General features: G+C 43.4%; 47 protein-coding genes (2 of these 47 cut by a window edge). 20 read left to right on the top strand and 27 right to left on the bottom strand.

The features are described from left to right. From R7O13_RS02850 to R7O13_RS02840, 3 genes are all read right to left on the bottom strand, one after another. On the bottom strand, nucleotides 1–368 hold the 5' portion of the coding sequence (locus R7O13_RS02850; RefSeq protein WP_005376510.1) for an MAPEG family protein. It extends 19 nt beyond the left edge of the window; 368 of the gene's 387 nt are visible here — the first part of the coding sequence; it begins with the start codon at nucleotides 366–368; the stop codon falls past the left edge of the window. A gap of 209 nt (nucleotides 369–577) precedes the next feature. Beyond that, entirely contained in the window at nucleotides 578–1,483 is a 906-nt protein-coding gene (gene rarD / locus R7O13_RS02845; RefSeq protein WP_031778926.1) for an EamA family transporter RarD, read from the bottom strand. A gap of 102 nt (nucleotides 1,484–1,585) precedes the next feature. Next, nucleotides 1,586–2,308 carry a sulfite exporter TauE/SafE family protein gene (locus R7O13_RS02840; protein WP_318302935.1) on the bottom strand — a complete coding sequence of 241 codons (723 nt, stop codon included), beginning with the start codon at nucleotides 2,306–2,308 and terminating at the stop codon, nucleotides 1,586–1,588. Between the two features lie 444 nt (nucleotides 2,309–2,752). Here R7O13_RS02840 and R7O13_RS02835 point away from each other — a divergent pair, with 444 nt between their 5' ends. Beyond that, nucleotides 2,753–3,289: a prepilin-type N-terminal cleavage/methylation domain-containing protein gene (locus tag R7O13_RS02835; RefSeq protein ID WP_154204316.1), complete on the top strand. Its 537-nt coding sequence runs from the start codon at nucleotides 2,753–2,755 to the stop codon at nucleotides 3,287–3,289. Nucleotides 3,290–3,338: 49 nt separating this feature from the next. On the opposite strand, the gene R7O13_RS02830 is transcribed toward R7O13_RS02835, so the two are convergent. Beyond that, entirely contained in the window at nucleotides 3,339–4,319 is a 981-nt protein-coding gene (locus tag R7O13_RS02830; RefSeq protein WP_025998672.1) for a chemotaxis protein, read from the bottom strand. A 683-nt stretch (nucleotides 4,320–5,002) separates the two neighbouring features. Here R7O13_RS02830 and R7O13_RS02825 point away from each other — a divergent pair. After that, nucleotides 5,003–5,611, top strand: a complete 609-nt coding sequence (locus tag R7O13_RS02825) for a response regulator transcription factor (RefSeq protein WP_017821556.1) — start codon at nucleotides 5,003–5,005, stop codon at nucleotides 5,609–5,611. On the opposite strand, the gene R7O13_RS02820 is transcribed toward R7O13_RS02825, so the two are convergent. The 5 genes from R7O13_RS02820 to R7O13_RS02800 form a co-directional block, all read right to left on the bottom strand. Further along, on the bottom strand, nucleotides 5,608–6,495 hold the full coding sequence (locus R7O13_RS02820; protein ID WP_005376516.1) for a LysR family transcriptional regulator: 888 nt from the start codon (nucleotides 6,493–6,495) through the stop codon (nucleotides 5,608–5,610). The two genes, R7O13_RS02825 and R7O13_RS02820, sit on opposite strands and share 4 nt — an antisense overlap. A gap of 157 nt (nucleotides 6,496–6,652) precedes the next feature. Then, nucleotides 6,653–8,023: a GGDEF domain-containing protein gene (locus R7O13_RS02815; RefSeq protein ID WP_005376517.1), complete on the bottom strand. Its 1,371-nt coding sequence runs from the start codon at nucleotides 8,021–8,023 to the stop codon at nucleotides 6,653–6,655. Between the two features lie 9 nt (nucleotides 8,024–8,032). Further along, a complete protein-coding gene (locus R7O13_RS02810) occupies nucleotides 8,033–8,629 on the bottom strand; it encodes a response regulator transcription factor (protein ID WP_017635347.1) in 597 nt (198 codons plus the stop codon). Beyond that, complete coding sequence (locus R7O13_RS02805) at nucleotides 8,622–9,788, bottom strand: EAL domain-containing response regulator (RefSeq protein ID WP_054576033.1); 1,167 nt, start codon at nucleotides 9,786–9,788, stop codon at nucleotides 8,622–8,624. The genes R7O13_RS02810 and R7O13_RS02805 overlap by 8 nt, the downstream gene beginning before the upstream one ends. Then, nucleotides 9,772–13,437, bottom strand: coding sequence for an ATP-binding protein (locus R7O13_RS02800; RefSeq protein ID WP_203345395.1), 3,666 nt, complete (start codon nucleotides 13,435–13,437; stop codon nucleotides 9,772–9,774). The genes R7O13_RS02805 and R7O13_RS02800 overlap by 17 nt, the downstream gene beginning before the upstream one ends. A 447-nt stretch (nucleotides 13,438–13,884) precedes the next feature. Here R7O13_RS02800 and ylqF point away from each other — a divergent pair, with 447 nt between their 5' ends. Both ylqF and cqsA read left to right on the top strand, forming a co-directional pair. Further along, nucleotides 13,885–14,829 carry a ribosome biogenesis GTPase YlqF gene (gene ylqF / locus R7O13_RS02795; protein WP_005376521.1) on the top strand — a complete coding sequence of 315 codons (945 nt, stop codon included), beginning with the start codon at nucleotides 13,885–13,887 and terminating at the stop codon, nucleotides 14,827–14,829. Nucleotides 14,830–15,166: 337 nt separating this feature from the next. After that, on the top strand, nucleotides 15,167–16,348 hold the full coding sequence (gene cqsA / locus R7O13_RS02790; RefSeq protein ID WP_005376522.1) for an alpha-hydroxyketone-type quorum-sensing autoinducer synthase: 1,182 nt from the start codon (nucleotides 15,167–15,169) through the stop codon (nucleotides 16,346–16,348). 103 nt (nucleotides 16,349–16,451) lie between these two features. Here cqsA and R7O13_RS02785 read toward each other — a convergent pair whose 3' ends face one another. Beyond that, complete coding sequence (locus R7O13_RS02785; protein ID WP_318302930.1) at nucleotides 16,452–18,491, bottom strand: response regulator; 2,040 nt, start codon at nucleotides 18,489–18,491, stop codon at nucleotides 16,452–16,454. A gap of 363 nt (nucleotides 18,492–18,854) precedes the next feature. Between R7O13_RS02785 and R7O13_RS02780 the strand changes: the two genes are divergently transcribed. Next, nucleotides 18,855–19,472 carry an HAD family hydrolase gene (locus R7O13_RS02780; protein WP_104976141.1) on the top strand — a complete coding sequence of 206 codons (618 nt, stop codon included), beginning with the start codon at nucleotides 18,855–18,857 and terminating at the stop codon, nucleotides 19,470–19,472. Between the two features lie 89 nt (nucleotides 19,473–19,561). Here the strand turns inward: R7O13_RS02780 and R7O13_RS02775 are convergent, their stop codons facing one another. Next, complete coding sequence (locus R7O13_RS02775) at nucleotides 19,562–20,110, bottom strand: GNAT family N-acetyltransferase (RefSeq protein WP_005376525.1); 549 nt, start codon at nucleotides 20,108–20,110, stop codon at nucleotides 19,562–19,564. Nucleotides 20,111–20,381: 271 nt separating this feature from the next. Here R7O13_RS02775 and R7O13_RS02770 point away from each other — a divergent pair, with 271 nt between their 5' ends. After that, nucleotides 20,382–21,506 carry an acyl-CoA desaturase gene (locus R7O13_RS02770; protein WP_318302927.1) on the top strand — a complete coding sequence of 375 codons (1,125 nt, stop codon included), beginning with the start codon at nucleotides 20,382–20,384 and terminating at the stop codon, nucleotides 21,504–21,506. 359 nt (nucleotides 21,507–21,865) lie between these two features. After that, nucleotides 21,866–23,233, top strand: coding sequence for an anaerobic C4-dicarboxylate transporter DcuC (dcuC, locus tag R7O13_RS02765; protein WP_005376528.1), 1,368 nt, complete (start codon nucleotides 21,866–21,868; stop codon nucleotides 23,231–23,233). A gap of 103 nt (nucleotides 23,234–23,336) precedes the next feature. Here dcuC and R7O13_RS02760 read toward each other — a convergent pair whose 3' ends face one another. Next, on the bottom strand, nucleotides 23,337–23,693 hold the full coding sequence (locus tag R7O13_RS02760; protein WP_005376535.1) for a hypothetical protein: 357 nt from the start codon (nucleotides 23,691–23,693) through the stop codon (nucleotides 23,337–23,339). 576 nt (nucleotides 23,694–24,269) lie between these two features. On the opposite strand from R7O13_RS02760, the gene R7O13_RS02755 reads away from it, so the two are divergent. The 4 genes from R7O13_RS02755 to R7O13_RS02740 all read left to right on the top strand — a co-directional run bounded on the left by R7O13_RS02755 (nucleotide 24,270) and on the right by R7O13_RS02740 (nucleotide 28,345). Then, nucleotides 24,270–25,502, top strand: coding sequence for an OFA family MFS transporter (locus R7O13_RS02755; RefSeq protein ID WP_213866385.1), 1,233 nt, complete (start codon nucleotides 24,270–24,272; stop codon nucleotides 25,500–25,502). 67 nt (nucleotides 25,503–25,569) lie between these two features. Further along, the gene (locus R7O13_RS02750; protein WP_318302923.1) at nucleotides 25,570–27,183 is read left to right on the top strand and encodes a VRR-NUC domain-containing protein; all 1,614 of its coding nucleotides are present in this window, start codon (nucleotides 25,570–25,572) and stop codon (nucleotides 27,181–27,183) included. A 163-nt stretch (nucleotides 27,184–27,346) separates the two neighbouring features. Then, a complete protein-coding gene (locus R7O13_RS02745; protein WP_318131868.1) occupies nucleotides 27,347–27,994 on the top strand; it encodes an AcfA family outer membrane beta-barrel protein in 648 nt (215 codons plus the stop codon). Between the two features lie 15 nt (nucleotides 27,995–28,009). Next, nucleotides 28,010–28,345, top strand: coding sequence for a NirD/YgiW/YdeI family stress tolerance protein (locus tag R7O13_RS02740; RefSeq protein WP_318131869.1), 336 nt, complete (start codon nucleotides 28,010–28,012; stop codon nucleotides 28,343–28,345). A gap of 81 nt (nucleotides 28,346–28,426) precedes the next feature. Here R7O13_RS02740 and yegS read toward each other — a convergent pair whose 3' ends face one another. From yegS to R7O13_RS02685, 11 genes are all read right to left on the bottom strand, one after another. Then, nucleotides 28,427–29,329, bottom strand: a complete 903-nt coding sequence (yegS, locus tag R7O13_RS02735) for a lipid kinase YegS (RefSeq protein ID WP_005388239.1) — start codon at nucleotides 29,327–29,329, stop codon at nucleotides 28,427–28,429. Between the two features lie 8 nt (nucleotides 29,330–29,337). After that, a complete protein-coding gene (locus R7O13_RS02730; protein WP_005376541.1) occupies nucleotides 29,338–30,243 on the bottom strand; it encodes a LysR family transcriptional regulator in 906 nt (301 codons plus the stop codon). Nucleotides 30,244–30,415: 172 nt separating this feature from the next. Next, nucleotides 30,416–30,841 (bottom strand): bifunctional diaminohydroxyphosphoribosylaminopyrimidine deaminase/5-amino-6-(5-phosphoribosylamino)uracil reductase RibD, encoded by a 426-nt coding sequence (locus R7O13_RS02725; RefSeq protein ID WP_053349169.1) that lies wholly within the window; start codon nucleotides 30,839–30,841, stop codon nucleotides 30,416–30,418. Between the two features lie 49 nt (nucleotides 30,842–30,890). Further along, nucleotides 30,891–32,192 carry a BatD family protein gene (locus R7O13_RS02720; protein WP_318302918.1) on the bottom strand — a complete coding sequence of 434 codons (1,302 nt, stop codon included), beginning with the start codon at nucleotides 32,190–32,192 and terminating at the stop codon, nucleotides 30,891–30,893. Beyond that, complete coding sequence (locus R7O13_RS02715; RefSeq protein ID WP_318302916.1) at nucleotides 32,189–33,919, bottom strand: VWA domain-containing protein; 1,731 nt, start codon at nucleotides 33,917–33,919, stop codon at nucleotides 32,189–32,191. The genes R7O13_RS02720 and R7O13_RS02715 overlap by 4 nt, the downstream gene beginning before the upstream one ends. Then, complete coding sequence (locus R7O13_RS02710) at nucleotides 33,912–34,982, bottom strand: vWA domain-containing protein (protein ID WP_213915793.1); 1,071 nt, start codon at nucleotides 34,980–34,982, stop codon at nucleotides 33,912–33,914. Before R7O13_RS02710 ends, R7O13_RS02715 begins: the two co-directional genes overlap by 8 nt. Beyond that, on the bottom strand, nucleotides 34,975–35,553 hold the full coding sequence (locus R7O13_RS02705) for a DUF4381 domain-containing protein (RefSeq protein ID WP_318302914.1): 579 nt from the start codon (nucleotides 35,551–35,553) through the stop codon (nucleotides 34,975–34,977). Before R7O13_RS02705 ends, R7O13_RS02710 begins: the two co-directional genes overlap by 8 nt. Continuing rightward, nucleotides 35,554–36,516: a DUF58 domain-containing protein gene (locus tag R7O13_RS02700; RefSeq protein WP_318302913.1), complete on the bottom strand. Its 963-nt coding sequence runs from the start codon at nucleotides 36,514–36,516 to the stop codon at nucleotides 35,554–35,556. Nucleotides 36,517–36,528: 12 nt separating this feature from the next. Then, the gene (locus R7O13_RS02695; protein ID WP_005376549.1) at nucleotides 36,529–37,512 is read right to left on the bottom strand and encodes an AAA family ATPase; all 984 of its coding nucleotides are present in this window, start codon (nucleotides 37,510–37,512) and stop codon (nucleotides 36,529–36,531) included. Nucleotides 37,513–37,597: 85 nt separating this feature from the next. Further along, nucleotides 37,598–38,899: an anaerobic sulfatase maturase gene (locus R7O13_RS02690; RefSeq protein WP_318302912.1), complete on the bottom strand. Its 1,302-nt coding sequence runs from the start codon at nucleotides 38,897–38,899 to the stop codon at nucleotides 37,598–37,600. Between the two features lie 106 nt (nucleotides 38,900–39,005). Further along, on the bottom strand, nucleotides 39,006–40,532 hold the full coding sequence (locus R7O13_RS02685; protein ID WP_318302911.1) for an arylsulfatase: 1,527 nt from the start codon (nucleotides 40,530–40,532) through the stop codon (nucleotides 39,006–39,008). 141 nt (nucleotides 40,533–40,673) lie between these two features. Here R7O13_RS02685 and R7O13_RS02680 point away from each other — a divergent pair, with 141 nt between their 5' ends. After that, a complete protein-coding gene (locus R7O13_RS02680; protein WP_025767859.1) occupies nucleotides 40,674–41,531 on the top strand; it encodes a LysR family transcriptional regulator in 858 nt (285 codons plus the stop codon). A gap of 134 nt (nucleotides 41,532–41,665) precedes the next feature. Here R7O13_RS02680 and R7O13_RS02675 read toward each other — a convergent pair whose 3' ends face one another. After that, complete coding sequence (locus R7O13_RS02675; protein ID WP_005376560.1) at nucleotides 41,666–43,213, bottom strand: arylsulfatase; 1,548 nt, start codon at nucleotides 43,211–43,213, stop codon at nucleotides 41,666–41,668. A gap of 306 nt (nucleotides 43,214–43,519) precedes the next feature. Between R7O13_RS02675 and R7O13_RS02670 the strand changes: the two genes are divergently transcribed. The 3 genes from R7O13_RS02670 (at nucleotide 43,520) to R7O13_RS02660 (ending at nucleotide 46,551) form a co-directional block, all read left to right on the top strand. After that, on the top strand, nucleotides 43,520–43,906 hold the full coding sequence (locus R7O13_RS02670) for a winged helix-turn-helix domain-containing protein (RefSeq protein WP_017635365.1): 387 nt from the start codon (nucleotides 43,520–43,522) through the stop codon (nucleotides 43,904–43,906). A gap of 80 nt (nucleotides 43,907–43,986) precedes the next feature. After that, nucleotides 43,987–46,341, top strand: a complete 2,355-nt coding sequence (locus R7O13_RS02665; RefSeq protein ID WP_065275237.1) for a fatty acid cis/trans isomerase — start codon at nucleotides 43,987–43,989, stop codon at nucleotides 46,339–46,341. An 18-nt stretch (nucleotides 46,342–46,359) separates the two neighbouring features. After that, nucleotides 46,360–46,551, top strand: coding sequence for a hypothetical protein (locus R7O13_RS02660; RefSeq protein WP_005376565.1), 192 nt, complete (start codon nucleotides 46,360–46,362; stop codon nucleotides 46,549–46,551). A 50-nt stretch (nucleotides 46,552–46,601) separates the two neighbouring features. Here the strand turns inward: R7O13_RS02660 and torS are convergent, their stop codons facing one another. Continuing rightward, complete coding sequence (gene torS, locus R7O13_RS02655; protein ID WP_318302909.1) at nucleotides 46,602–49,565, bottom strand: TMAO reductase system sensor histidine kinase/response regulator TorS; 2,964 nt, start codon at nucleotides 49,563–49,565, stop codon at nucleotides 46,602–46,604. A gap of 43 nt (nucleotides 49,566–49,608) precedes the next feature. Here torS and torT point away from each other — a divergent pair, with 43 nt between their 5' ends. Together torT and R7O13_RS02645 are read left to right on the top strand one after the other, a co-directional pair. Further along, nucleotides 49,609–50,658: a TMAO reductase system periplasmic protein TorT gene (gene torT, locus R7O13_RS02650; protein WP_318303096.1), complete on the top strand. Its 1,050-nt coding sequence runs from the start codon at nucleotides 49,609–49,611 to the stop codon at nucleotides 50,656–50,658. Nucleotides 50,659–50,722: 64 nt separating this feature from the next. Further along, on the top strand, nucleotides 50,723–51,178 hold the full coding sequence (locus R7O13_RS02645) for a methylglyoxal synthase (RefSeq protein ID WP_005376571.1): 456 nt from the start codon (nucleotides 50,723–50,725) through the stop codon (nucleotides 51,176–51,178). A 77-nt stretch (nucleotides 51,179–51,255) separates the two neighbouring features. Here the strand turns inward: R7O13_RS02645 and helD are convergent, their stop codons facing one another. Further along, complete coding sequence (gene helD, locus R7O13_RS02640; RefSeq protein ID WP_005376572.1) at nucleotides 51,256–53,325, bottom strand: DNA helicase IV; 2,070 nt, start codon at nucleotides 53,323–53,325, stop codon at nucleotides 51,256–51,258. A 323-nt stretch (nucleotides 53,326–53,648) separates the two neighbouring features. Here helD and yccS point away from each other — a divergent pair, with 323 nt between their 5' ends. From yccS to R7O13_RS02625, 3 genes are all read left to right on the top strand, one after another. Further along, on the top strand, nucleotides 53,649–55,802 hold the full coding sequence (gene yccS, locus R7O13_RS02635; RefSeq protein WP_031781171.1) for a YccS family putative transporter: 2,154 nt from the start codon (nucleotides 53,649–53,651) through the stop codon (nucleotides 55,800–55,802). A 189-nt stretch (nucleotides 55,803–55,991) separates the two neighbouring features. Then, entirely contained in the window at nucleotides 55,992–56,222 is a 231-nt protein-coding gene (locus tag R7O13_RS02630) for a hypothetical protein (protein WP_005376575.1), read from the top strand. Between the two features lie 80 nt (nucleotides 56,223–56,302). Further along, a complete protein-coding gene (locus R7O13_RS02625) occupies nucleotides 56,303–56,605 on the top strand; it encodes a hypothetical protein (RefSeq protein ID WP_031781170.1) in 303 nt (100 codons plus the stop codon). A 184-nt stretch (nucleotides 56,606–56,789) separates the two neighbouring features. Here the strand turns inward: R7O13_RS02625 and R7O13_RS02620 are convergent, their stop codons facing one another. Next, nucleotides 56,790–57,671, bottom strand: partial view of a retention module-containing protein gene (locus R7O13_RS02620; protein WP_318302906.1) — the final stretch only. 17,736 nt of this gene lie beyond the right edge of the window; only the last 882 of its 18,618 coding nucleotides appear in the window; its start codon lies off the right edge, out of view; its stop codon occupies nucleotides 56,790–56,792.

Below are 57,671 nucleotides of genomic sequence, written 5' to 3'. Positions count from 1 at the left end.
GGCAGGTAAATCATATTTAACACAACCAATGAAAGTATCACCAGAAATGTCACCTGCATCCCTCTAATGCGCTTTTTCAAGTCTTTTTTCAATATGCCTTTAGCATGAATAACTCGACCAATTACAAAAATAATACCGGTGAGATGTATCCATGTTGGGTAAGCACTATTAAATTCTAAAAGTGCCATTAAAATCAGGGTGATGGGGATATATTCTGTCGCATTACTCTGGGCACTACGAGCAATTTGTAGAGCCTCTACCCCACCATCGGCATAAGCAATTTGATTTAAGCGACGTTGCTTAATTACTTGAACAGCCAACCAAATAATGAGTATTGCGAGAATGTTGGCATACAGAGCAGTGATCATATGTCGTCCTTCTTGATCTGGTTTTCACTTATATAAGCGTGTCACTTGGCTATAACTATAGCGGTATCATTATGATAATGCGTCAAATAATCTCAAGTTATGATTTCTATTCGGGCAAAAAACGAAAGCCAATGCTTCATAACATTAAAAATGCCCTCGAATGGAGGGCATAAGAATAAAGAAGCTAATATGTGAGAATATTGAAACCACTATAAGGGGTGTTTGACCAGCTTTTTGCGCCGATGCCCTTTGATAATACTTTCAAAAATTGTGAACAACAGCCCTACCCAAATAAATGCAAAGGTCACCGCTTTCACTTCGTCAAACAACTCGCCAAAAAACATAACTGCCAACACAAACTGCAAGCTTGGCTCGATGTATTGCATTAGACCGACAGTTGATAAATTAGTTATACGTATTGCGATAGAATAAAATACGAGTGGTAAAAGTGTGATAGGTGCACTGCCAAAATACAAAAGCAATGTTGTGGTATCTGTGCCCGAAGCCAGTTCACCAGTTGCCCATTGTTTATAGAGCAAATATGCGAGTGCAACTGGAGTCAGTAACAACGCCTCAACAAACAAGGTTGTACTCCAGTCATAATTTATCTTCTTCTTGTAAAGCCCATACAAAGCAAAGAACAACCCCATCGTTAGTGCGATAACGGGCAGCTGACCATAGTGAATCACTTGATACATAACACCAATTGTTGCCAGCACTATTGCAATAAGTTTGCCTTTTGAGAGCCTATCCCCAAGAATAAATACGCCCAGCGCAACAGATACTAATGGTCCAATAAAGAAGCCTAAGCTGGCATCAATGACCCGATGATGGGTCAAAGCCCAAGTGAACGCACTCCAAGAAATACACATCAAACTGCTCGCCACAAACGTGTACCACAAGGACTTTTTATCAAGCCAGATTTCTTTCCAATTCAGCCCTCGACGGGTTATCCCAAGTACAATTAGAAACCCGACAGGTACAGACCCAATGATTCGCCATGCTAGCAACTCATCCATAGAAGCATTTGGTAAATAACGATAATAAATTGGTAGCAATCCCCAGATCACAAAGGAGAATGCTGCCATAAAAGTGCCATAACGAGTGTTATTCATAAAACTATCGCCCATCTAAACGACCAATTTGGCGTAAGTAAACAAGTCCGCCTTACATAAAAAGGAATGCAATCCCGCAGTGACTTTATGATGCAGATGGCATTATTGGCTCAACGCTTGTACGACGGCGGTAAAGCCACTCACAAAACACAACATAAGTGCCCCAAACCGAATCTTTTCTTTTGGTAACGACTGGGTAGTTTTCATTGCTAGCCAGTAACCAAGCGCCGCAGCAGGTAATAGAGGAATAGTAATGACCAAATGATGCAATGTGAAGAAGCCCACTGGGATTTGTACTATTAGTGAAATAATCGAACTGAAAACAAAAAAAGCCGATAAATTACCGCGTAACTGATTCGCTTCTTGATGCTGCAACAATAACGCCATCGGAGGGCCTCCAATCGCAGAACTGGTACCAAACAACCCAGAAAAGAAACCAGCACATGTCATACGCGAAGGCGTAGGCTCAACCCGAAACGGTAAAACACTCACCACGACTGCAAACAGCACCAACAAACCAATCCAAAGCGTGAGAGTTTGTGTAGATACAAAAAAGAGTAGCAAGCCACCAGCAATTGATCCCGGCACTCGCCCAATCAACGCCATCTTTAAACCGCCGATTTCAACACTACTGCGGTGCTTCATCGCATTCATCAACGAAATAAACAACGCGACTAAAGAGATTGGCGCAGGAACATATTCTGGTGCCCAAAGAATCAGTAAAGGTGCGGCAACAATAGCCAAGCCAAAACCGATTGCGGTCTGGACATAAGAGCCAAGAAATATCAAACCTATTGCAAGGAAGTTTATCGAATCGAATTCCATTTAGATTATTCTTATATTTGAAAAATAAACACAAAACCAAAGCACATTCGCATGATGAATACCTCAGGCATACTGCGATATGAATTCCGCGTAGCATTCATCAAAGTGAATAAAAAGACAATCCATTTGTGCGGTTCGCCCTCATTTGCATTTTGTATTTCATTCCGCTGATGTACATGTTTGCTTACATCGAAGAGGATTCATGCTCGCCTGTTCACGCAGCATTTCTTCAGCGGAATTAATGACCTCTTAAAATCTAGCCGAATTAGACCCGTGAATTCTCCGTAGCATTTAATGGATTCAGTCAATTAGTGCGGCGTCGGTATAGCACTTTACAACTCACCTCTTTATACTATTGATCGATTTATCATTACCGTACTTATTTACACAATAGACAAGTGTACGGTCAGTGTTTTTCTACCTTTAACTTGCTGTGAAAATAATATGAAAAAACAAACGGGATTTACTCTAATAGAGTTAGTCGTAGTTATTGTCGTGCTCGGTATTCTTGCTGTCACTGCCGCGCCACGCTTTTTAAACCTTCAAAGTGATGCACGTGAAGCACGTTTGGAAGGAATGAAAGGCGCTATTGCGTCAGCATTAGGCGTGGGTTATGGGAAAATGGCGATTGCAGGGTTGGAACATTATCCATATATATCAAATAAACACACCGACGCAGGTTCAGGTAAGGGCCCAGAAAGTCTGCCTTTCTCAAGCTGTGAGTTAAATGGCTCTCTTAACTGTACATTTAGGTACGGTTACCCAGATGCAGATGAAACAAGCTTAGCTCTATTAGTCTCGGAACTTGAGAATCAGCATGGTGATAGTGACTGGAAAATTGTTCAGACTAACAACATTAAAGTCGTCATTTCAGCAAGAGATGATAAAAATAGTAGCCTAACTCAATGCGGAATTTTATATGGGCCACCGCAGACTCCAAACGAGAGTTACACCTTAGATATTCTTCCCTGCCCTCAATAAAAATAAGGCTGCCAATCGGCAGCCTTATTTGTTTCATCTGATCGGTTTTTTACGCAAAGTTAAACACGTATTTATCCATCATATTCACCATGCGGCCAATCTCTGGCTTGGTAATCGTATCATTTGCGCCAAGAGATAGTGCTTTCGCTCGGTTATCCTCACTCATCAATGACGAGAACATAATGATCGGCATTTCATGAAACGCTTCGGTATCTCGTAGTCTCTTCACTAAGTGCATACCATCCATTCGAGGCATTTCTACGTCCGTAACCACCGCATCTAATAGCTCTTTAACTGGCAAGTTTTCTTCTTTCGCAACCTCGATCAAGCTCATCAACTTCTCATGCGCCTCACCACCGTCTTTACATGTGATCACATTGTAGCCTGAAGAAGCTAATGTATCTTGGATCAAAGAGCGAATAAATGCTGAGTCATCCACCACCATGATCGTTTTAGCATTACGCTTACCGACCATTCTCTGGTTGAGATCCACCGACTTGTCCCCTTTCACATCGTATTTTTCCATACTCAATTCTGGGTTGATGTCTGCGATGATTTTTTCAAAGTCGAGAATCATGATCAGGTTGCCTTCTTTACGGACAACGGCTACTACACAATCTTGTTCGCCCGCTTCCAAAAACTGACTTGGTGATTCCACATCATTCCAAGAGATGCGATGAATACGCGAAATGCTGTCAATTAAGAAGCCGTTGGTCATTTTGTTGAAATCCGTAACGATTACAAACTTGCGCTCCAGATCTTGTCGTGTTGGTACACCTAACCAACCAGCTAAATCCACTAAAGGCGTCAGTACATCTCTGGATGAGAACACACCAATCATATGAGGTTGTGCGTTTGGATAATCGGTTGTTTCTGGCACGCGAATCACTTCTCGTACTTTCGCAACGTTAATGCCGTAATAACAAGTTTTTGTGCTGCCATCTGGCAATGTTTTTTCTAAATGAAACTCGATGATTTCAAGCTCATTGGTACCACTTTCTGTCAAAATGGTGCTGGTTACGTTACTCATAAAGCCAATTATCCAACCAAAAATACGCATCAGAAAAAGTTTGATGCAAACGCCATGAGAAGCCATTCTCTGGCTAAAAATCCAAAAGTCCTTTTTAGTCGTTACAACAAAATTTGTAAACCATCAAAAGGACGGCTAACGCACATTTCCATACCAAACCATGTAAAATTGTCTCATTTTTGAACACGAAATTATGAGTGGCCAAAGTGCGAATTAACACCTCCACTTTTAGCGGCCGAGTCAATGAAAAGTTTAGAAATAATTTGAAGTGATGTTCAGCGTCAATAGCCAAACCTATCTAACAGATATCAGTACAAAGTTGGCTACCGTGCTCTGCCTGGTGTAGAACAAGCTCTCTTCAAGTGGCTTGGTATAAAACTGCACTTGCTAACACACGGGTTTAAATCGAAGCGCTAGAAACATCACAAGAAAATCTGAAGGCATAGAACACTGAAAGAACACTTTCAGTTTGTTAGTTTTCTGTCAACGTAAGTTTTAAGCAATCATCCTATCACTAGGTATTTCAATACCTGACATCGCTATTCCCATAATCAAGACACTGATTTTCACTTTTGGAAAGAGTCATTTTCCTTCCTCTTAGCAAGGTTTTTCCTACAATCCTATTCATCCAATTGCGCTGTCGCCTGACAGCACACTAGTTGATGTATTAGGTGAGGTTCACTTTGAATAATGTTCTTATTATCGACGCTCAACCATTGTATAGCGAAGCACTTGCTTCTCTAGTTGAATCTGTAATCAACGCAGCTGAAGTGATTCAAACCACTGACAGTGCGGAAGTGATGGATCTTGTCCGAGGCCAAAAGATTGATTTGATTATTTTAGACGTAGTGCTTGGCGATCGCGATGGTATGCGTTTAGCCAAAAACATTTTAGCGACGGGATATCGTGGCCGACTGTTATTTGTTTCTTCACGCGACTACTCGAGTCTTTCTAAAGCAGCGTACGAAATGGGTGCAAACGGCTTCTTAAGCAAACATGAAACAAGAGAGACCATTATCGACGCAATTGTGAGTGTTTCACGCGGTTACTCAATGTTTAAGTCGACTCACACACCATCGTCGGGTAACGTAACACTTTCAAATCGCGAAGCCATGGTGTTCCACTATCTTGTACAAGGCTACTCAAATAAGAAGATTTCTGAACAACTTTCACTCAGCGCTAAAACAATCAGCACCTACAAAACGCGTATTCTGAAAAAGTACCATGCGGACACGTTGATTGAACTTCTGCATACTATTCCTCAGTCAGAAAACATTGAGTTTTGCCGCTAAGCGCTCATGTATTTTGCAATAGCACCGATTAACAACTGGTGCATTGCATCATGTCTTAAGCTTTGCTTCACCTGTACAACCACTTTTGGCCAGCCATCTGGGTAAAAATGCTCTGGCACTCTTATAAATTTATATCCATCAATTGGCGCCTGATATTCAAGTAACACGGTTGCGGCGCTTTTTTGCTTAATTAGCTTCAATACGCTGCTTACGTTGTCTAGAGCCGCAATACGGTTGATGACCATACCGTGGCTTTCCATTGCACGCTTAACGAGCTGCTCTTTCTCTTTCCAACCGATAATCTCTAACATGATAAAGGGAAGTTTGGCCGCTTCTTCCAGGGTGGCAATTCCCAGCTCTTCAGGGACAACTACCACAGCAGGCGCATAGCCGATGAACTTCTGATAAACAGATTTCGGAACATCCTCGTTGAAGTAATGTAACTGCGCATCCACTTTGCCTAGGATTATCTCTTCTATCGTATACTCTGTAATCGTTGCTATCGAAATGTGCGCCTTGGGAAACAGCGCCATTAAATCCATTGCAAGTAAATGCCCAAATGAGTATTGAGCGGTTTGCGGCAAACAAATGGTGATGTCTTTTTCGTAATTTTCCGGTTCAAACTCATCTCTAATTAGACAAGTTTCAAGCTTCTCGAGTGCATCGGAAATTTTAGGTAATTGACGTTTTAAATAGTCCGTCGGTTCCATGTGGTGAGGATGCCGAATAAACAATTCATCGTTTAGCTGGAGTCGCAATCGGGCAAGGTATTTGCTAATTGACGCTTCGCTCTTCCCCATCGCTTTCGCAACGGGCTTGAGCTGACGGTGCTTATCCAGTAAGACAAGTATTTTAAGTAAGTTTAAGTCGAGATCTTTGTTCACGTGCGACACCAAATGTAAGGTCGAGAATAAATAGAGCAATCACTATTTGTTGACTGCTCTAATATAAAAGACCACTCATTCTGTTTGGTCAAATTAATCAAACAGTTATGTCATGGTTATGTTCCGTAACTTAACATTGAGTCAATACTAGCGCTGCTTAATGGGACTTTTGTCTGTGTTTTTTCATCTCATAGAGATCTTCATCTGCACGTACAATAACGTCCTGAAGCGTTTCGTGTAATTCATTCGCCGCGATACCAGTACTCACACTAACTTCGATATCCAAGGTCTTTAGTCGGTTATCTTTAACGACACTACGAAGCTTCTTCGCCAATATTGAAGATTGACTGATACTGCAACCCGGCAGAATCGCAACAAACTCATCACCACCAGTTCGAACTAGATAATCACTATTTCGAAACACTTTAGACATAGCATCAGCAATAATCCCAATAACTTCGTCCCCTACATGGTGACCGTAATGGTCATTGATTCGCTTGATCCTATCGCCATCTATTGCAATGACGGAATATGGCGCGGTTTCCAAACGACGTTTGAATTCGCTATCTTGAAAGACTCTGCGGTTAAACAATCCCGTTAAATCATCTTTCGTCACGTTCGTCAGTGCTTTCGCGAGGCGAAGTTTGCTCTCTTTAGATTCATAAGCTTTGTTGTAATACGCTAAGGTTACGAAAAAGAAGATGATAAACAAGAACACGTAATCCAATACAATTTTACTGAATGGGTACATGTAAACGATAAGATTGTTGTTGTCTGCGACATATGATTGGGTGTACGCGAATGATGGAAAGGGGTAGCCAGCGAAATAAATCACCATTTGCTTGTTCCCATTCGCTATTTGAACATCTACCGCTTTCCCATCATTGTAAAGCGGCGAGAGGTACAATTGTTCCGAGAACTCCCCCACTAACTCACCTTGAAAGTAAACCGGACTCATGATGCTTATCGCCATGTCATCGGAGTATGTCGTTTTAAATGGTAGGGAAAACAATACCCGGTCCGTCAGTTGCTCTTTCCACGCAGCTAACACACAAGAATAATTACTTTTACACCAATCAACATCAAATGTGGCTTTCACTCCCTCTAACGCTTCAATCGGTCTCTCTAAGATGAGTTTGTTTCCAGTATAAGAACGAAAATACATAACGGCATTTTGTCGATTGAACGCATTTGATAAATACGCTTCAGCCTGATGAAGCGATTTCCGTGCAACAGCTTCAACGTAATTGAGTTTTTCATAAGGTGACAGGGAGTAAATCGCATCTTGAAAGCTCAGCTCTGTTTGCGCTTCTACTTCACTCACGCTCATGCCTTTGTATTGCTCGAGTTGCGCTTCCGTCAATAGCCCCATGAGAATTACTTTTTGTTTTATTTTGGCTAAATTATTCGCGTAAGTGTTGAACTGCTTTACTTCATAAGAAATTAACACCGCACCAATCATTGTGACAGAAGTGACGAATAGTAATGTTGCGATGAAAAGAGACAACGCGATACTTTTAAGTGTCATGATGCGGTCTTACGCCCCCGCCACTCTTGTTAGCTCAACAATGTTCTTTACGTTAAATTTATCCAATAGACGGCGTTTGTATGTGCTGACTGTTTTATCACTTATTGATAGCACTGAAGCGATTTCTCTATTGGACTTTCCTTGTAATAAATACTTCATTACTGCACTTTCTCTGCTTGAAAGTTGTGGCATTTCTCGAACGCTGTTAACAACTTGCTTAAATTTGAAGAAGGTATACCCCTTCTCTACCGCTTCTATCGCGTCTTTAAGAATGTCGTGATTTTCCGATTTACACACATAGCCATCAGCGCCAGAACGAAAAGCCATTTGGCTGTACATTTGGCTAGTTTCAGCGGAGAAGAAAATGACTTTGCCTTCATAACCATGGGATTTGATACGTTTGTAGAAATCAAACCCATCGCAATCTGCCAAGTTCACATCTAAGATCAACAGTTGAATTTCTTCCTTTTTCAATATTTGTAATGCCATCTTCGCTGATGTTGCAGTAAATACCCCATTTGTTTTCCCTAACTCTTCCAACAATGACTTGATTGCAACACAAACGAGAGGATGATCGTCAAAGATCAAGTAATTCAATTTATTCATATCTTTCATTTAGTATGGTTATGGCTTCTAGTGGCATGGGTTTATCAATGTAGAAGCCTTGGCAAAGATCAATCCCATACTCACGTATCGCTTGCAGTGTGACTTCGTCTTCAATACCTTCCGCGACCAGTCGTATATTCAAACTTTTCGCTAACGCGCAAATAGCAACAACGATGTTGCGTTTTTTGATGTCGCATTCGACACCTTGCACAAACGAACGATCGATTTTTAACTCGTTGAATGGCAGTTGAGCCAGTTTTTCAAACGTCGATGACCCCGTGCCAAAATCATCTATTGAGACAGTGACACCGTTCATCCTCAACTTGAGTAAATTCTTGTACAGGGACGCGCTAGTCTGAAATGTATCTCGCTCTGTAATTTCAATGGTGATTTGTGATGGGTCAATCTCGCTCTCTAAACATTGCTGTAAAAAGTAATGAGAGAACGCCGTATCTTCTAAGTTTTCATGGTCTACATTGATGGATACGTTTTGCGTCAATCCGCGGTGTTTCATGTCATAGATAACATTACTCAATACAGCTTGAAACAACTCTCCAGAAAGGCGGCAACGCTCTACAATTGGCAAAAAATAATGAGGGGGTAACACACCATAAATAGGATGATTCCAACGCGCGAGCGCTTCATACCCAAGCACTTCCCCACTTTGCACATCGACTAAAGGCTGGTAATAATTTTTCACTCGCCCTTCAGCCAGAGCAAACAGGAATTCTTGATCTTCCACTTCAATAGGTTGAGCAAAGCTGACTTGTTTCGCTTTTTCATCTTTTATTTTACCCAACAAATCAACGACTTCATTTTCATCGTATGGCTTAGGCAGCTTCCCTAATACTTCAAAACTAAATCCCTCGCACATGGCTCTTACCGCAGAAATAATGGTCAATTCCATTGCACTGACCAGTACAACTTGCCCCTGGTACTGGACTTTATCGAGCATTTCCATCATATCGATGCCGTCTTTTCCGGGCATTTGGATATCACAAAAAATCACGTCAAAATATTGTTCCTGCACACTCTGAATAGCGGCATCCACACAGTTAAAAGGGATGACTTGCGCGCAATAGCGTTCCAATATTTGCGTAAGTATTGTGGTTTGTAGCGGATGGTCATCAATCACCATCACATTAAATTGTGTATTCATTTGTCTCTACCCAATAGTTTATGTTTTCGATCTCCTGCTCGATTCGTAAAATTAGCTCCGCTGTTCGCCTGTCAAACTCCGCAGCAGTAACTCGTTCTGCCTCAATACAAAGCTCAGCCAGCATGCTTACCCCTATCGTCCCAACCGCTCCTTTGATGCCATGAATGACCCGTTTTTTGTCTCGCTCAGTCGATGCGGCGTTTAAGTTTTTTATATCTGTAGACATTGATTGACTAAACACGCGCGCAATCTCTTTTGCGTCCTGAGCTTTGAACCGTTTAATCCAGCCGGGCAGCCTACCCCTCTCTTTTTCGCCAATAAATGGAATCAAAACGGTTTTTAATTGATTAAGGTCATAGGGCTTGTAGAGCACATCATCAATGCCGATATCCTGTGTACGTTCAATGGCAAGACGAGCATCTTCTGCTGTCACACCGATGATTGGAATTGCTTTAAATTCGGAGTTTTTCACGTGCCTAACAAGCTCATAGCCATCCATTTCTGGCATATGAAAATCGGTCAGCAGCAACACAACGTTTTCATCTTGGTTGATGTATTCCCATGCTTCGCGGCCGTTATTCACAATGACAGGTTCGATTCCAAGTTCATGAAGCTGCATTGCTATCACACTTTGGTTAATGGGATTATCTTCTGCGACCAGTACCGTGCCGAGAACCCAAGAAACCACTTCTTGATTTACGTCACTAAGCTTGGTTTCTTGCTGCGTTTGGCTGAGCAAATTGAACAATGTATCTGGATATTGAATCTCTCTTAGCGTAAGACTGCCAAGTACCCTTTGTTCGTCACGCAGCATTAGGCCATTAAAACTGGCATCGCTGTCGTGTATAGGGTGAAGGTTCGCCACCATTGTTTTTAACGTCGCTGGACGCATTTTCCACGCGTCACACCACTGGCGAATATTAAGTGGTAAGCTCTCGCTATACGTCCAGTTCAAACAAACGTCTGGCTTAGAGTCGCAATGCTCAATTGGCAGTCTGACAGTAATCGTCGTGCCCAAGCCAAATTGTGAATCGATGCAGAGCACGCCGCCCATGCAGTCGATCAATCGGTCAACAATGCTTAGCCCCAATCCAGTACCGCCATATTTACGCGTAATAGTGTCATCCGCTTGAACAAAAGGATTGAGAATGCCTTCGAGTTGGTCATCCGTCATGCCGATACCTGAATCCGCCACTTTCAAAATAAGCTGCTTTTCATGAAGAATGACACTGATTCCAACTTCTCCTTCGGCAGTGAATTTCATCGCATTGGAGAGTAGATTGGTGGTAATTTGCACCAATCGCAGCGCGTCGATTTCAATGAAAGCATTCGAAAATGGTTTGATTGTCACTTTGTAATCCAAACCTTTCGCTAGCGCTCGTGGTTCAAAGCTTCGAAACACATCGCACAAGGTTTTAAGCAAGTCGGTCTTAACTGGGGCGACGGTTAAGTGCCCTGCCTCTAACTTTGAATAATCCAGTACTTCGTCTACTAGCGTATTCAAATGATTGAGCGAGCGTATGGCTTGGGCAATTAACTCGCGATTTGAATCTGCCGTCACTTGGCGATTTAGCAAATCGAGGATGCCGTGTGCTGCCGACAATGGCGTTCTTAATTCGTGACTCATGGTTGCCAAAAAGTTTTCGCGCGCACGTACCGCGGTTTGCGCTTCTTTTTGCGCATCGATTAACGCCTGCTCACGTTCTTTTTGCTGGGTAATATCTTGAATAACAGTCAGTACAAACTTGTTCTTACCGCTAGGAGAAGCGATGACTTTGCGTTCTCGATATACATGTTTAATATCAAGTTCACAGCCCGACGAGGCAACCTCTTCTGAAATACGCTTTCCAGCAATAACAGTGGTTAGTTCATCAAAATTATTCACCAGAGGAGCGTGCGCAGAATCACTTTTCAACTTACATTGTTGGCACTGTTTACTGTTGTAGTTGGCACAATTGCTCATCTCCATATGGTTATTTTCACTATGGATAAAAACCAAGCTATTGATCTCTTTGATGATGTCCATCAGCCATTGCTTTTCCGCTTCCTCATTGTCAGCATTAAATTCGGCTAACCTCACTTTAAGTCGCATGTGAGATAAGATGAAATACGCCGCAATTAACATGAGACAGAATATGAATGAACCAGCAACAACAAATGTAGCGATCTGCTCCGCGTCATAGCCATAAGTCAGTTTGAAGCTTCGGTGAGAACGCAGCAGTTTTTCGATCTCGTTAGAATCAATGGTTTCGATGATGCTGTTCAACATGTGTTGAAGTTGTGTATTGTGGTTTGCAACCGCAAATGCATTAGAGAACGTCAAAACGTCCTCCGCATTGATCACCAAGCCATCGACTTGATCTTGTGCAATCATGTTGTGAACGATGTCGTCAGGAATGTAAGCCACATCCAAAACGCCCGATTTCAAATCGGTAAGCAGCTTTTTCAAATCATCATAATGATCAACTTGGCCTTGTTGCCAAGTGCCCAAATGAACTAACCCTTGCTTTTTCAAAGTGAGCAGAATACCCGCTTCTTTCAGTGCAGATTTATCGCGCTTGCTCTGCTCCGTTTGGATAGCCACGTAATTACTGTGCATGAATGGTTTAGTGAACAACCAATCTGACTTAGGTAGCTCACCCACATAAGAGATGGGGACTATATCGGCATCAAATGCCGTTAATCCATTAGAAAGGCTCGACGTCGGCTTCACATACTTAAAGCTCAAGCCAGTACGAGACTGCAATAAGTCGACAAAATCTGGAAAGAAACCGTCTAACTCGCCCGTTTGCGAATCTCGGTAGAGAAACGGATAAGCTTCGTCACTGCTGCTGTAAGTTATCACTAGTTTGTTTTGATGATTACGTCGGTAATCTACCAATAACTTATCACTGATATGGTAAGGATTTTTCGAGGCGACGGAGCGAATGTTTTTTCCATTTTGCTCCCACTGAAGGATTTTGTTGATGTCATCGATCAGACTTTGTTTGTCCAACGAAGCGATAAAACTCACCTCTTCGTTTTTCAACCAACTGGGAATATCGACAACCCCTTTTACAATGTCATTCAAATCCAAATATTGGGTAATACCAACATAAGTATAAATCAGCGCGTTCGCTTTACCTCGCTTAACTTCATTAAACGCCTCTAAACGTGTTTTAACGTAATGTATCTTATCGATACCGCGTTCAGTGAGGTTGTCACAATATACACTGCCCTCAACACACACCCATTTAAGATCACGCGCATCACTATCTCGGTAAGTGGCATTCCGATACCAAACAGCGATAGTGCTCGAAAAAAAAGGCATCGAAAACAAGAAACGCTTTTCTCTTGCTGCTGTTTTACTAAATCCAACCGCACCATCAATCCTCTTGCTTTCGACATCCGCAAGTAAAGACGGAATATGCTTGTAAGTCCGAAGTTCTAACTCATAATCCAGAGCTTTAGTAATGTTAGACAAATACTCAAGACTAATTCCGTACGAAGGACCAACGCTACCGTCAAACGAGTCTTTAGCTTCGTCTTGCGCAATAACACCAACGATGACCTTCGGTTTAGGACTCTGTTTGGCCGTTGAGCAAAAAGAACTCGCTAAAAAAATTAAGGCGACGGACGATACCGTAATACTTCTAAGAATACTGAGCATGACTGCTTCCTCTGAATGGAAGCTCAGACTAGTTTTTGTCAGATAAAAGTCAAACTTCGCTCAACAGTGAAATAAAAATAACACTCTGATATAAAAGTAAAAAACCAAAATTCGTCAGAACAATCTGACAACACAATCCACCTTTGACTACACAGCGTTTGCGTTCAGTCTCTCACCCAGACGGATATTCACTGCGAGTCGGTATACATAAGGGATGTGTGCTTTTAGGTTTGCACGCCATAGCTTTTTACTTTCATCTTGAATGATTCATCATCATTCCATGATAAACTGGCGTATTAACATGAAAGAAAGCTCAACTCCGCGGTTTCGAGCAGCTTGAAGTAAACACAGTTTTAGAAAATGCATTCTAGTATTGTGTCACTCAAGATTCACATTGCTACTTTTACAACCGCTGGAGCATTAGAAAAATTAAGGTATTAAATTCAAATGGTTAATAACTCAATCCAGTGGTTTCCTGGCCACATGCACAAAGCACGTAAAGAGATCGAAGAAGCAATCCCTCAAGTGGATGTGATCATCGAAGTACTGGATGCTCGTATTCCTTTCAGTAGTGAAAACCCTTTGATTTCTCAAATCCGTGGTGACAAACCTGTCGTTAAAGTTTTGAACAAACGTGATTTGGCCGATCCAGAGTTAACTCAACTGTGGATTGAGCACTTGGAGCAAGAGCAACATGTAAAAGCAATGGCGATCACGACTTCTGAACCACAAGAAGTGCATCGAATCATGGAGCTTTGCCGCAAACTTGCCCCACACCGAGAAGAAATTGGTAAAAACATTCGTACCATGATCATGGGCATCCCAAACGTTGGAAAGTCGACGATCATTAACACCCTCGCAGGTCGAACAATCGCTGTAACAGGTAACCAACCCGCGGTTACACGTCGTCAACAGCGTATCAACCTGCAAAATGGCATCGTATTATCTGATACTCCAGGAATTTTATGGCCAAAAGTGGAAAATCCACACAGTGGCTTCCGCCTTGCGGCTACTGGCGCGGTAAAAGATACAGCGATGGAATATGACGAAGTCGCATTCTATACCATTGAATACCTAGCAGCTCATTATGCAGACAAGCTTAAAGAGCGTTATCAAATTGAAGAGCTTCCAGAATCAGATATCGAGATCATGGAAGAAATTGGTCGTCGCCGCGGTGCACTACGTGCAGGTGGACGTGTTGACTTGCACAAAGTATCAGAGATCTTATTGCACGAACTTCGTCAAGGCACTTTGGGCCAAATTACATTAGAACGCCCAGAAATGATCACTCAAGAGCTGATTGAAGTCGAGATTGAAACCGCCCGTAAAGAAGAAGAGAAAGCGAAGCGTAAAGAAGAGCGTCGTAAGCGCTATTTACGTAATAAGCGATAAGCTTGTCTCTTATCTACTCATGTTTCAAGGCGCGATTTTCGCGCCTTTTTTGTTATCTAATGCGCCCATTTTTTTCACTTTTCAAACTTTATATTCCTCATCCAAAATCCCAGATATGAAGCACGAAAAAACACCGCAAAATCGCCGTATAAACTTTAAGCACAAACTAGTTTAGACCCCGGGCCCCTATAGAGTTACAGCCACCATCCAACCCTCAAATGTCGAGTTTGCAAGGGTCTGCAAACTTATGCAACCTGGTTAGTGACACTCTCCCCAAAATCCGCAATATGAATAAGTGTCAGCGCTGGCGTTTTTCCATATGAAGAAGAGATTTATTATGAGTGAAACTATACAAAGCAAACCACTTCCCTCCTTTATCGAGGAACGCCTAGATTTTTATATTCAAGATCTAATCGAACCGAATGAGAACAAAAAACACCTTGTTCTTGGTAAACGCCCACCGTGTAATGCCGTTGTCCTGCAAAGCAATGATTACCTTGCACTGTCTCATAATAAGGAGATTCAAAACGCGCATCGTGATGCGATTTCCCAGCACGATGACAACGTCGTGATGTCCGCGATTTTCTTACAAGATGATGAATCGAAACCTGCATTTGAAACGCAACTAGCCAGTTTCGTTGGTATGCCTAGTTGTCTACTTTCTCAATCTGGTTGGGCTGCGAATGTCGGTTTATTGCAGACTATTTGTGCACCGAACATACCTGTGTACATTGATTTCTTTGCACATATGTCTTTGTGGGAAGGCGCACGTATTGCCGGAGCGCAAATTCATCCGTTCATGCATAACAACACCAGTCACCTAAGAAAGCAGATTTCACGTCACGGTTCAGGGATCATTGTTGTGGATTCGGTTTACAGCACTATCGGGACCATCGCTCCTCTACGTGATATCTACGAAATAGCACAGGAGTTTGACTGCGGCCTGGTTGTAGATGAATCACACTCTTTAGGTACACACGGTCCACAAGGTGCGGGGATACTGCAGGGTCTTGGCTTAACTCATAAGGTAGATTTTATTACCGTTAGTCTTGCCAAGACATTTGCTTATCGTGCTGGCGCGATTTTAGGCCCAGAAAAACTGGCGAAGACGCTTCCGTTTGTGGCGTACCCTGCAATATTTAGTTCTACCGTATTACCGCAAGAGATCATTCGGCTAGAGAAAACACTGGACGTCATAAGAAAATCAGATGATAAGCGAGATATTCTGTTTGAAAGAGCCAAGTCTTTAGCCGTTGGTTTAAAACGCATTGGATTTACTATTCGCAGTGAATCACAAATTATCTCATTAGAATGCGGCAACGAGAGAAACACTGAGCGAGTCCGCGATTTTCTCGAAGAGCGAAATGTTTACGGCGCAGTGTTTTGCCGCCCTGCAACTGGAAGGAACAAAAACATCATCCGTTTTTCAGTCAATGCCGACATGACAGCTGCTGAAGTTGATCATGTACTCACTGTCTGCCAACAAGCATTTGCACACCCTGACTTAGAGTTTGTGTAAGTTAGTGTGTAGATAAAACTAAAGAGCTCAACAGTTTTGCTGAGCTCTTTATTCGTGTTATTCGTTGCGAGTAACTCGCCTCAAGAAAACAAGCCGCGAATGACTAGATCCAGTTTGCGATTTTATCGAATAAGCGATTTTTATCCGCCGGTTTTACGATGAAGTCAGACATACCCGAAGACCCAATTTTGTCCAACGTGACAGGTGAACTATCCCCTGTATGTGCAATAATAGGTACCGACGCATAGTTTTTATCCGAGCTTCGAATTCGCCTAGACGCTTCTACACCATCCATAATGGGCATTTCGATATCCATCAGAATGAGATCAACATCTTCTTGCTCTAGTGTATCCAGAGCCTGCTGCCCGTCTTCTTTCTGAATAACTTCAAAGCCTTGCTTTTCAAGTAACATTGCCGTGAATTTACGCAAAGATTCATTATCATCCACGACCATAATTGTGCGCTTATTTGAATTATCTAACGTCACCGAGGCCGTTGGTGTCGATACATAGCTTGAATCATATAAGAGACGCTCAATAGTTGGTTTAGTATTCAATAACCAGGCTTGCGTTTCGATCCAAATAGGTTCATATGCAGCCTTACGTGCTCTCTGAGTCGGATGATGCTCAAAAAGATAAACGATGCGTGCTTCAGTGAAAGACAAGAGAGATTCTAATCTATCCAATTGGTTTGCTCTTGGATCTAAGCTCTCAAGATCGATAAAAATCAGATCGAATTCGTACTCTTTCTTTTTGAGTACTTGGTTGGCATCTAAAATCGTCGAGTCAAAGCCCATAAAACGGCTAATATCTGTTACTTTAGACACCAAGATATCTTGGCTAGTCACCGTTAGAATGGTTTTGAGTTTAGTCAGATCGTTTTTGATTTCATTAACGGTATCAGATGTCGTTAGTGGGAAAGTTAATGTAAATTGAGACCACTCCCCTAACTGAGATTGACACTCAATGTTCCCCCCAAATGAACGCATGACTTTTTTACAAAACGGTAAGCCCAAACCATAACTTCCTGATTTGCCAGTGGTGTAAAAGTCTTGAAAGATATTGCGTAGAACATCAGGAGCAATACCAGCACCATTATCGGTTACAACAATTTGATTAAAACGTTCTGAACTTATCATGGATACATGTATGTGAAAATCTTCAGATTTACGGTGATGGAAGGCATTCTTGAAAAGATTATACATAACGTATTTAAGCAGCGTATCACTACCTAGAAACTCAAACTCACTTCTCGCATCCAGCGATATGGCAAATCGATCAGTGGCACGTTTATAACTGAAGCTTTCAATTGCCTGTTCAACGACCGAGTGAACTGAATATTTTTTGAAGCTAGAACGAGAAACTCGATTTTCATCAATCGAAGTTAGCAATAAATCGATGGTTTCATTACCCGATTGGATAATGTTCATTGCATCCTGACTCACTTCACGCAATAAGGTGACATCCTCTACACTCATGACGTACTGCTCTTTTCCTGCCTCTTTCATGTTGGGCAAGATCGACTGGATAACATCTATTGAAGTGCAAAGCCCACTCAACGGGTTACGCATTTCATGTGCAATCCCTGCCCCGAATGATTTTGCCAGCGAGACTTTCGCTTCATGTTCAACTTGGTTACGAAAATAGAACAAATTACCGAAGACATAAATAAACAGAAAGATTGGCACATGAGTCCAATCCATGGTCAAGTCAAGATGGAACCCTTTTGCAACCCAAGCGAAGAATGTTGCTAAACCTATCCCAGCAAAGGTTTGAGCAAACATGACCCTAGTAACATGAACCAGTAAAATGTGTAAGAAAATTGCAGACATAAACGACATAACCCATACATTGGACCAGTCATTCATCAGTAACATATAAAAAAAGAAAAACGGTAAGCACAGCGTTATCGTCACTTGGTAGTAAATAGGAACATAATCTCTCCAAGTCGATGATAAGCGGTTTCTAAAAATGATGCCGAAAAACAATAACGAGCAAAACAATCTAAGAGGTAAATTTTCATAAGCCTGTGGAAAGGCAAACTCCCAGACAAAGTAGTACAGCGGAAAGCCAAGAAACCCCATCCAGCCAACGAGAGTTAGGTTTGGTTCTGCATATTGATAAACCTTACGTATCGAGTCCATATAATCTGTTTTGCTTACTCCGCCTGACGCACAACAATGTGATTTTGATTCACTTTTATCATTTTATTATTAACTAATTATATATTAATCATCATTTATAAGCAGCGCGAAATGACGTAAACAGCTCGCAATACTTATCTTTAGTTTCAATCTTTTAAGACAGCTGCACTTGATTTACAACCAAATAAACAAAGTTGCATATAGTTTAGTGTAATTTTGCGATAATCGCTCTGTATCCAATTGGATGTTAATCTCATTTTGTTCTAGAAACTTAAGTCGCGCCTTTGGCACGGCTTTCCAACGATTTAAAAACAGCACTCACCGCATATACCGCGGTGACAAACAATTGGCTTGGGGTGTGTCATGAATTCTTTCCAGATAAAAAATGTCATTTTTGATGTAGGTAATGTATTGGTACGCTGGTCTCCAGTAGAAATCGTTCGCTTAACATTTGGTGGTTCCGTAGAGTCAGAGAAAATGGCTCAGATGCTATTTTCATCACAAATCTGGAAAGATTTAAATAAAGGGACGATCTCCGAAAGGGAAGCAAAACAGCGTTATCAACGTGAACACCAAGTAACGACAGAAGAAATGGACCGCTTCTTTTATTATGTAAAACACACTCAAATACTACTTTACGGCAGTATAGAGCTGTTAAAACGAGTAAAAAGTGCCGGATATGGCGTATATGCGCTCACAGACAACATCAACGAAATTGTGGAACATCTTCGTACTACCTATGAGTTTTGGCCACTGTTTGATGGAGCAATCATCTCTTCTGAAGTTCAATTACTAAAACCACAAGCGGAGATCTACCAAACTCTACTTTCAAAGTATCAGCTTAACCCCGAAGAGACAGTATTTATTGATGACATGCCTTACAATGTTGAAGGTGCCCGAGCAGTTGGCATGGCTGCTATTCAGTTTGAAAATGCTCAGCAATGTGAGCTCGAACTAAAAGCCATGGGGGTTAACTTCTAGAAAGCTTGTAATAAAACATAACGTTAGGGTGCATAAACAAAAAAGAGCAGTGTTGAGACTGCTCTTATCTAATGTTTTAGAACGCTAGGTTAGGAGTAAATCACGTTTTCCTCAATCCCACTAACTAATGACTGGGCGTTCTTCCAACGGAATACTTTTTCTAACACCTCTTTGCCATCAGGTGCGCGCCAAGTTCGCTCTTGATCCTCTTGTCCACCAATGTGGCGATAGAATTCAATCGCAGAAATGTTTTGCGACACAACTTCTAAATAAAGACCTGTGTCTTTAAAGTACTGCTGTTGCCATTCTGCGACAGCAAGTAATAGCTGCTTACCAATCCCACGACCACGGTAACTGTCATCAACATGCAATGCGTCAATAAAGGTTCCACGCTCGAAATCATGGTTGCCGAACACACAAACAAAGCCAAGTAGCAAACCTCCCTCCTCCGCCAAGACAATGTGCTGATTGAATGGTGGGTTGGTCAAACGGGTTTGCCAAATCAGTAGTTTGTCGTCAATCGCTTCTTTCTCAAGATAGTTATCACTAAGAATGCCACGGTAATGACGCTTCCAGCTATCCGCATGAAGATGCGCAATGCGCTCGTAGTCCTTATATTCCGCTAATCGTAAATCCATTACGTATTCCTATTTTCTTACATTTTTGCTTCTTTATAGAGTCTCGGTATATTCCACCTTTATAACACTTGTTTCTTGGCAGATTTTATACACCTTAAGCCAGAGCTCATTTTTTAATACTACTCATTATTCAATTAAAAGCAAAATATCCCATCAAGTTCCTTAATCTACACCCAAAGGAATAGTCACATTTGTCTAACTTTAATTTGACTTACATGTGTACGCTGATATTCTAGCGAACAGTTGTTAGCTCAAAGTTAGGGATACACCTGTGACTCAAAACAAACCACCTGTTATCTGGTTGAATACATTAATATTTTCTGCCAGTTTTGTTCTGACTTTTATTGTAATGCCTTGGTATGCATATCATTTTGGACTGGGTTGGGAACATCTAATTTGGGGAGTGATTGCATTTAGTTTTACTAACCTTTCTATTACAGCAGGCTATCATCGTCTCTGGAGCCACAAAACATACGAAGCTCATCCTATTTTGCGCGCCATTTTTGCGATTGGAGGAGCATTTTCTTTGCAAAATAGTGCATTACATTGGTCTTCTGATCATCGTGTGCATCACAAACATGTCGACAATAACGATAAAGATCCGTACTCAGCCAAGCGGGGTTTTTGGTATTCTCACATTGGGTGGATGTTACGTGATTACAATAAATCAAAGGAAAACGAATATACAAACTGCCGTGACCTAAAGCGCGACAAAATCGTCATGTGGCAGCATAAGTATTATGTTCCACTTGCCCTACTGACTAATATTGGTTTCCCAGTCATGCTCGGACTGATCTACGGTGATATCTGGGGGATGTTATTGGTCGTTGGTGCGGCTCGACTCTTTATGAGTCACCATACGACTTTTTTCATTAACTCCCTCGCACATATTTGGGGTAAGCAAACTTTCACAGACAAAAACACTGCTCGCGATAATGGTGTACTCGCCTTTTTCACATTTGGAGAGGGTTACCATAATTTCCATCATATTTTCGAGAATGACTATCGCAATGGCGTGTATTGGTGGCATTACGACCCAACGAAGTGGTTGATAAAGTCATGTTCTTGGCTAGGACTCACATCTAAGTTGCGCACAACGCCTGCATTTAGAATTGAAAAAGCCCGTGCGAGTCAACTTTTGAAGAAAGCAAGAGAAAAGCTAGAATCGAAACCGAACACGCAAACGATCCTCGATCAGCTACAGCACGAGTTTGATACTCTAGTTCATCACATGCAGGAATACTACGAGATGCGTAAAGAAGTACTCGGTGCCAAAACTGCCAGTGTGGTAAAAAAATACGAATGTTCTGTAACAAAAATGAAGTATCAGCAAATTAAAGCAGAGTTCGAACGGCAGCAGCTTAGTTGGAACCTTATGGTTCGTCGATACGCATAGTTTATCCTCATTCTTACGATTACTTAGCTTCGCTTCGGCGAAGCTTTTTTGTTGCGAAGAGTGTTTTCCAATAATTGCTTACTGAGTAAAGTCTTTTTCCTATTGTGAATCAATTCACTCTTTATTCATTCACTTTCCTAGTCATATTTTCCTTCCTATAAATAGCTTCAAACCAGCACATAACACTTAGAAAACCAAATTCCAACAATACAATCTAACGAAATTATTTATTAAATTATTATTTGTCTCAGATCATGCAAGCCCCATATTTGTCTCGTGCCACAGCTAAGAATTCTGTAAATTCCTTGTCATAAACTGAAACAGTTTCTTTCTTTTTTACATAACATTCGGAGATCCCTATGTTAGAGCTCTTAATTGGCTTAGTGGTTACCATTGCGGTGGGTTACTTTATTGTCAAAGGCTATAAAGCTGCGGGCGTGTTACTGACCGCTGGTATTGCTTTACTTCTTATGACTGGCGTTTTGGGGCACGACGTGCTGCCGTCAAAAATCACCTCAACTGGTAACATGGTGACAGATGCGCTTGAATACGTGAAATACATGCTTCAATACCGCGGTGGCGGTCTTGGTATGCAAATCATGCTGCTTTGTGGTTTTGCGTCATACATGACTCATATCGGCGCGAACAACGTGGTAGTGAAACAGTTCTCTAAACCGCTTTCTGTCATCAAGTCTCCTTACGTCCTTTTGGTAGCGGCTTACATTGTGGCGTGTTTAATGTCTCTTGCGGTAAGTTCTGCAACAGGCCTTGGCGTACTATTAATGGCGACACTATTCCCTATGATGGTCGCGATGGGCATTTCTCGTCCAGCAGCCGTTGCAGTGTGTGCCTCTCCAGCGGCAATCATTCTTTCTCCTACTTCTGGTGATGTTGTTATCGCAGCAGAAAAGTCTGGTTTAGAGCTTGATGTGTTTGCGGTACAAACTGTGTTGCCTGTTTCTATTTGCGCAATCATCGTCATGGCAGCGGCAGCGTTCTTCTGGAACAAATACTTAGATAAGAAAGAAAATACACCAATGGAAAAAATTGATGTATCAGAGATCAAAGCTGACGCACCAGCGTTTTATGCAGCTCTTCCATTTCTACCTATCATCGGCGTTTTCCTATTCAACGGTCGTACCATTCCAGGACTTAGTCTAGACATCTACACTATTGTGGTTGGTTCGATTTTCCTTGGAGCTCTGATCCATTATGTTGTAAATAAGTTCGATGGTAAGAAATCACTAGAAGATTTAGATTCTTGTTACGCAGGCATGGCTGACGCGTTCAAAGGCGTTGTGATGCTTTTGGTTGCCGCAGGGGTTTTTGCACAAGGTCTGATGTCTATCGGCGCTATCGATAACCTACTTCATCTAGCAGATAATGCTGGTGCAGGCGGCGTTGCTTTAATGCTTATTCTAACTGCATTGACAGTTGCAGCAGCAATTGCAACGGGTTCGGGTAACGCGCCTTTTTATGCGTTCGTGGAGTTAGCACCATCTTTGGCTGCGAAAATGGGATTAAACCCTGCTTTCCTAATTATCCCGATGCTTCAAGCATCAAACCTAGGCCGTACTATCTCACCAGTATCTGGCGTAATCGTTGCGACATCAGGTATGGCAAACATCAGCCCGTTTGAGGTTGTAAAACGCACATCCGTTCCAGTTCTAGCAGGCCTTATCACGGTGATTATTGGTACTATGGTGCTTGTTCCAATGAGTGCCTAACGGTATTGCCACGATCAAACTAAAAGCAATATCCGAACAAAATTACGTTTAATTAAAAACGCCAGCAAATGTGCTGGCGTTTTTTTTATTCTAATGTGTTGATTTACGCTGACTTAAATCGGTCAGGAATCTTAGTGATGCTCTCTCTGTAGCTAAACCATAAGTAGGTAACGGCAAGCGAAAAGAATAAATATGAAAGTGCGAATACGATTGGAGACGTGATTAATTCCGCGGACATTCCCCACATCACACCGACTACGGTTATCGTCAACTTAGAAAGCATACCGCAAATGAGTAGGAATAAAGCAAGCTGTGGAAAGCGCGAGCTGCGAAATGCGAAGAAATAACAGCTACCTACAGCTAAAGAAGCAATAGATAAGCCCAACATAAATGAATGGATGTGGTCTGCTGATGCGATACCAGCGGATACCGAAGCCATGAGTAATAGGAACAGTTTCATAAGTCACCTCACAACAAATCTAAAAAGCATCCCTTCATAAATGAAAACTCATTTTTCACTATATTCTGCGCCTAAAATCAGCAATTACAAGTTACTTTTTTGCTCACTTAATGAACATAAAAGCTAATCAGCTTCAATTATTACAAAAGGTTAACAATTAAAAATTAAGAAACCCTTTGCATCTGATACTTACGACAGTTAGATGATAAATTCGCCATTTTTGTTACAGATGGTTAACATGGAAACATTTTGAAATTTTTTATTTGAAATGTGAACTGTGCACTCAACAGCGTAAAACCTCTCTGTCTTGACTCATCATTCGTTATTAGCGAACAAAAAATATCACTTTTTTACAACGTTCTTACTACATACAAAACCATGAATTCACATCCACTTTTAATGTTGCAAATTATTTTATCAGTAACCGTAAAAAGAGATTCCAATCACATATTTATTGGTTATAATCCGCGCTCATTGCGTTAAACGTTGAAAAACGCAAACTAATTTTGAGAAAAAACATCTTTAAACCAACCTTCTTTGCGGCATTGCCAATAAGAGGAAAAACTGAGAATAAAAATGAGCAAGATTGATAAAGCTATGCGCATCCTGTTAGCAGGGTTCTGTATCAACCTTTGTCTTGGCATCCTGTATGCTTGGAGTGTATTCAACAAGGCACTGGTAACTGAATCAGGCTGGAGTGCTGCAGAAGCTTCTGCACCTTACGCAACTGCAACCATCACTTTCTCTATCTGTCTTCTTATTGCAGGTATTCTTCAAGACCGCATGGGCCCTCGAATGATCCTTATCCTAGGTACTGTTCTTACAGGTCTGGGCATGATCGCTTCTGGCTTTGTGAACTCTCCACTAATGTTGAACATTACATTCGGTGTGATCACAGGTGCAGGTATCGGCTTTGGTTACGCATGCCTATCACCTTCTGCGATGAAGTGGTTCCACGCTTCGAAGAAAGGTATGGTTAACGGCATTATTGCGGCAGGTTTTGGTCTAGCGGCTATTTACCTTGCGCCAGTAACTTCTGCGCTAATAGACAGCATGGGCATTCAAACTAGCTTTATGATTCTTGGTGTTGGTATCCTAGCGATTGCGGTTCCTCTTGCAGCAACCATCAACAACCCACCAGCAGACTACACACCTGCGGAGCCTAAAGTAAAAGAAGGCCAAGCACCTAAAGCGGTGAAAAAGTCAGATGACTTAACTTGGAAAGCAATGTTGAAAACGCCACAGTTCTACTCTCTATGGATCATGTACGCGTTTGCAGCTTCTGTTGGTCTAATGATCATTGGTAACATCACGACAATCGCAAGCGTTCAAGCAAACTTGCCAAACGCGGTTTACCTAGCGTCTATTCTTGCTGTATTTAACTCTGGCGGTCGTGTTGCCGCGGGTATGCTTGCAGATAAAATCGGCGGTGTTCGTACGCTTCTACTCGCGTTCGTTCTACAAGGCGTAAACATGGTGCTGTTCGCGACGTTCGACTCTGAGTTTACACTGATCATCGGTACAGCAATCGCAGCGGTAGGTTACGGCACACTTCTAGCGGTATTCCCTACTCTAACGGCTGAGTTCTACGGTCTGAAAAACTACGGCACTAACTACGGCGTGCTTTACACAGCATGGGGTATCGGTGGTGCAATCGGCGCAGCGGTTGTTGGTTTCTCGATGACAAATGGCGACGGCTACACCTTGGCTTACACAATTTCTTCAGCAATGATGGCAGTATGTATCGTACTAGCGTTCATCACTAAGCCATTGTCTGAAGCGAAAGTAGCACAGCTAAAAAACGCATAATTGCGAATTGATTTGATAGCGAAAAGGCTTAACCTATGGGTTAAGCCTTTTTTGTTATCGGTCGTTTATGGAAAGCCCTATCGAACTTGCACCAGACTACTATCTAGAGAACTTCTTCAAGCTGACTCATCACGCAATAACTTGGTACAGCGATTTACTGACCAAGGAAGAACACGCATGGCTTTGCTCGTTTGATTCTTTGAGCAAACACGCCCAGTGCCTTTTGGTGCGTTTATACAGCCGAAAGGGATGTTGGTTTCGAAGTGATAAGCTGAGTTATCAAGAAATACCTTCTATCAATGAAGCACTGGCAGAATTGAGTCAGCATGAGTTTGTAGCCCTTTCCCCACCCCTTTCTCATCAAGAGTTAGCGGCTAATTTACTGACCAAACCAGAAATCTCCGAGCTTTATCCCGAACTGCCGAAATCACTCAAGAAAGACGCCCTTGTCGAACATTTGAGTAATACGGAATTTGATCGTATAGAGCGGCTTGAGTTTACGATCGTCAAACTCAATTCTGCTCATATGATCGACGTGTTACTCACTCTGTTTTTTGCCAACACCCATCAAGACTTAAGTCAGTTTGTGCTTGATGACTTAGGTTTGCATCAGTTCGAGCAATATCAATTGAGTAAAGTGCGCCGTTTCTTTGATTCACGTGAGCAAATAGACCGCTTAATTGAACTGAGCCAGTTGGCCAACCTGTACTGGCAATTTGACCGAAAAGACAAAGCCAATCTCGACTTATTAATTGAGGCAATGCCTCAGCCCGTTAAACACCGTTACGTAGATCGTAAACGCGAGCACATGTTGAATGACATAGCACGTGATTACGAACGGCTTAATGATCTAGAGACCGCCCTATCTCTATTTGGCCAAACTCAACTCACACCGAGCCGAGAACGACGCGCACGTATCTATGACAAACTAAACCATGATGATTTATTTTGTGACATTGTCACAGATATGCTTAACTCACCGATCGATGTGTCTGAGCTCGAAGTTGCACAAAAACTTGAGCAACGGTTAAAACGAAAACAAGGCGAGAAAGTGCCAAGAGTGACGAAGCCAACCTGTACGGAATACTGCCTTGAACTGGATTTATCTCAACAGAGAGTCGAACTCGCCAGCAAAGCGTATTTTGAGTCCTTAGGCTGGACTGTATTTTACGCCGAAAATGCACTGCTTAATGCATTACTTGGTCTCACTTTTTGGGATGCGATTTTTGCTCCTATTGAAGGGGCATTCATTAACGCTTATCAACACCGTCCTTTAGATTTATATCACTCGGATTTTGTTACCAAGCGCCAAGCTTTGATAGATGCGGCGTTTGACGAATTGGAAACGGGTAACACTCATACGTTATTGACAAAGTACGATGAGAAGTTTGGTATCAGCAATCCATTTGTGCATTGGAGCTTAATAAGTAAAGAACTACTCGAAACAGCACTCGATACAATCCCAACTAACATGTTGATGGCGCTATTTAAAATACAATTGAGTGACCTAAAGCTTTACCGCAATGGGATGCCTGATCTGATTGCTTTTAAAGGAAACGAGTTCGAATGGATTGAAGTAAAAGGGCCGGGCGATAAACTCCAGGATAACCAATGGCGTTGGATTAAAGAGTTTACTCGCCTTAATGTGCCATTTGCGGTGTGTTACGTCGCCGCAAGTTAACTCTCTTTATATAAAGAGCTTGGCGCATATTCATTAAAACAATTTCTTTTTTACCGCACCTTGCTCTTTTTCTGAAATATTTTTGTTTCTTCACGATCACTTCACGCTTCATCACACACAATGCGCTTCTACTCATTAAGTTGATTTGAAGAGGCAAAATAAAATGAACAAAACCATTCTTGCGTTACTCGTTACCTGCTCAGTTTCGGTATCTGCGGCTCCTTATGTAGGTCTGGAATATGGACTAGGTACCACTGACCATGATTTGGAACCTCACTTTTCATCTGAAAATGTAACACTTAATCCAGAACTTGAGGATGGTATCTTCTCAGGTTTTATCGGTTACTCGTTTAATGACAATTGGGCAATTGAGCTAGGTTACAGCCAGTTTGACCTTGATGACGGCCGTTCTAAGAACCTTGGTATCAAGACAATTGATGGCAAAGATTACCATCATGAAATGGATTGGGATTCCTCTATCACAGCCAAACAAGTCTCGCTAGCACCAGTGTTTAGCTATACATTAAGTGATAAATGGACAACAAAATTCAAAGCGGGTTTAACTTACACGCAATACGACGCCAAGGTTGCTCAACATCAAGAATATGAGCTTGTCGCGAATGACGATGTGGAAATAAGCAACACGCTTTTCCATAGCTCGGAGAAGAGCAACGAGTTAGGCGCAATGTTCTCTGTGGGCGCGGAATACCAAGTGTTGTCAAAGCTCACCATTGGCGCAAACGCTAAATACCAACTAGACAGCTACGCAAACACTGCATCCTTTAACGTAGGCACAACTTATTACTTCTAATATCAGGAGAGGATAATGAAAAGAGTATTTTTAACATCCATGCTTGCCCTACTTTCAAGCTCGGCTTTCGCCGCGTTTAATGGTCCAGAAGTCAGTGCAATCAATACGGTGAAAGAGGCGCGCAACGCAACCGACGACAGCGCTGTAGTGCTAACCGGGCATATTGTTCAATCATTTGGTAACGAGACTTACTTGTTCAAAGACAACACTGGTGAGATCGAAGTAGAGATCGACAACGAAGATTGGATGGGTCAAGAAGTGACACCAAAAGATACCGTAATGATTCGAGGAGAGGTTGATTCAGATTGGACAGCTACGCAGATAGACGTTGAGACCGTTCAAAAACGTTAAGAAGTTGACTAATACCTCAACAAAAACAACACAGCCACATTTTAGTGGCTGTATTAAGCAATAATCATGGAAAACGCTCGTTTAGCTAGTCAAGCAAGGACAATCTTGCGGTACGACTAATCGTATACTCTTAGGCTGAACATCAAATCTAATGGTTCTCGAATGATAAGGTTCTCCATCTAAATTAAGAGGCAATGGATTCGGGAAGTCTATCTCCAACCAGCTTGCTCTTGTGTACTTCACAAACTCTCCTTTCTCACTCGGGTTATTGATCTCGTCGATTACTTTAGGCAGCTCATGAGGTAAAAATGGGCGCACCAATGTTAGATCCATCAGCCCATCATTAATCATCGCTTTTGGAGCTAACTCTTGCCCACCTCCAGCAAGGCGCCCATTACAAAACGCACCGAGCAACATTTCTCCCTGATACGCACCACCTTCAATCGTTATTGTTCCGTCATATGGTTTAAAGCCAAGTGCTTTTACAACACCAGTTAGCGTGTAAGCTCCGCCGCCAAGAAAGTTTTTGAGTTCAACAGGCGTTTCTGCTGTAACTTCTGCGCCAAACCCTGCTGTTGCCACGTTAATAAAGCAGCGATCGTTCGCTTTGACGCAATCGACCAAAGCGGACTGCCCCTCAACAGCAAGAGATAAAGACGCCTTAATGGAATTAGGTACTTGAATAGCGGTAGCAAAGTCATTTGCGGTACCAAGGGGAATAATGGCTAACTCAGGGCGTTTTTCTTTGTCAATTTGAATAATCGCAGAAGCCGCCTCATTGACGGTCCCATCGCCACCAGCGACAACAATACGTTCAATGCCTTCATCAACCGCTTCTTTCACTAGCCGCGGCATGTCTTGAGATTCCCACGTCACACGCACCTGCACGTCGATGCCTTTTTCTCTCATTTTCATGATTGCATCTCTTAACTCTGAATTCCCAGCTTTTTTTCCGTTAAGGATGGCACGTATTGTCTTTTTCATTGCACTTCCTATTGGTTGATGACTTTTCCTGCTTGCTTAATCTGTGAACGCAACCACTGATGGGCGCTGTCGTTTGTGCGACTAGGATGCCAGATTGTACAAAGCTCATACATTTGTTCATCAAATGGCATTGATAAAGATTTAACATGATAGGTGTTATTGAACAAGTTGATCATCGACTCTGGCATTAAACCAATGTATTCACTACCACAAATAATTGGGAGCATTTCTAGTACGCCTGAGGCTCGATACTTAATCTTTCTCTTATCCAAGTCGACAATGTCATCGGCGTTTAACAAGCTCTTACGACTCTGCCACTGCGAAACCACTACGTGTTCTTCTTCAAAAAATTGTTCAGCCGTAATCTCGTCATTCAGGCGTGGATGCGCTTCGCTACATACCACCACCAAACGCTCCGTAAGTACAGTTTCCAGTTTTAACACCGTTCTTGCTCTTGGTGTGATATCAATGATCAAATCGTATCGTTGTAACCGCAGATCACTTTCAAAATCTTCCGTAAAAAGCGGATGTACTTCTAATGCAACATTTGGTGCCGACACACGGATTTGTTTCATGACTTGAGGTAGCAACTCAAAGCTTGCAACGGACACACAGGCAATAGAAAACACTCTATTCGACACTTTAGGGTCAAACTCACTAGAGGCCGATAATGTCGAAGTGAAATTTTGTACTGAAGCTAGAAGAGCAGGATAAATATCCATCGCAAACGAGGTAGGCTCGACACCTTTAACGCAACGATGAAACAATGGATCATCGTAGATATCACGTAGCCTTGCTAGCGCTTTACTCACCGCAGGCTGGGTGATGTTTAAACGCGCCGCCGCCCGAGACAAGTTACGCTCTTCATAGATGGCAGTGAAAATGGGAATAAGATTAAGGTCGGTCGGTTTCATGCTATTAAATTTTTCAAAAGTCACTTTCTCTATTTTAATCTAACAGCATGATCCTTCACGTAGCCAAGTGCAATAAATGGGCGGTATCGCTTGTTTTAATGAGTTTTAACTCAATTTTGACGCACTTCATTCACTACATAAACTGGCACCGTAGTGCAACGTAAAGCTTGACTTAGGCTTTGCCTAGGTAAGGGGTAAGAAACTCGCTGACTTCCTCGCCGCACAAACCAGTTTCTACCTCTACACCTGCTTGTTTTAGAATCTCGATACCTCGACCACTGTTGCGCGGGTCGGGGTCCAATATGGCTACGACGACTTTGCTTATGCCGGATTTGACTAATGTCACCGCGCAAGCTGGCGTGCGACCAACAAACGAACACGGTTCCAGCGTAACGTATGCCGTCACCGATTCTAACGAGCCTTGATACGCATTCAGCGCTTCCACTTCCGCGTGATTGCCACCAATCGCTTGAGTATGACCTTCAGAAACGATTTGATTATCTTTCACTAACACGCAGCCAACCGGCGGGTTGGGTTGACATTCAGGAAGCGCATTTTTGGACACTTCCAATGCGCGGCGCATAAACTCTTGGCTCATTTGAACTCTATTCTCTAATAAAAACGAGGCGCTATATTAGCGCCCCGTTTTATTCATTGCCATCTCTTCCAATGACTTTGTCCAGTTCTGGTAACGCTCGCGGAATACGGAATTTAAAGCGTTTTTGTTTGGTCTGGACTTTGCGCCACATCGACTTCAGTAAATGAGCGCTATTTTCACCATTTTGCATTCGCGACGCACTTTTTTGCCACGATTCACTCGTATCGGCTTTGGTCATTTCTAGCTCGGCCGTATTTAAACGCAATTGTTTGTACAATATGGTCCTTGCTTCAGACCAACGTTTAGCCTTTAACAAACGGTGGAACGTCAGCCATGCTGGTGTCGGTCTGTTGCGGTAGTAACGTTTAATGGCTACCAATGAAATAATCACAAAACCCAGCAACACAAGCGTGGAAACAATCCATGCAAAGTACGTTCTGATGAAGGACTTCAACGTGTGCTTCGCGGCAAAAGTTTTACCCTCTAACATCACCGTTTCTACTTGCTGAGTCTTACTGTTCCACCAACGGAACTCATAATCCGGCAGGGTTAATGCACCACCTTGTTGAATCACGTACACGCTCTCTTCTGTGCGTGTTGACTGGTAATCACCACGTGTTTGCGTATCTGTCAAACGGTGGGGTTGAGGATACGCTTGATAACGGGTTGTTGATTCTCCTTTCAACAAGTCTGGTAGCAATACAGATAGTGAATCTTGAGCCGAAATGGTGATTTTACGCGTGATTGCATCCCCAACTGTGAGTGACTCAGTGGAGGTATCCCACTCTTGCTTTACCTCTACATCTGTTGCAGAAAACCAAGGTGTCTCACCACTCAGCAGGCCCGATGGCAAGACGGTTTTGAACTTAATCGGCTGCGTGTAAAGTGTGCCTGACACCTTCTCGCCGTCCGGCGCAGACACCTGAACGCCCACTGCGACAGGTGGAATCACAAAATCACCAGAAGCTTGAGGATACAAAGTCACTTCCCAGCGTTGACGCGACCAAGTTTGTCCCTCTTTTTGCTCAGTAAAGTTGGTTGCTAGTTGATTACGCTGTTTGGCGATAACATTGGGTATTTCAATATTGCCAATTCTCGTACCACCCGTAAACCAACGCGGCGTTGCCACTTCGATGGTTAAAATAACTTGCTCATTGACGCTAAAACTTGGTGTTTTCCTCTTCTCTCCAGCCATTGGTTGTTTACCAACCCACGCTTGTAACTCAACTCCATGCTTTCGTTGAACGTCACGAATATCTTGAGCCAACACACTACTGCTCAGGAGGAAGCCGAAACAGATAACTAACCACAAGGGTAAAGCAAAGTGCGTAAAACGGTGGCTTTTCATCATTGCACCGCCTCCTCTGTATTTTCGTTCGCAGTAGAGGTTGATTCTCCGGTTTCTATTGAACGCAATTGAATCTGAAACTTCGCATTTAAGAAGTATTTAGGATCCGCTTCGACTCGCTTTAACCATTTGTCGGCTAATTCTTGGCTACCTAAGATGTCGTCTGCACTTAATGTTTCTTTAATCATCAACTCCGCTGACGTTTTTTCATCCGCCCCTTCTGCGGTTTGAGGGTTATCGCCTAGCTCGGTTGATGCTTCTTGCTCCGTTCCTGCCTGACTCTCACTCATCCGGTTGATGTCCTCTACAATACCACCAATCACTTTCAAGTTATGCTCAACATCCGGTCTTAGCCTCTCGCTCAACGTTGGCTTGTTGGCTAGGGATTTTAACAAGTCACGTGCAGCCAAATATTCACGCTGACGCGCCAATGCACTCGCCGCATTATAAAGACCGTAATCTCGAACCTCTTCGGACGGGTCGTTTTGCATCTCCAAAAACGCACTGTGCGCGAGTTCAAACTCGCTAGCGTAGTAGTACGCCGTGCCTTTGCGTAATGGATCGACAAAGTGTTTTGCAGCTTCTAAATACGCTTGTTGGTTGAACAAACGCTGTCCTTGTTGGTCTGGCGTCAGCCACAAATCCCACCACCATTGCGCCACCTTGTCGAAGGTCGTCACTTTTTGCACAACTTGTGGCTGCTCGGCTTTAACAGAAATGTTCTCCGCCATTGCACTGGTCGGCATCAACAGTGTACCGCTCACCATCGCAATCACACACCATTGCACTAACCACCCTTTTCTAAACCACAGCATCATGATCAACGCGATTGGAAACAGAAGTTGATAACCCATGTCTTTCCAAGGCATTGAAGATTCGCCATTAAGCTGCATATTGCGCTCAACGTATCGGTTCACTTGCTCGATATCACTGTTATCGACGGTCACTTCCATTAATCGACCGTTGGTCTGGCTGGCCAGTTTTTGTAGAGAATCCAAATCCATTGGGTTGTTACTCACAATGTCAGCGTTCCCTGCCGCAAGAATTAACAGTTGATAAGGTTTGCCCGAGAAATACGCTTGGTATTGCTCAATCGTGGCAGGATTAACGCCATCACTCACCAACAGAACGGTAGAGCCTGGTTGACCTTGCAATTGTTGGTCAATTAACGGCAAGGCTTTTTCGGCAAGCTTACCTTGCACGGGCATAATTTCTGGCGTAATGGCCGCCAAAAACGGGTCAAATACTTTGCTGTCTTGAGTTATAGGCATCGCGACATGAGCACTGCCCGCGAACACGACTAAACCCGTTTTTCCGCCTTTTCGCGCGGCTAGCAAATCGCGTATTTTCTGTTTGGAACGCTCAAGGCGGCTTGGTGGGAGATCTTTTTGCAGCATCGAGTCGCTGTTATCAAGCACCACAAGCATAGAGGCTTTATCTTCGCCAAAGGGAGAAGATTCTCGTTGCCACGTTGGGCCTGCACAAATCACAATGGCGATGAACACAATCAGCATCAAGAGCTTAAGCGGCAGTTGCTTACGCCAGCCTCGCTCACCTATCGTCAAAGCATTGCGTAAATGTTCGGGCAGAATATCCTTCCAGCTTGGCTTGCTTTCTTCTCGCCAGCGTAACCACACCAAGAAAAACATGGGTACCAAAGCCAGTAACCACAGTGGTCGAATAAAATGAAACTGCGTAAAGAATTGCGTCCAACTAAGAGAATCAAACATCGCTCTCTCCTAATGATGATCGTGTAACAGCCCTTCTTTTGAGTGTTGCGACGCTGAACGCGAGCAAATGCATGATGACCACTAACGCCATCAAGTAATGGTGAAGGCTTTGTTTTGGGCGGTATGTAGTGCTTTCGTAAAGTTGAGGTTCCAGTTTGCCAATTTCGTCGTAGGCAGCCGATAGTTCATCACGGTTGAGTGCTTCAAACGCTTCACCGCCGGATTCTTTCGCAATGCGATGAATCGTCTCCATATCCAACGCGGTTTCACCTATCGTTTCCGGATCGCCCATCGCAATGACGTGTACTCTCACGCCTTTGGCTTTCGCCACTTTCGCCGCATCAATCGGTTCAACAAAACTGCCCGTGTCGTTACCATCGGTTAATACAATCGCGACTTTTTCACGGTTTTGGTCTTGTTCTAAAGCACCACGCGACTTATCGCTTTGCTCAAAAACTTTAATCGCTAAGCCAATCGCATCACCAAGATGGGTACTCTGCCCTGCCATTGCCACATCGGTTTGGTTAAGCAGTTCGAGCCACACTTTTTGGTCTGCGGTAAATGGCGTTTGCACGAAAGCAGCATCACCAAAAAGCACCAAGCCTAATCGGTCACCTTTACGAGACTGAACAAACTCCGACAGCACTTCTTTTGCCGCATCAAGACGAGAAATTTTTTCGCCTGTACGTGAGGTGAAATCTGGCTCGGCCATGGAGCCCGAAAGATCCACCACCACCATCACATCGCGACCTAAACTCTCGCGAACTTGAGGCTCGCCTAACACGGTGGGTTTTGCCATCGCACACACCACCAAAAGCCATGAGAGAATTAACGTTGCTCGTTGCCACCAACTCGGGGTCAACTGGCTTGCACCTTCTGATGGCGTCTCGCCAATCGCTTCCACCAGCTGACTAAAAAACGGCACTTTGATCGCCATTTGCTTAGTGCGATATGCAGGCACCAAGTAGTACACCACCAACGGCAAGGGCAAAACCAGAAACCACATTGGGTGAGCAAATTCAAAACCAGACAAACCAGTTATCGATGCAAGAAGATCATTCATGTTGACCTCCCTGATGTGCTTTGCGTTTCAATCGTGGTGATTTCTTTGCCGCGCTTTTTTGAGCATCACCACGGTGTTCACTCACCCAGTTTTTCGCACGAGCAATAAGCTTTAATCGCTCTTCGTTGGTTAGCATAACGTTTGGGTCAACAATACTTTGTAACCAGCGCTTTGAAAGCTCATCGTTAAAGACCACAAGCGAGTTTGCTTGAGAATCTTCGGTTTGCGGATACAGCGCATCGAGCTTGCGCAGAAAGGCGGTATCAAACAATTTCGCGTTGCGGCTATCAATATGAATCAGCACTACTTTAAGCACCGAGAACAATGCTTTAGGCATATCTTTGTCGCTCGATTTGATTTGCAAAATCGCCAGTAGAGCTTCTTTTCGGTAACGATTATGCCACCATTGCCGAGCCAAGCGATATGCGAAATATACCAATGCAATGAGCACAACCGCCGCTAAAATTTTCCAGCCAATAGTTTGCGGGTACCAACTCACGCTAGATGGTACGGCCACATCATGCAGCTCTCTGAGTATGTAGGTACTTGGAGGCGTAGGAAGATCACTCATTTAACGCCCTCCTACCAGTTTTTGGAATTGTTTAATGTGCTCACCTGTCGTATCGAGTTCGATGTGCGGAAGGTGTTTCATCGCCATAAGTTGAGAGAGTGATTGACGCTGTAAGCTAGTTCGAGCCTCAAGCTTTGCGCTCGCAGCTTCTACCTTTGCTTTGCTGTCTAAGTTGAGTTGATACTGCCCATCACCAACCACCCATTTCGATTTTGCCAAATCGTCTGGTAACGTTTGTTCTAATGGGTCACTGACCATCACTGCGAGAACATCATTGTGCTGTTGCAGCTGTTTAAGGTGATCAAGATGGTGCTCCTCGCAGTCGCTCCAGTCGCTGATAAAAATCAAAGTGGATTGCTTGAGCTTCATGCGTTTAATGAGCTCAATCCATTGACTGAACGTTACTTTTTCGGAATTGCGGGAGTCCACATTGAGCGATTGATTGGCTCTAGCGAGACGCTTAAGCTGCGCCAGAAGATCGTTTTGCGAACGCTGTGCCTTGCTGTGAAACAACGCCTGCGGGGATGCGATGACAAAACCGACTCGGTCGCCATCTTTTAATACTCGCCACCCACACATCGCTGCGATCTCTGCCGCGACAACCGATTTCATTACTTGCGTCGAAGCAAAAAACATTGTGCTTCTCTGGTCGACACACACGATTACGTTGCGATCTTTTTCTTCTGTATAACTGCGTACGTGCGGCTTACCTGTACGCATCGTAACTTTCCAATCAAGGTTACGAATATCGTCACCCAATTGGTAATGGCGCAGCTCTTCGAAGTTCAATCCACGACCGCGAAACAACGAATTGTGTCGGCCAGAGAGTACGCTACCCGCCTTTAGGTGAGGAAGTAAACTGAATGATTCTGCTTGTGCTTGAAGACGTACTAAACGAGCGTAATCACAGTACAAACGAGGATCCATCCCCTGTGATTTTGGCGCAAGAGTTGGCTTAGCCATAATGCCTCCCACTTACCCAATTTCTACACAATCTAGCAGCTCTTGTACGACTCGTTGGTGATCGACTCCGTCTGCTAGTGCGTCGTAGGTCAAAGAAAAACGGTGGCCCAATACAGACGGAACCATGGCACGCACATCGTCAGGAGTCACATGGTCACGTCCTTGCATCCACGCATACGCACGAGCGCATTTGTCGAGTGCGATGGAAGCACGAGGACTAGAGCCAATCTCAATCCATTTTGCTAAGTTTGAATCGGCATAACGCTCTGGCTTACGAGTCGCCATCACTAACGCAACGATGTAGTTTTCCACTAGGTCCGATACCACGATGTTTGGTAACTGACGGCGCGCTTCTAGCACCACGTCTGGCTCAATGTGTTTTGGCGTAATAATTTCGCTGCTGGTTTCCGCACCCAATTCTTCACTGCGCACCAAACGAATGATGTCACGTTCGGCGTCATCTTCTGGATAATCGACGGTAACCTTCATGATAAAGCGGTCCATTTGCGCTTCTGGCAGTGGGTACGTGCCCTCTTGCTCTACTGGGTTTTGCGTTGCAAGCACCATAAATAAGTCTGGCAATACGTGAGTTTTATCGCCTACTGTGATTGTGCCTTCGGCCATGGCTTCAAGCAGTGCCGCTTGTACTTTGGCTGGTGCACGGTTGACCTCATCAGCAAGTACAATGCTGTTAAAAATTGGCCCTGGCTGAAAATGGAGTTGCGGCTTACCATCCAGCTCTTGATAAACCTCAGTACCCGTCACGTCAGATGGTAAAAGGTCCGGCGTAAACTGGATTCGACCAAAACTGGTGTTTAACAAGTTCGCCAACGATTTTACGGAACGTGTTTTTGCCGTTCCCGGTAAACCTTCTAGCAGAATATGCCCATTTGTTAATAACCCGATGACTAAAGCTCGAACCACGTGGCTTTGTCCAATGACGCTTTTTTCTGTTTGTTCGATGAGTTCTTTTATCGCTTGTTGTGCGTGGTTCATAGGATACCTTTTCAATGGATTAAGCCGTCTTTTCGATAGTTAAGTATAAGAACAAATGAAATAACTTAAGGTTATATTCACTATGTTATCTTTGCGGTTCTTGAGATTGGAGAAGTTGTGCAAGACCAACCAACATCGGTAACGCATAATCAAAGAACATTTTGATTCCCGAACACAAATAGTTTAGACCACTCTCACCATTCGGCGTTTTGATCAAACGGTTTTTTGGGCACTCACCCCAACAATAAGGCAAGTAAGGGCATTGCTTACAATACGTCGGCAATGAATCGCGTTTTGCCATGCCAAAAGTATATTGTCTTGTAGAGAAGGCCATTTCATTCAGTGAGTGTTCATGAATGTTGGCGAGTTTGTATTCTGGATACACATAGTGGTCGCAACTGAACACGTCGCCATTGTGCTCAATCGCCAACCCTTTGCCACAAAACTCCGCCGTCACGCAAAGCTGAGACGGTTTCCCCATTACTTGCGCCACCGCGGTTTCAAACAGATTAACCAGCACACGGCCAAGATCGTTATTCACCCACTCTTCAAAGGTCGCCATTAAAAAGCGTCCCCAGTCTTCAGGATCGACTGACCAATCCGTTACAACAGACATTGGATGTCCCGGTTTAGCCAGATCACTGCCTTTGGTTGGGATCATCTGTTCGTTCCAAAACTGCGGCGCGGTTGTTTGGAAGTTGTTGGCTTCTACCACCGGCGAAAACTGAATATAAGTCACACCCAATTCTTGGGTTAAAAATCGATATACTTCGAGCGGGTATTTCGCATTGTGACTATTCACCGTGACCAACGCGTTGAACTTCACGCCATGCGCTTTGAGCTTATCTACCGCTTTCATTACGAGATCAAACGTTGGCTTACCGCTGCGGGTTTTGCGATATTTGTCGTGCAGCTCTCGTGGTCCATCAATCGACAAGCCAACTAGGAATTTTTGCTCTTTTAAAAACGCACACCACTCATTGTTTAGCAAAATGCCGTTGGTCTGAAGGTCGTTTTCAATGCGAACGCCTTTCGGCTGATATTTCTTTTGCAAAGCTACGACATTGCGGAAATAGTCCAACCCAAGCAGCGTCGGCTCCCCGCCCTGCCATGAGAATACAATTTCTTCGCCATCCTGACTTTCGATATAGCTTTTCACGAACGCTTCCAGTGTTGCGTCGTCCATTTTTGGCTGCTTTTCTTGGTGCAGTAGATTTTCTTTATGCAGATAAAAGCAGTACTGACAATCGATGTTGCACTTTGCTCCGCCTGGCTTTGCCATCACATGGAATCGACGGTCATACGCGCCCAGAACAGGCGCTTTAGACGCCGTTTTAAGAGGAACAATAGGCATAGTAGTAGAATGGCGAGGGGAAATCTTACTCATACGTTTCTCACTATTACATATACCCAAATAACCTCGTGAGCGCTGTACAGCAAAAGTGAAGCTATTTGGGTATATAGCGCTCCAAAAAGCGCTATATAATCTTAATTTACTTAGAAGACTTAGGTACGAACGAACCTGCTTCCATACGAGGCGGGAATTCTTTGAATGTACCCATCACCTCTTTCACTGTATCCATTGCTGGCATCATTAAGAATGAACGCTCGTACATCCAACGAGAATAACCCATGCCTTGATCGCCTCGTTCAAATGGATCAATGCTCAAGTCAAAGATCAGTGGCACACGAAGTTTAGTGAACGGCTTACGCCATACATCCATACCCGTTTCATTCTCTTGAATCATAAAGTGGAACTTGTACTTTCCTTGGCGCAATGCCACAAGATCGCCGTCGTCACTCCAGTAAACGAACTCATTTCGTGCGGATTTGTCTGACTTACCCGTTAAATATGGCAGTTGGTTGTAACCGTCTAGGTGAACTTTGTAGTCCATATCGCCAACTTTTTTGCCTTTTAGCAGTTCGTCTTTAACTTTGGTATCACCTGCCGCAGCAACTAGTGTCGGGAAAAAGTCCTCTAATGACATCATGCCGTTGAATGTTTTACCTGCCTCAATTTTTCCAGGCCATTTAATTAACATTGGCACACGGAAACTCCCTTCCCAACCAGTGTTTTTCTCTGAGCGGAACGGTGTCATCCCTGCATCCGGCCACAAATCAACCATAGGGCCGTTGTCAGTGGTGTAAACAATGATTGTATTGTCATCCACACCTAACTCTTTGATCTTGTTAAGTAGCTGACCGATTTGGTCATCGTGCTGCTTAACACCATCCGCGTATAAACCGGCACCTGTTTTACCTTGGTATTCTTCAGGAACATGTGTGAAGTTGTGCATGCGAGTGGTGTTAAACCAAGTAAAGAACGGCTTGTCCGCTTTTACTTGTTTTTCTATGAAGCTTTCTGCGGCATCAAGAAACTCACCATCAACATTTTCCATACGCTTACGCGTAAGTGGACCGGTATCTTCGATTTTGCCGTCAGCGTAAGAATGGATAACGCCACGAGGGCCAAATTTCTTCTTGAACTCCGGATCTTTAGGGTAATCCACGTTCTCTGGCTCTTCTTCTGCGTTCAAGTGGTATAGGTTGCCGAAGAATTCATCAAAACCGTGGTTGGTAGGAAGATGCTCGTCTCGGTCACCTAAATGGTTCTTACCAAATTGTCCGGTTGCGTAACCCATTTGCTTAAGCACGGTTGCAATCGTCGGATCTTTTTCCGAGATACCTTCCGGAGCGCCTGGTAAGCCCACTTTTGATAGACCTGTACGTTTTGGCATTTGACCAGTGATGAATGCAGAACGGCCTGCTGTCGAGCTTTGCTGTGCGTAGAAGTTAGTGAACTTCGCACCCTCTTTAGCAATGCTATCGATGTTTGGCGTGTTGTACGCCATCATGCCTTGGTTGTAGGTACTAAGGTTCCAGTAACCAACATCATCACCAAAGATGACAAGAATGTTGGGTTTGTCCGCTGCATGTGCAACTGCAGATGCAGCGCCCAAAGCTAACGTACATGCGTTAAGTACGAGTTTTTTACTGCTCGTTTTGGTCGCATTTTTCATATTATCTCCAAGAGTTCGCTAGTGCGTAAAAAATGGTATTCGCTTTTCAATACCATTGTTGATATAAGATAAAGCACTAATTTCAGGCGATAAATGCAGTCAAAATTAGTTAACCTATAAATTAAATTTATGAGTGACGTTATGGACTTGAATTTGATCCAAACTTTTCTTGTTGTTGCGGAGTTTCAATCTTATACAAAAGCCGCGGAACAATTAGGGCTTACACAACCTGCTGTGAGCGCTGCAATAAAGCGTTTAGAGCAAGTCGTAGATAAGCAATTATTCGTTAAAAAAGGACGAGGGATCGCACTAACCTCCACCGCTTATCAATTACTGCCGCAATTCCAGCAAGCGGTTAATATTATTGACAATGCGATATCTGATAAAAATCATTTTGAAGTGTGTTGTTCGGAAATTTTGTTGCACATTATGGACCCGATAAAGAACACTATTTTTTATGAATCACCACCCGAAAAATTCCTATTATTTGAGCTGTTAAGACAACAAAAAGTCGATCTAGTAATCGATACGGTGATCACGAAAGATGCAGCGTTTATTATTGAAGATGCCTATGAGGAAGAAGCCGTGGTTATCTGTCGTGAGAACCATCCCCGTGTACACGGCACGCTCACAAAAGAGCAATTTTATGAGGAAACTCACTGTTTATTTTCAGGAAAATGGAACAACATGTCGGGGTTCGAGCAACTAGCAAAGGAAACAATTCAAGAAAGAAAAGTCGACTTGATCACATCTTCGCTAGCGGGCATGGCGCTGTATGTCGCCCAAAGAGACAGTTTAGGGATCGTGTCTCAATCTTTTGCAAACAAGTGGAGCAAAGCGCTCAAACTTCAAATTTTGCCCTGCCCCATTTCGATACGCTCTATCCCTTACAAGTTCGTTTACCATAAGCGAGAGGTAAACAACCCAGCCCACATCGCTCTACGTGAAAAAATCAAAGCCAACTTAACGGCAGCCCACTACGAACCAATTTGTTTATAACTCTTGTCAATTGAAGCGTTAGGCGTTTTCGTCATCAAGCTTTCTACAAACCTTAATAGATAGAATTTTACAGATAAAAAAGAGGCTCACGTTAATGAGCCTCTTTCTATATGTGATACTTCACTTAGCTTTTCCTACTTATTTGGGTTCTCTTTTAGTTTCTCCATCACTTGATCGAGCGAGAAGCTTGCTGCTTTTTGCCTTGGTGGGAACTCTTTAAACGTTTCAAGGAATCTGCCTACGTAAGCTTGCGCAGGAACAAGCATGTAAGCACGGTCTAGCATCCAATCGTAGTAAGTGTTAGAAGTGATATCAGCCACTTCGTAAGGATCCATACGCAAGTTGAAGATCTTAGGAACACGAAGTGTGGTGAATGGTTCAGCCCAAATACGCAACGTGCCTTTTGCTCGTTGCTCCATAAAGACCAGCTTCCATTTGTTATAGCGAAGTGCAGTTAAGTCTCCATCATCTGAGAAGTAAAAAATTTCTTCTCGTGGGGCCTTATCCTCTTTACCAGTCAAATATGGTAGGAAGTTATAGCCGTCTAGGTGAACTTTGAATTTCTTACCATTCGCACTATAACCTTTGAGCAATTTCTCTTTGATATTGTCATCACCCGCGGCAGCAACAAACGTTGGCATCCAGTCCATGTGATGCATGATATCATTCGAAACAGAGCCAGCTTTAATTTTACCCGGCCAACGTACCATCGCAGGAACTCGGTACGCACCTTCCCAGTTGGTATTTTTCTCTCCACGGAATGGCGTTGTACCTGCATCTGGCCACGAGTTCATGTGTGGGCCATTATCGGTGGAGTAAAAGACGATTGTGTTGTCTTTAATACCCAAATCATCCACTTTTTTCAGTAGCTGACCTACATGGTTATCATGCTCGACCATACCATCTGCATACTCGCTGATACCTGTTTTTCCAGAGTTCTCTTCTTTCACATGAGTACGGAAGTGCATACGAGTTGCGTTCCACCAGACAAAGAAAGGTTTTTCAGCCTTGACTGCACGATCCATAAAGTCGAGTGCCGCATCTAACGTCTCTTCATCCACGGTTTCCATGCGCTTGCGAGTTAGAGGTCCTGTATCCTCAATTTTGCCATCAGCGTACGAACGGATAACGCCGCGCGGACCGAACTTTTTACGAAACTCAGGATCTTTAGGATAATCGACGTTTTCTGGCTCCTCCTCGGCGTTCAAGTGATAAAGGTTGCCAAAAAATTCATCGAAGCCGTGATTAGTAGGAAGGTGCTCATCTTTATCACCTAAGTGGTTTTTACCAAATTGCCCTGTCATATAGCCCATCGGCTTCAGCATTTCGGCAATGGTTGCGTCCTCTTCCTTCAAGCCAAGATCAGCACCTGGAAGCCCCACTTTACTCAAACCTGTTCTAAGAACGGTTTGGCCCGTAATGAAAGTAGAACGGCCCGCTGTACAAGATTGCTCACCGTAATAGTCAGTGAACATCATGCCTTCTTTGGCGATACTGTCTATATTTGGTGTTTTGTACCCCATCAAGCCAAACGTGTAAGCACTGAGATTGGACTGGCCAATATCATCACCCCAAATGACGAGAATATTTGGTTTCTCTGCTGCGATACTGCTACTTGTCGCACCGATTAAAGCGGCGGCAAGAATCGCTAATCGGCGTTTAACGCCATATTTCGCTGTCATATAAACCTCTGTGTGTATTAGAAAAGTGCTTCCTGCAACAGAATGTATAGTTCACAAATAGCGGATAAGCGAATTTACTAAATGAGAATTCTTTCTATCTTCGCCTAACATTACACCGTTATTTGTAGCTAATACGCACTCCAATAGCACTTTAGTTCAGAGCGCCATCGCACCATTCATCACTACTGTTAATCTCAAATATTAAGATTGTCTACGCATATCACAGTGCCCATAAAGTACCTGATTGCTTTTATATAAATATTAATGATAATACGTTTTACTACCATTAATAATTAAGGTGCCCGCGTGCTTGACTCCAAGGTTTCAAATGGAAAAACTTACCAATGCCAACACAACGGCGTTCACCATAATGATGAGGAGCTATTACTAGATAAGCGCACTCACTCTGTGGTACTCAATTACTTGCCAAACAAGAAATCTGTTCAGTTAACAAGCATTCAATTTAAGCTGCTGCAAACTCTCACTCACCATCAAGATCAAGTACTTAGTAAGCATTTTCTTTACGAAACAGTACTAAAACGTGAATTTACTGAACATGATCGAGCACTCGATATGCACATGAGCAGAATGAGAAAGCGTCTAGTTCACGAAGGCGTTCCAACAGACAGAATTCAGACAGTCCACCGCCAGGGTTACATTTTCAAGCGCTCAGACAATCAACAGAAAAATTAACGCTAATTGGCCCAACTTTTGGTAATTGACCGCTTATTTTGCTTTAATTAATGCAAATTCGAATCACGTAAAATAACTCAATGAATTTGCGCTTAATTTTTACACTTTGCATTGCTACTTTGTTTGCCGGCTGTGCAACCTATGCTGGTCTTAACTATGACCAACTGTTTGGTCCACAGCTCGTGCGTGAACGCACAGTTGACGTGGAAACCCCTCAAGCAAACTTCTTCCAAAGCGAAGTTAAACCCATTATGGATAACCGCTGTGTCGTCTGCCACGCGTGCTACGATGCACCATGTCAACTTAAGCTCTCTTCTGTTGAGGGCATTGACCGTGGTGCGAGTAAAGCACTGGTATATGAAGGAACAAGACTCACAGCCGCAGCACCAACACGCTTATTCGAAGATGCAGAAACAACCCAAGAGTGGCGCGATGCGGGTTTTCATCCGGTTCTCAACGAACGTGATCAAAGCATGGCAGCCAACATTGATGCAGGCCTTATCGCACGTTTGCTACAACAAAAAGAGCGCCACCCATTGCCTGACCAAGTCCAGTTAGAAGGCTTTGACTTTTCGATAGACCGAGAGCAAACCTGTCCGACGATTGAAGAATACGAGCAATACGAGAAGGATAACCCAACCTGGGGCATGCCTTTTGGTATGCCAAATCTATCAAACAGTGAATACCACACACTCATGACTTGGTTGGAAAACGGCGCAATAATGAACGTTCACCAACCTGTTAGTGAGAATGAGCAAGCGCAAATAGATAAGTACGAAACATTACTTAACCACTCTGATTTGAAAAATCAGCTGATGGCTAGGTATATATATGAGCATTTGTTTTTATCTCATATCTACTTTTCAGAACTCGATGAAGATCCCCGATTCTTCACGCTCGTCCGCTCTGCTACACCACCAGGACAGCCCGTCAAACGTATTTCAACGCGTCGCCCGTACGATGATCCAGGGGTTGAACGTGTGTTTTATCGAATTATTCCAGAGCAAGGGACCATAGTAGATAAAACTCACATGCCATTCGCGTTAAACAAGCAACGCATAGAGAACTGGAAAACTTGGTTTATTGATGCTGATTACACGGTTAGCCAGCTCCCGAGTTATGCACCAGAAGTTGCTGCAAACCCGATGACATCATTCATCGACCTTCCAGTGAAATCGCGCTTTAAGTTCATGCTAGATAATGCACAAAATACAATAATGGCATACATCAAAGGCCCAGTTTGTCGTGGCCAACTGGCATTGAATGTTATCAATGATCGCTTTTGGGTGTTTTTCCTTGATCCAGATAAAGCAGACATCCCAGAAGTAAATGAGTTTTACCGATCTCAGGCTGATAACCTAAAACTACCGGCAGAACAAGAAAGTAACACGCTACCTGTTACCAACTGGGTCAAGTACGCGCGCCAGCAAGCTCGCTACCTAGAGGCTAAATCTGAGTTCACTAATAACTGGTTTAAAGAAGGTGAAAACCTATCCACCGATGTAATTTGGGACGGTAATGGCACCAACCATAATGCGGCATTAACGATATTCCGCCATTTTGATAGTGCTTCTGTTGTTCAAGGGTTAGTTGGTGAGCAGCCTAAAACAGTGTGGATTCTTGACTACGCGTTACTAGAGCGTATCCACTATTTGCTTGTTGCTGGGTTTGACGTTTACGGTAACTTCGGCCATCAGCTCATGACACGAATGTTTATGGACTTCTTGCGTCTAGAAGGCGAAAGTAACTTTATCTCGTTGTTACCCGCCGATATGCGCCATGAACTGCAATCTAGCTGGTATAAAGATCAAAGCCCGCAGTTGAGTGACTTTTTACAACGAAATGTGAAGCCGTTTAACCAACCAACCAGCGTTCAGTATAAGAGTGACGATCCAAAAACGGAGTTGGTGGAGTTGTTGAGCGAACATGTTTCAGATGTGCTTCTGCCTCGCTACGAAATTCAAGACACAGCTCTTTCTGCGAGTAGTGAAAAGCAACTAAAACGTATTGACCACGTTCGTGGTGAAGGCCTAAAAACCGTTCCGCAAATCACTATGCTTATGGTGAGAAGTCAATCAGGGGAAGATGAACTGTTCACCTTACTTCACAACAATGCACACACAAACATCTCTAGCTTGTTTGATGAAGAAAGTAACCGTGACTTTGCTAACGATGATATGACCATTGTACGCGGCGTTGTGGGAAGCTACCCTGCGGCATTTTTCTCGATCAACGAAAACCAAGTAAAAGATTTTGTCGATCAATTTAGTGCCATCCAAAACGAGTCCGATTACGTTAAGTTATTGGATAATTTTGCGATTCGTAGAAGCTCAGAAAAATTCTGGTCATTTAGCGATCGTTTACACAATTGGTACCGTACAAAACAACCGATCGAATTTGGATTACTTGACTATAATCGTTTTGAGAATCGATGATGATTTAAGGGGGTTCTCATGGGTATCCGAGATAACATTGCCGCTCTTGAACAACAGATTTACGTTGCTTGTTCTGAGGGAGACTACGAAACGGTCAATATGCTTGAGCATCAACTCGAATACTTACGTGGCAAAGTGGAACATCCTTTTGATGATGACCCTTATGCCCTAGACACTCGATTCGAGTGGGAAGATGACATGACCGAATAGAAAAAACCTCCGGAAAGCCGGAGGTTTTTTTATTTTCAATGCTCGATGGATTACTTCGCCATTAACTCATCCAGAGCTTGAATTGATGCAGACACTTGAGAAACTAAATCATCTTTAGTCGCATTATAGGTATCTAGAGGTTGAGGCGCGGCTTCAATTGCTTGGCAAGCGTTCATTAGCGCAGTTAGTCCTAAACTTCCTGCACTGCCCTTTAATTTATGGGCAAGGTTCTTTACTTCTTTACTATCATTGTCCTCAGCAGACGCTTGCAGCTTGCTTAATACATCGGTGCTGGTGGCTCTAAACAGATTAATAATGTGCAACATCTTATCTCTGCCCAAGATTTTCATATCGGACTCAATCACGCTCGGATTAATGATAACCACATCGGGTTCCTTTTTTTGGGGTGCTTGAACGACCTTTGATTGTAGCTCTTGCTCTTGAGGCGAAATTTGATCAAACGGGGTACAGTCGGCATTTTGTGGCAACAACAACGGCTTTCCGTCTAGCGCATCCTGAATCAATGCCGCGAGTGCCTCTTTTGCCAATGGCTTAGGCAAGTATCCGTCAAAACCAGCGGCTAGATAGCGCTCAACTTCTTCCGCAAAAACGTGCGCAGACACTGCAATCATTGGCGTGACGGCAAGCGCTTTATTGGCCGGCTTATCACACTCAATCCGCTTTAAGCGTTGGATCAACTCAGTTCCATCACAATCAGGGAGGTTGATGTCGACCAAAGCGATATCAAAATCTTGTGTGCTGATCAGTTGCTCTGCTTGTGAGCCGTTTTCTGCCATCACGACTTGATGCCCCATGCTTTCTAGAAAACCTTCCGCGACCACTCGGTTGACTTCATTATCTTCTACCAGCAAGACCTTTGCTTTCACTTTGCAACGTGCGGTTGCCACGGTTCCTGTTTCAACAGGTTCGCTTTCCTCTAACGGAATAGAGAACCAGAATCGGCTACCATTTCCCTCTTCGGAATCGACTTCTAAAACACCGCCCATCGCTTCAATGATTCGCTTACTGATAGCAAGTCCAAGCCCCGTGCCTCCAGTTTGGCTCATCCCACCTTCAGCTTGCGTGAAGGCATCAAACAACGTTCTCTGGTATTTTTTGGCAATTCCTATTCCAGTGTCTGATACTTCAAATAGGACTTGCGACTCGTCCTCTGGGTTCAGGCTAACGTAGATATCAATTTCTCCTTCGTCAGTGAACTTAATCGCGTTACCAACAAGATTGTTCAGCACCTGACTGATTCTGGTGACATCCCCTTTCCAGTAGCGACTAACATCACTTTCAATATGGTAGGAGAACAGCAGCTTCTTCTCTTGTGCTCGACTGTTCATTAACTGGAAAGTGTCCTCCACCATTTGGTGTAAATCAAAGCCCATGTGACGAATTTCTAAATGCCCCGCTTCAATCTTGGAGTAATCCAGTACATCATTAAGGATCGCGAGCAACGTTTTACCACTACGATTAATGATTTCCGCATAACGCTTTTGAATTGGGTTGAGGCCTGAGTCAATCAGCAAGCGTGCAGTCCCCAACACTCCGTTCATTGGCGTTCTTATCTCATGGCTCATCGTCGCCAAGAAAGCCGATTTTGCTCGGCTCGCTTGCTCTGCTTGCTTGCGAGCTTTAGCGTGATTCAAAACCTCTTCATTCAAACGGCGGTTTGCTTGTTTTAACTGCGAAGTGCGCTGCTCAACGAGCTCTTCTAAATGTTCTTTATGCTCCTCAAGCTCTCGCTTGGCTTGAGCTTCACCCTCTGCTACCACTTTTAGTGCTTGCGCGGTATTACGAGCCGTGATGATGGCCTGCCCCATATGCGCCAACTCATCTTTGCCTTTCACTTCCAACTCAACCGCTAAGTTACCCTGCGCCACAGAAAGCAACGCAGCAGAATATTCAGCTAACCGCTTCACAACAGAAAGGTACACCACACGCCATAAAATCAGCACCAATACAATCAAACCAACAATTGAAATAACGGTTAGAGACCACTGAGCGAATTTCAATGTGCTGGTCAATTGGTCTACAGCGACGGTAGTGGTTTTGTTTGAATCATCAACCAATTTGTTGACCGTGCCATTAAGCTCTGAGAACAACTCTAATGTCTTTTGCATCAGCTGTTGTGACTGTTCGTTATTCTCGTATTGCTGCATCAGTATAGAAAATACGACCTGACGCTTACCAAGCTCTATGAGCAGTTGGCTCATTTGCTTAGAGCGCGTAGGATCTTCCACGGCGAGTACACGGCGTTGCATGATTTTGAGGTTGCTATCGAAATCACTTTGAACCTGTTGAATTCGCTCAATATTCGTTAATGTCCTAGCCTCTTCAATTTGATTCAACATTTTAAAGGCCAACAAGTGCAGTTCATGCAATCGTTCCGTCAGATCAAGATCGACCTCCACCAGTGCATCTAGCGCCTGATAAACTTGCGATTTTTTATTCGATTCTAATAAGTCATAAATATGCGTGACGTTTGCAACAGCAATGGTGCTCGTATTCTGAACTTGCGTACGAGTTAGTTGTTCTAGCTCTTCACTGAGCAGACGCATTTCTTCAACACGAGTATCTATCTCTTTTGCAAGCCACAGTTTTTTTTCAACCGAAACACCGAGTTCTGCCAAATTGTCGATAACATTCTGAACGTTATTCTCTAAAGCTTCTAACAATTGAGAATCGAACGACTCGCTCCCGAGCTCCTTGATGTGAGTGAGTAAAGACTCGAGCTGTTCGAACAGCACTCGCCCTGACTCCTTTCTTTCCTGCTCGTTTCTTGCGTTCGACAACATTTGTACAGACGAAATAATACGAGTACTCAACTCAGATACTTGCCTCGCCTCAATCATGGCGGGAATCGCAGAATCCACGACATTTCTTTCGGTTTTGGCAACCAAAGAAAATCCAGACACACCAATAAGTGCCGATAACATGACCAGTATTGCCATCGCAATGAAAGACAACAAAAGTTTACGACCGATGCTTGCAGTTGCTAGCAGCATATTTTCATGACCTTAATGTTCGTGTTCAGCGACATATTACGTTATATTTTGCAGTGTTTACTTAATCTATGCCAACGAACTTCATTTCATGGTTAAAAATCAACACGCATTTCGCACATTTTTCAAACATTCTGCAGCCACTTTAACCCTCGTTGCTTCTTTGCCAGCGGTTGCCGCAGAGAAAATATGTGCAATATACCCTCACCTAAAGGATTCATACTGGTTGTCAGTAAACTATGGAATGGTGTCCGAAGCGAAAAGAGAAGGTGTCGAGCTACGAGTCCTTGAAGCGGGCGGCTACCCAAACAAAACCCGTCAAGAACAACAACTCGCACTGTGTAACCAATGGGGAGCAGATGCGGTTATCCTTGGGACCGTGGAACCACAGGCTTACGAGCACTCACTTAAAAATTGGGTGGGGAATACTCCCGTTTTTGCTACTGTGAACCAACTCGACTTGGATGAAGAACAAAGTGAGTTGCTAAAAGGGACTGTCGGTGTTGACTGGCATTGGATGGGATACGAAGCGGGTCAATATTTGGCAGCTCGCCATCCAAAGGGGTCAGGAAAAACCAACATTGCCTTACTTTTGGGGCCGCGAACTCGTGGTGGTACGAAACCCGTTACTGCCGGATTTTATGAAGCGATACAAGGAAGTGATATCAACATTGTTGACTCATTTTGGGCAGACAACGACAAGGAGTTACAACGTAACCTAGTTCAACGTGTGATCGATATGGGAAATATAGATTACATTGTTGGCAGTGCAGTGGCGATTGAAGCGGCCATCAGTGAACTGCGCAGTGCCGGCAAAGCTGAGGAGATCGGTTTAGTTTCTGTGTACTTAAGTCATGGTGTATATCGAGGCCTGTTACGTAACAAAGTGCTCTTCGCACCAACAGATAAAATGGTGCAGCAAGGTAGGCTTTCCGTGATGCAAGCAACGCATTACTTAAGGGGTGAAGCTTATGACAAACATGCCTCACCAACCATCAAACCACTGACTCCGAAGACGCTTCATGACGACACGATCGAAGAATCGTTATCTCCGTCAGAATATAGGCCGACATTCCGTGTTAAGGCTGTTGATTGAAAGACCAAAAACGTGTTCTATTGAGTCACAACAATTTTAAAATCATATAAACGGAAACATCTTGATGCAAAAAACCATTCGTACCATGCCAACCCATAAACATGTGGCTTTGGTCGCTCACGACAACTGCAAACCTGAGCTACTTCGCTGGGTAAAAGAAAACAAAGAAAAGCTACAGAGTCACTTCCTTTACGCAACTGGCACGACAGGACACATGCTGAGTAAAGAAACTGGACTTGCGATCAAGAGCATGATCAGTGGTCCGATGGGCGGTGATCAACAACTAGGCGCTCTCATTTCAGAAGGCAAAATCGACGTTCTCGTTTTCTTTTGGGATCCACTGAATGCCGTACCTCACGACCCAGATGTTAAAGCGCTTCTTCGTATTGCTAGTGTTTGGAATATTCCTGTAGCAACGAACCGAGCCACCGCTAAGTTCCTGTTTAACTCCCCTCTTCTTGAGCAAGAAGTAGACATCGAAGTTCCGGATTACGAAGCCTATCTTGCTGAGCGCATGTAAGCTTTGATGCCAACCAAATAAAGCAAGGGCGATACCAAGTATCGCCCTTGCTGTTTTTAACATTCTAAACGTTGCATTTAACGGGAAGTCACGATGGGATAGTCACCATTAACGAGCTCTTGAACGAATGCAGATCCCGCGCCAGTATGCGTGATCCAAACCTTCTCTTTCGCACGTGTAATCGCCACGTAAAATAGCCTGCGCTCTTCTGCGTAAGGGAATTTGTCTTTGGACTCCGTCAACGCACCATCAATGTGAATTTGCTTCTTCTTAGCGGGGAATTGCCCCTCATCCACAGAAAGAATAATCACAAAGTCTGCTTCGCGTCCTTTACTCGCATGGCAAGTCATAAAGCGAATATCGAGATTAGGGAAACGTCGCAACCAATCGTCGAACAAATCGGGCTTATGATAATGGTTACGTCCTAGCAATAAAACTGACTTGGTTTGCTTGGCTTGTTGATTCAAGTGATCCAAGATCTTTTCCACTTGATTGCTCGGCGCGGTATGTACGCTCTTCTGCTTGCGTTGTTTGTGGCTGTTTAGTGTTTTCGGCAACTGCGATGGGTTTTGCTGCACGAATGTATTCGCTACATCACCAATCTGATTGTTGAAACGATAAGTTGTATCTAAGTGATGAACGGTTGAGTGAGCAAAGCGTTCTTTAAAACCAGTGATAAGATCGACATCCGCTCCTGCAAACTGATAGATAGCTTGCCAATCGTCGCCAACAGCAAATAACGTCGCACCTGCTTGTTTCTGAGTGGATTCACACAGTGCTTCAATCAATGCCAGACGGTCTGGAGAGATATCTTGATACTCATCGACCATAATAAAGCGCCATGGCGAGACAAACTTTCCTTTATTCACATAATCTGTCGCACGACTGATCATGGTTGGGAAATCCACTTGGTTGCTTTCTTTAAGCATTTTCTGCCACGCTGTAAAACATGGCCAGCATAAGGCGAGTTCACTATTTAAACGCGTATAGTCTTGGTGGTTTACGAGCTTTTCTTGTACTTGCTTTTTGGTCAACCCTACCGCCGCTAAATGAGACAGCTGCGAATCTAGCCAAGCGATCAGTTTTGGATTTTCTGAATGGCTTCCTAACTCATCATCCCCTTTTAGGTACGCAATCGGCCATTTGTCTAAATGTTTTTGCCAACGTTTAAAGTTGGTGGGTGTCATCCAATGTTTTTTCAACCAGTCTACACACCATGCCGTTCGTTGATTTTCGTCCAACGCTAAAGGGCTAATTTCGACAGGTTGCTGTTCGACTTGTTTAAGAATATACAAGCCCAACTGATGGAATGTGTTGACGCGCACACCGTCTGCCGCCATGCCCACTTTATCTACTAAGCGTTCTTTCATTTCAGTCGCCGCATCACGACCGAACGCTAACATGAGAAGCTCTTCTGCTTGAGCCTGATGGCTTTGCAACAAATAGGCAACTCGTGCGGTTAAAACGCTGGTTTTGCCCGAGCCGGCACCAGCAAGAACTAAGTTGTGGTCGTCGTTGAGTAATACCGCATATTGCTGGGATAAATTCAAAGGAGAGGATTCAATTTGATTAAACAGCACTTCCCAATTTGGACGTTCTGCTTCTAGCCAATCGCGATTACGCTCACCAAGCGCCTCAGAGGTATCAATGAGCCAAGGCTCTATTTGCGACATACGATTCGGCATTCGCATTTTGGCTTCTTCTAGGGTGGTTTTCATCTCGCTTAACTCTTGGTTAAGACTTTCAACCCAGGAGACCACTTGAGAATGCGATAAGTAAGCAGGCAAGTGCTTTAGTTTGTAAAGCTCTTCTTCCCACTTAGGTAGATACTCAGCCAGTTTTCGGCACTGAGTGTTGTGCCATTCTTGATACTGACGAACAGCTTCAAGAGCAAACTTACGGCATTGTGGCCACGGTAGTCCTTGTACTAGCCAACTTTGTTGTTTGCCTTCGTGCTCATGAGCAAAAAACTGCAAAGAGCTCCATAACAACCCACGCTTTACGCTAACTTTGCCATTCCAGATCGTAAAAGGAATATGTTCTTCACTGCCTATTGAGCTTAATAAAACACTGTTCTCTTTTATTTCGACGTGATGGTACTCATTTTGAATAAAAAACTGTGCTTTGCTAGTGGCAGTGAGCTGCATGAAACGTGCGCCTTTTAATTTAGAAGTTGTCGATTTATATCATTTTAAGGCGCCAAATTGTAGCAATGGCGAGCACCTAAGTAAGCATCTTCTTTTATTCTTTAATAAAATTCACATTACTGTCGATTTAGTAACCTAAAGCTCATTCTATTTGAAGCTGACTTTACAATTATAGACACATTGCGTGGCTGCTTTAGTATAAGTCAATGACATCCCTGTTGATTTTATCAGCAACAACGAATTTTTCTTAAAGTAAATCATAAACGCGCTATAGTGGGTTTGGTAGTATTCCCCCGTTCTTCATCGGAAACATAAGGCGCATTGTGCAAGCAACTTCTAAATTTCGGCTCTATTGGGCAAACAAGACCATAAATTACAGCGTTCTTATCCTAATCACCTTACTGGGTGTAGTTATCCCGACTTGGTACTTCGAGCAAAACACGCTGATCACGCCGCTAATACTGGGCGTTATTGCTGCTGCTTTGGCAGAGAGTGATGATAGTTTCACTGGGCGCATCAAGGCGCTGATTCTCACCTTTCTCTGTTTTGCGCTTGCTGCTTTTTCAATTGAAATCTTGTTCGATACCCCATGGGCTTTTGCGTTGGGATTATTTATCTCAACCTTCGGCTTCATCATTCTTGGGGCGATAGGTCCTAAGTACGCGAGTATTGCTTTTGGTTCGTTGCTGATCGCTATTTATACTATGCTTGGCGCACATGAAAGCACCAACATTTGGTTTCAGCCACTACTGCTTTTGACTGGTGCCGCCTGGTATTACTTCATGTCCATGATTTGGCAGATATTTTGGCCCCTTCAACCGGTGCAACAAAGCCTAGCCAATGTGTTCTTCCAAATGGCGAATTATCTTGATGCGAAAGCCAAGCTTTTTCACCCTGTGACCAACTTGACGCCACAACCGCTGCGGATTGAAGCTGCAAAATGCAATGCTGCCACGGTTACGGCACTAAACGTTTGTAAAACCACATTACTTAACCGATCGAAACGGGGTCACATTGATGGGCCTAGTGACCGATTTTTAAATATTTATTTCATCGCTCAAGACATTCACGAACGAGTCAGTTCTAGCCATTATCGCTATCAGGATTTAGCGACCGAATTTGAACGTTCTGATGTGCTGTTTCGTTTTAAATATCTTTTGGAGTCTCAAGCCCAAGCGTGTCGTGATATTGCACTAGCCATTCAGCTAGGAAATGAATACTCCCATACCGATCAATCTATTCTGGCATTAGCTGAAGTACAAAACTCTCTTGCTTATCTAGAAGAACAAAAGCAAGGGCACTGGAAACGTCTTCTGATGCAGTTAACATATTTATTCAATAACTTAGCGACGGTAGAAAAACAGCTTAATAACATTAACAACCCAGATGTTGAAGGCCTCGAAGAAGATACCCTCGCCGATACCAACCCACACACGCTAAAAGCGATGTGGCAGCGTATATCAGCAAATTTACACAAAGATTCGATGCTGTTTCGGCATGCATTACGTATGTCAATTGCCTTAACGATTGGCTATGGAATCATTCAAATATTCAACATCGACCGAGGTTACTGGATACTCTTAACCACTTTATTCGTATGCCAACCGAACTACAGTGCCACTCGCCAAAAATTGACGGCGCGAGTAATAGGTACATTAGCTGGTTTGTTGATTGGTGTACCATTGCTGACTTTTTTCCCTTCTCAAGAAAGCCAGTTAGTATTTATCGTTATCTCTGGTGTAATGTTTTTCGCCTTCCGGATGAACAACTATGGGTACGCGACTGGTTTTATTACACTGCTCGTCCTCTTCTTATTTAATCAACTAGGTGAAGGTTACGCAGTTGTCCTTCCTCGACTAGCAGATACCCTCATCGGGTGTGTGCTTGCAGTAGGAGCTGTATTAGTTATTTTGCCCGACTGGCAGTCGAGAAGGCTTCACAAAGTTATGTCGGATGCGATAGAGGCGAACAAGCAGTATCTCGATCAGATCATTGGTCAGTATAGAATCGGCAAGAAAGACAATTTGAGTTACCGTATCGCTCGCCGCCAGGCCCACAATAATGATGCCTCACTCTCTTCTGCGATTAGTACGATGCTGGCGGAGCCTGGCAAATATCGCGCAGCTGTTGATGAAAGTTTTCGCTTCCTAACGTTAAATCACGCAATGTTGAACTATATTTCTGCATTAGGCGCGCACAGAACTCGCATCGAAGATGAGTCAATTCATAAACTCGTTTTAGATGCTCACCGTTGTATTCATCAGCATCTGGATGTACTTCATAAACAGCTTCACCAGCATTGTGAGGAGTGTGACCTATCTAATATTGATGATGCTGGACTCGAGCAACGCTTAAACGAATGGCGCGATGAAGACGACAGCTCTGCCCGCATGGTATTGCAGCAACTTCATCTTATCTATCGCATGCTCCCAGAGCTTCATTCACTTGCTAGTAAGTTTGCCGTCAGGGTAAGTTAGTAACATTCAAACCATATGTAAGAGGGAAGCGCTATATCGCTTCCCTTTTTCTTTTTACGTTTCCATCTACCCCAAAGTGGGTAATTATGTACCTTCTTAGGAAAAATCTGACGTATCACTTAACACACCTTGACAATATTCGGACAAAAAGCAATCGATCAAATTCTAATCTATTTTGGTTGAATAAATATGTTGTATCCAAAGGATGAAGAATTTCGGGCAACGACGGATAAACCGAATCACGACGAAGGTATTGAGATGAACGCACAACAATTTAATGAACTTAAGCAAAAGCTCAGTGATTTAACGGCAAGTCAGTTAAAGTCATTACAAGGTGAGATCAGCGTGAAACTAAATAAAGCGCAAAAACCGGTTCTATCTGGTGAAGAAAGAGAAATGCTTGCCAAACTGTTTGCCTAATCAAGTCATTGATATAAAACACTTGAACGTTTTATAAACTCCACCTATGCTCTCACTATCATAATGTTGGGAGTAGTGATATGCCTGTATCAGGAATTCAATCTGGACACCACATCGTTCAGATGTCACAACAAATGGCCGAGAAAGCTGCACATGGCATTAACAATAATGTAAGTAAGGTAAAAGAAGAACTTTCTGATCACAACATCGATTTAGCTGCGGTTGCGGATGTCGCAATAACAGCCTCAACACCTAGCCTTCCCTCTCAAAAAGTTGAATCTCTCTTCAACCTAGCTCAAGCCGCTGGTTATAACCGAGTTGGCGCGTCTGCCATAGAGAAAAACAATGAAATCATTGGCAGCTTGCTAGACATCCACGTTTAGGCGATTTAACGTCAAATTATCGCTATTTTAATTTCCAACTATCACTATAACGTCGTAACAAGATAACCCCTTTGCTTCGTTCTTGCTTTCTATTTCGATTCAAATATCTCCTGTTTAAAATCAAGCTTTCCCGAAAAAAATGGGCGGCTTATCAGAGCCGCCCATTTTTGTGTTGTATACGGGTTTATCCGTTATCAATAACACCGTTGTTCAGCAATGACTCTACAATCTCGTTGGAGCTGAGACCGTTGAAGTCGATTGAAGTACCTAAGTTTTCCACGACAATTGTCTGTTGAACATTTGCATCCGTCGTAATGTTCAGAGAGACACTTTCCGTCGATGCATCGTAGTCTGCCGAAATGTGACTAAGCAGATCATCCATGTCGATCATTGAGTTATTGAGATCAGAGATAACTTCACGTAAATCGATACTGTCTTCGTTAACAGTGAAGTCAGTAATGGTATCCACTGCCCCTTCATCAACGGAATCTACCGTCCACTTGAAGATATCACTGCCGTCTCCACCCGTTAAGATATCTGAACCTAAGCCACCGATAAGCACGTCATCGCCATCGCCACCCAGAATAACGTCGTCACCGTCGCCACCAATCAAGTTGATACCTGTGTCTCCACCGACTAAATAGCTGTCGTCCACTGCGGTTGACTGGTCAATATCGTCGCTATCACTACTCACATCCAAACTAATTTGGACAGGTGAAGACTGCGCTTCATCGCCATTAGATTCCGTTGATATGGCCGTAAGCGAAATATCGTAAGAACCGACATCAATACCACTGTTAGTATCTGTTGCGACAATTTCTAGCGTATCAATTTCATCGCTTGGTACTGTCCAAGTGGTACCATCGAAGCTAATGCCTGATGGAGAAACGCCACTTGTTACCTCAGCACTAGCTGGTACGCCCGTTAGCTCCAAAGACAGCACCTCGTCAATATCAGTAAGCGCCGCCATGATTCCGACAATCGCTAAACCTTGACTGCTCGCGGTTTGGCTAGCCGCAATTTGACGAATGTAATTAAACTGAGGATTGATACTCAATGTAGGTGC

It is taken from the genome of Vibrio sp. Y176 (genome assembly GCF_033438945.1).
Note: the sequence above shows the minus strand (reverse complement) of the source record. Positions and strands in the feature narration are given on the sequence as shown.

What these genes read in the sequence shown, in the direction of transcription:
- rarD (WP_031778926.1), bottom strand. Translation starts at nt 1,483, where the DNA reads ATGAATAACACTCGTTATGGCACTTTTATGGCAGCATTCTCCTTTGTG.
- R7O13_RS02840 (WP_318302935.1), bottom strand. Translation starts at nt 2,308, where the DNA reads ATGGAATTCGATTCGATAAACTTCCTTGCAATAGGTTTGATATTTCTT.
- R7O13_RS02835 (WP_154204316.1), top strand. Translation starts at nt 2,753, where the DNA reads ATGAAAAAACAAACGGGATTTACTCTAATAGAGTTAGTCGTAGTTATT.
- R7O13_RS02830 (WP_025998672.1), bottom strand. Translation starts at nt 4,319, where the DNA reads ATGAGTAACGTAACCAGCACCATTTTGACAGAAAGTGGTACCAATGAG.
- R7O13_RS02815 (WP_005376517.1), bottom strand. Translation starts at nt 8,023, where the DNA reads ATGACACTTAAAAGTATCGCGTTGTCTCTTTTCATCGCAACATTACTA.
- R7O13_RS02810 (WP_017635347.1), bottom strand. Translation starts at nt 8,629, where the DNA reads ATGAATAAATTGAATTACTTGATCTTTGACGATCATCCTCTCGTTTGT.
- R7O13_RS02805 (WP_054576033.1), bottom strand. Translation starts at nt 9,788, where the DNA reads ATGAATACACAATTTAATGTGATGGTGATTGATGACCATCCGCTACAA.
- R7O13_RS02800 (WP_203345395.1), bottom strand. Translation starts at nt 13,437, where the DNA reads ATGCTCAGTATTCTTAGAAGTATTACGGTATCGTCCGTCGCCTTAATT.
- ylqF (WP_005376521.1), top strand. Translation starts at nt 13,885, where the DNA reads ATGGTTAATAACTCAATCCAGTGGTTTCCTGGCCACATGCACAAAGCA.
- cqsA (WP_005376522.1), top strand. Translation starts at nt 15,167, where the DNA reads ATGAGTGAAACTATACAAAGCAAACCACTTCCCTCCTTTATCGAGGAA.
- R7O13_RS02785 (WP_318302930.1), bottom strand. Translation starts at nt 18,491, where the DNA reads ATGGACTCGATACGTAAGGTTTATCAATATGCAGAACCAAACCTAACT.
- R7O13_RS02780 (WP_104976141.1), top strand. Translation starts at nt 18,855, where the DNA reads ATGAATTCTTTCCAGATAAAAAATGTCATTTTTGATGTAGGTAATGTA.
- R7O13_RS02775 (WP_005376525.1), bottom strand. Translation starts at nt 20,110, where the DNA reads ATGGATTTACGATTAGCGGAATATAAGGACTACGAGCGCATTGCGCAT.
- dcuC (WP_005376528.1), top strand. Translation starts at nt 21,866, where the DNA reads ATGTTAGAGCTCTTAATTGGCTTAGTGGTTACCATTGCGGTGGGTTAC.
- R7O13_RS02760 (WP_005376535.1), bottom strand. Translation starts at nt 23,693, where the DNA reads ATGAAACTGTTCCTATTACTCATGGCTTCGGTATCCGCTGGTATCGCA.
- R7O13_RS02755 (WP_213866385.1), top strand. Translation starts at nt 24,270, where the DNA reads ATGAGCAAGATTGATAAAGCTATGCGCATCCTGTTAGCAGGGTTCTGT.
- R7O13_RS02750 (WP_318302923.1), top strand. Translation starts at nt 25,570, where the DNA reads ATGGAAAGCCCTATCGAACTTGCACCAGACTACTATCTAGAGAACTTC.
- R7O13_RS02745 (WP_318131868.1), top strand. Translation starts at nt 27,347, where the DNA reads ATGAACAAAACCATTCTTGCGTTACTCGTTACCTGCTCAGTTTCGGTA.
- R7O13_RS02740 (WP_318131869.1), top strand. Translation starts at nt 28,010, where the DNA reads ATGAAAAGAGTATTTTTAACATCCATGCTTGCCCTACTTTCAAGCTCG.
- yegS (WP_005388239.1), bottom strand. Translation starts at nt 29,329, where the DNA reads ATGAAAAAGACAATACGTGCCATCCTTAACGGAAAAAAAGCTGGGAAT.
- R7O13_RS02730 (WP_005376541.1), bottom strand. Translation starts at nt 30,243, where the DNA reads ATGAAACCGACCGACCTTAATCTTATTCCCATTTTCACTGCCATCTAT.
- R7O13_RS02725 (WP_053349169.1), bottom strand. Translation starts at nt 30,841, where the DNA reads ATGAGCCAAGAGTTTATGCGCCGCGCATTGGAAGTGTCCAAAAATGCG.
- R7O13_RS02720 (WP_318302918.1), bottom strand. Translation starts at nt 32,192, where the DNA reads ATGATGAAAAGCCACCGTTTTACGCACTTTGCTTTACCCTTGTGGTTA.
- R7O13_RS02715 (WP_318302916.1), bottom strand. Translation starts at nt 33,919, where the DNA reads ATGTTTGATTCTCTTAGTTGGACGCAATTCTTTACGCAGTTTCATTTT.
- R7O13_RS02710 (WP_213915793.1), bottom strand. Translation starts at nt 34,982, where the DNA reads ATGAATGATCTTCTTGCATCGATAACTGGTTTGTCTGGTTTTGAATTT.
- R7O13_RS02705 (WP_318302914.1), bottom strand. Translation starts at nt 35,553, where the DNA reads ATGAGTGATCTTCCTACGCCTCCAAGTACCTACATACTCAGAGAGCTG.
- R7O13_RS02700 (WP_318302913.1), bottom strand. Translation starts at nt 36,516, where the DNA reads ATGGCTAAGCCAACTCTTGCGCCAAAATCACAGGGGATGGATCCTCGT.
- R7O13_RS02695 (WP_005376549.1), bottom strand. Translation starts at nt 37,512, where the DNA reads ATGAACCACGCACAACAAGCGATAAAAGAACTCATCGAACAAACAGAA.
- R7O13_RS02690 (WP_318302912.1), bottom strand. Translation starts at nt 38,899, where the DNA reads ATGAGTAAGATTTCCCCTCGCCATTCTACTACTATGCCTATTGTTCCT.
- R7O13_RS02685 (WP_318302911.1), bottom strand. Translation starts at nt 40,532, where the DNA reads ATGAAAAATGCGACCAAAACGAGCAGTAAAAAACTCGTACTTAACGCA.
- R7O13_RS02680 (WP_025767859.1), top strand. Translation starts at nt 40,674, where the DNA reads ATGGACTTGAATTTGATCCAAACTTTTCTTGTTGTTGCGGAGTTTCAA.
- R7O13_RS02675 (WP_005376560.1), bottom strand. Translation starts at nt 43,213, where the DNA reads ATGACAGCGAAATATGGCGTTAAACGCCGATTAGCGATTCTTGCCGCC.
- R7O13_RS02665 (WP_065275237.1), top strand. Translation starts at nt 43,987, where the DNA reads ATGAATTTGCGCTTAATTTTTACACTTTGCATTGCTACTTTGTTTGCC.
- R7O13_RS02660 (WP_005376565.1), top strand. Translation starts at nt 46,360, where the DNA reads ATGGGTATCCGAGATAACATTGCCGCTCTTGAACAACAGATTTACGTT.
- torS (WP_318302909.1), bottom strand. Translation starts at nt 49,565, where the DNA reads ATGCTGCTAGCAACTGCAAGCATCGGTCGTAAACTTTTGTTGTCTTTC.
- R7O13_RS02645 (WP_005376571.1), top strand. Translation starts at nt 50,723, where the DNA reads ATGCAAAAAACCATTCGTACCATGCCAACCCATAAACATGTGGCTTTG.
- helD (WP_005376572.1), bottom strand. Translation starts at nt 53,325, where the DNA reads ATGCAGCTCACTGCCACTAGCAAAGCACAGTTTTTTATTCAAAATGAG.
- R7O13_RS02630 (WP_005376575.1), top strand. Translation starts at nt 55,992, where the DNA reads ATGTTGTATCCAAAGGATGAAGAATTTCGGGCAACGACGGATAAACCG.
- R7O13_RS02625 (WP_031781170.1), top strand. Translation starts at nt 56,303, where the DNA reads ATGCCTGTATCAGGAATTCAATCTGGACACCACATCGTTCAGATGTCA.